Here is a 57,443-nt window from a genome sequence, read left to right on the forward strand (position 1 = left end):
CCTGGCAGGGGAACGCGTCGTGCGCGACGACGTCGATGTCCGGGTTCTTCTTCTCGAAATCGGCGATGTCCTGATCGAAGAACGTGCGGTCGACCTTGGCGCTCTTCGGCGGCTCGCAGTTGACGGTGATACGCGTCTTGCCGCTTCCCGCGCCGTCGTCACTCGACCCGCATGCCGAGGCCGAGAGCGCTAGGGACGAACAGACACCTATCGCGACGAGAGCACGGCGGAACCCGGTGCTGGACATCGGTGGACCCCCCAGAACAGGAGCAGTGGGCGCCGCACCGGGACCGGTGGGCGCCGCACACTCAAGCACCGGTGACAGGTGTCCGCAAGATGTCGCGCAGAATCTGTAATTAGTTGACAGCAGCTTGGATCTGCTGGATCTCAAACCTTGGGCGCTTGCGCCGTGGAGCCGCGGACCACCAGCTCCGGCTCGAACAGCAGCTCCTCCGGCGGTACGGCGGTGCCGCCGATCTGCACGTTCAGCAGCTCGACGGCCGCGCGGCCCATGGCCTCGATGGGCTGGCGGACGGTGGTCAGCGGGGGTTCGGTGCAGTTCATGAAGGCCGAGTCGTCGTAGCCGACGACGGAGATACGGGAGGGGACCTCGTACCCCTTGCGGCGGGCGGCGCGGATGGCGCCGAGCGCAAGGGGGTCGCTGGCGCAGATGATGCCGGTGACGCCCCGGTCGATCAGCCGGGACGCGGCGGCGTGGCCGCCCTCGATGGAGAAGATCGCGCGGGCCACGAAGTCGTCGGGGACGTCGCCGATCGCCCGCGCCGCGGCGAGCTTCCGGGCGGACGGGACGTGGTCGCCGGGGCCGAGGACGAGCCCGATGCGCTCATGGCCGAGGGAGGCGAGGTGCCGCCAGGCCTGCTCCACCGCCACCGCGTCGTCGCAGGACACGCCCGGGAAGCCGAGGTGCTCGATGGCCGCGTTGACCAGCACCACCGGGATGTTGCGGTCGGCGAGCAGCCGGTAGTGGTCGTGCGGCGCGTCCGCCTGGGCGTAGAGCCCGCCGGCGAAGACCACCCCGGAGACCTGCTGTTGCAGCAGCAGCTCCACGTAGTCCGCCTCGGAGACCCCGCCCTTGGTCTGGGTGCACAACACCGGGGTGAGCCCGAGCTGTGCGAGCGCGCCGCCGATGACCTCGGCGAACGCCGGGAAGATGGGGTTCTGCAGTTCGGGCAGGACCAGACCGACGAGCCGGGCGCGTTCGCCGCGCAGTTGGGTGGGGCGCTCGTAGCCGAGGACGTCGAGGGCCGAGAGCACCGCCTGCCGGGTAGCCTCGGAGACCCCGGGCTTGCCGTTGAGTACCCGGCTGACCGTGGCCTCGCTGACCCCGACCTTCTTGGCCACTTCCGCAAGTCGTCGCGTCATGGTCGCAAGACTAGCGCAAGTTACGCAAGCTGTTTGCGTAAGCCGGAGGAGCCGGGGTCAGACGCGGCTGCCCGTCGCTGTGTCCGCCGACAGCCGCTGGGCGACGTAGATCGGGACCACTGACAGCAGCACGAGCACGGCCGCCACCACGTTCACCACCGGTGCCTGCTGGGGGCGGGTCATGTTGTCGTAGATCCACAGCGGCAGGGTCTGGACGCCCGGTCCCGCGGTGAAGGTGGTGACCACGATCTCGTCGAAGGAGAGCGCGAAGGCGAGCAGTGCGCCCGCGAGCAGCGCCGAGCGCACCAGCGGGAAGGTGATGTCGGCGAACGTGCGGAAGGTGTCGGCTCCCAGGTCGGCCGCCGCCTCCTCGTAGGTGCCGGAGGTGCGGCGCAGCCGGGCGACGACGTTGTTGAAGACGATCACGACACAGAAGGTGGCGTGTCCGACGACCACGGTGAACAGGCCGAGTCCGACGCCGAGCGGCTGAAGGACCGTGCTGAAGGCCGAGTTGAGGGCGATGCCGGTGACGATACCGGGCAGGGCGATCGGCAGGACGACCACGAACGAGAGGGCGTCCCGGCCGAAGAAGCGGTAACGAGCGACCGCGAAGGCGATCAGCGTGCCGAGCACCAGCGCGATCGCGGTGGCCCCGAGCCCCGCCTTCACCGAGGTCCACAGGGCGTCCCGGGCACCGGAGCTGCGCCAGGCCGCCGACCACCAGCGGGTGGTCAGGCCGGGCGGCGGCCAGCTCGCGCTGCGGTCGGGGTTCAGGGAGTTGACGAGGACCAGCAGCAACGGCACGTAGATCACCGAGAAGCCGAACCCGGCGGCGACGCGCACCGCGATCCGCGCGGAACGGGAGAGTTGCACGGGGGGCTCCTCTACAGGCTGCTCAGCGCGCCCGTGCGGCGCATCGCGAGCAGGTACAGCACGATGACGACGACCGGGACGGTGGCGAGGGCTGCGGCCATGGGCAGGTTGAGTTCGATGTTGGCGTAGACGAGGTTGCCGATGAGCTGGGTCTTGCCGCCGACGATCTGCACGGTGATGTAGTCGCCGAGGCTGAGCGAGAAGGTGAACACCGACCCGGCGGCGACCGACGGCAGCACCATCGGGAGGACCACGGAACGGAAGGTCCGCCCGGCGCGGCCGCCGAGGTCCGCGGACGCGTCCAGCAGGTTGTCGGGCAGCTGCTCCAGGGCGGTGTGGATCGGCAGGATCATGTACGGCAGCCACAGATAGGTCAGGGTGAGCACGGTGGCCGGCAGGCCGAAGCCGGGCCCGCTCAGTCCGAGGGGTTTCAGCAGCCAGTCGGCGAGCCCGCCCTCGGACAGGATCAGCCGCCAGGCGTACACCTTGACCAGGTAACTGGCCCACAGCGGGGTGAGGATGGCGACCACCAGAAGCGGGCGTCGGCTCGGCCTGGCCACCCGGGCGGTGTAGAAGGCGACCGGGAAGGCGATCACCGCGCACAGGGCGGTCACCGCGAGGGCGACGCCGACGCTGCGCAGGACCACCTGCCGGAACACCGGTGTGGTGACCAGCTCGTGGAAGTTGTCGGTCGACCAGACCTTCACCACCTCGGAGGTGAAGGAGTCCGTCGTCCAGAACGCGGAGACGAACAGCACGGCCAGGGACCCGAGGTAGAGCACGGCCAGCCACAGCAGCGGTGCGGTCAGCAGCAGGGCGAGGCGGAGCCGGGGGCGCCGGTGCAGCGCCCCCGCGGTCCGGGTGAGCACGGTCATGGCTCAGCCCTTGATCTCGGTCCAGGCCTGCACCCACTTCGCGTACGGCACGCACTTGACGTCGGTACGTCCGTCGAGGCACTGCTCGATGGGCGTGTTCCAGAAGGCGATGTTCTTCCAGTAGCTCTCGTCGGCCGCGTGATAGGTCGTGCAGAAGTTCTTGTCGCTGGTCAGCGCGCAGCCCTTGGCGTTGGCCGGGGCCTCGCCGAAGTACTCGGCGACCTCGGCGTTGACCTTCGGGGAGACGATCCAGTCGAGCCACTTGTAGGCGCAATTGGGGTGCTTGGCCTTGGCGGAGACCATCCAGGTGTCGGACCAGCCGGTGGACCCCTCCTTGGGCACGAAGGCCTTGATCTTGGCGCCCTCGCCGGCGGCCAGGTTGGCGATGACCTGCCAGCTGGTGCCGATCACGGAGTCGCCGCTCTTGAAGGCGGAGATCTCCTTGAGGTAGTCGCTCCAGTACTCGCCGATGTCCGCGTTCTGCTTCTTCAGCAGGGCGACGGCCGCGTCGAACTGCTTCTGGTCGAGGGCGTACGGGTCCTTGATCTTCAGCTCGGGCCTGGTGGCCTTGAGATACAGGGCCGCGTCGGCGATGTAGATCGGCGAGTCGTAGGCGGTGACATGCCCCTTGTACTTCGCCGCGTCGTCGAAGACGGCCGACCAGGAGGTGGGCGCGGGGGTCACCTTCTGGGTGTTGTACATCAGCAGGTTGGCGCCACGGCCGTGCGGGATGCCGTACATCTGGCCCTTGACCGAGTTCCAGGCGCCGTTCTTCAGGCCGCTGAAGACGTCCTTGTAGTTCGGTACGAGCTTGGTGTTGACCGGGGCCGCGTCGCCGGAGGCGATCAGGCGCAGGGAGGCGTCGCCCGAGGCGGAGACGGCGTCGTACTCGCCGGTCTTCATCAGTTTGACCATCTCGTCGGAGCTGGCGGCGACCTTGGAGTGGACCTGGCAGCCGGTCTGCTTCTCGAAGTCGGTGACCCAGTCCACCTTGGGGTCGTCGGAGCCGTCCTCGACATAGCCGGCCCAGGCGATCAGGTTGACGGCGCCCTCGCTCTTGCCGAGCTTGGCCAGGGGCTTGAGGTCGGGCGGGTTGAGTCCGGTGGAGGAGCCGGAGCCGGAGGAGCCGCAGGCGGTGGCGGCCAGCAGCAGGGCTACGGCGGCGGCCGCGGTGAGGGGACGGGTGAGGCGCACGACGTACTCCAGACGTGAGGAACGGCGGATCAGCCGGGAACGTGGACGGTGTGCCGGCGCTGCCACCGCAGCCGGACGCGGGAGCCGCGGTAGGCGGCGACGTCTTCGGCGGAGGTGTCGAGGTTCTGCTGGAGCGCGGTGAGCCGGCCGCCGCCGTCCAGGTCGACCAGGAAGCGGGTGGCGTCGCCGAGGTAGACCACCTCGGCGACGGTGCCGACGGTGTCGGCGTGGCCGGGTTCGCCCGGGGCCGCGGTCTCCTTGAGGACCCGGATCTTCTCGGGCCGGATGCTGTGGGTGCCGCTCTCGCCGAGCACGCGCCGGGCGGTGTCCCCGGTGAGCAGGTTGGAGGTGCCGACGAAGGAGGCGACGAAGGCGGTGGCGGGGCGTTCGTAGATCTCGGCGGGGGTGCCGACCTGTTCGATACGGCCCTGGTGGAAGACGGCGACGCGGTCGCTCATCGTCAGGGCCTCCTCCTGGTCGTGGGTGACGAAGACGAAGGTGATGCCCACTTCCCGTTGCAGGGCCTTGAGTTCGAGCTGCATCTGCTCGCGCAGCTTGAGGTCGAGGGCGCCGAGGGGCTCGTCGAGCAGTAGGACCCGGGGTCGTCCGACGAGGGCGCGGGCGAGGGCGACGCGCTGGCGCTGGCCGCCGGAGAGCTGGGCGGGGCGGCGGCCGCCGAAGCCGTCGAGGCGGACCTCGTTGAGGGCCTTGCGGGCGCGGACCAGGCGCTCGGCCTTGGGGATCCGGCGGACCTTGAGGGAGTAGGCGACGTTCTGCTCGACGTTCATGTGCGGGAACAGGGCGTAATCCTGGAAGACGGTGTGCACGTCACGTTCGAAGGGGGCCCGGCGGGTGACGTCCTGCCCCGCGAGTTCGACCACGCCCGAGGTAGGGGTCTCGAAGCCGGCGATCAGACGCAGGACGGTGGTCTTGCCGGAGCCGGAGGGGCCGAGCATCGAGAAGAACTCGCCGTCGCGGATCTCCAGGTCGACTCCTGCCACGGCGCTGGTGTCGCCGAACGACTTCCGCAGATCCCGCAACCGGATCGCGCTGGCCTCCATGGGCGGGAACCTTTCTGGCGCTCTCTGGCGTTGGACTTGATGATCGGAAAGATATGAAGTCATAGTTCAAAGCTCAAGACCCTTCTGAGGTAAAGCTTGGGTCAACGCACAGGGTGGTGGGCCGTGAAACAGCAGCAGACGGACGGCGGCGCCCGAAAGGCCGTCTTCGCCCCGGTGGACAGCGGGGCCCGGGTGAACGCCGTCGTACGCCGGATCGGCGACGCCATCGAGCTCGGCCTGCTCGCCGACGGGGAGCAACTGCCCGGCGAGACGGAGCTGGCCGGACAGCTCGGGGTGTCCACGGTGACCCTGCGGGAGGCGCTGATGGCACTGCGCCAGCAGGGCCTGGTCGTCACCCGCCGGGGCCGCGGCGGCGGCAGCTTCGTGTCGCTGCCGGACACGCCCGGCCAGGAGCGGCTCATGGAGCGGCTGCGCGGCTGGAGCCCCGAGGAACTGCGCGACCTCGGCGACCACTGGGCGGCCCTGTCCGGCACCGCCGCCCAGCTCGCCGCACAGCGCACGGAGGACCACGACCTGGACCAACTCCTCCGGACTACCGAGGAGTTGCGCAGGGCCCCGGGCGCGTCGGGACGGTGCCGGCTCTACGGCCGCTTCCATGTGGAGCTGGCCGCCGCCGCCCAGTCGGCCCGGCTCACCCGGGAACAGGTCGCCCTCCAGACGGAGACCGGGGCGCTGCTGTGCCTTGTGCTCGGCGACGACGAATATCGTGAAGAGGTGGCGGACCGTCACCGGTCCGTAATCTCGGCCGTGCAGGATGGGGCGGACGCATCGGCCAGGGAGCTGGCCGAGCGGTGCGTGCGGGACTCGACGGCACGGCTCATCGCCCTGCGGCTTGCCCTGTAGCCGCGCCGCCACCCGCTCCCCCGTCCGCCGGAGGGCAGCATGAGCCGCGGCACCGTCCCCTCCACTCCCGTGGCCAGGACGCTGGACACCACCGAGGAGTATGTGGCCGAGCGGGTCGGCCGCGCCCTGGAGGCGGTGTTCGGCGCCGTCGCGCAGACCCGCGCCGACACCACCGCGCTGCTGGCCCGGGTGGCCGCCGAGGGCCGCAGGCCGGTGACCGCGGACCTGGCCGCACTGCGCCCCGGGCTCCATCTGCGCCTGGCCCGGCAGGAGTTGGTCTCCGGTGTAGGTTTCGTCGCCGCGCCCGGACTGCTGGCCGACGTCCCGGCCTGGCTGGAGTGGTGGCAGACCGACGCCCACGGGGACGTACGGCCGCTGCTCCTCGACCTCGACCCGCGCACGTCGGCCTACTCCGACTACACGCACTGGGACTGGTTCACACTGCCCCGGGACACCGGGCGGCGGGCGGTGGCCGGCCCGTACGTCGACTACCTCTGCTCGGACGAGTACAGCCTCACCCTGTCCGCGCCGGTGGAACGGGCGGGCCGCTTCCTGGGCGTGGCCGCCGCCGACGTGTACCTACGGCACTTCGAGGCGGCCGCGCTGCCCCTGCTGCGCGCGCTGCCCGGCCCCGCCCGGCTGGTCAACGCCCGCGGCCGGGTGGCGGCGTCGGCGGACCCGGCGCATCTGGCCGGCTCGCTGACCAAGGGGCCGGACTTCGCTGCCGTACTGGAGAGCGGGCGACCGGGCACGTTCGGCGCGCTGCGGCTGGTGCCCTGCCGGGGCGTGCCACTCGTCCTGGCGGTGGCCGCGGCCTGACACAGAACCCGCGTCCGGACCGGTGACGGTGCCCGGGGCGGGTAGGCGGGGGGTGCCCGAGGTAGGTGACGGCAGCGATGTCCGGGGTGGAGCCGATGGAGACGTCCGGGACAGAAGCCGACGCGGACGCCCCGGTAGAAGCGGGTGCGGACGTCCCGGCAGAAGCCGATGGGGACGTCCCCGCAGGAGCCGACGCGGACATCCCCGCAGAAGCCGATACGGGCGCCCCGGCAGAAGCCGATGGGGATATCCCCCGGTGGAGCCGATGGAGACGTCCGGGACAGGAGCCGACGCGGACGCCCCGGCGGGAGCCGGTGCGGACGTCCCGGCAGGAACCGATACGGGCGTCCCCGCAGCGGACGCCCCCGCAGAAACCCGACGCGGACGCCCCCGCAGAAACCGATGCGGACGCCCCGGCAGAAACCGAAGGGGACGTCCCCGCAGGAGCCTATTCCGGCGCCCCGGCAGAAGCCGAGGGGGATATCCCCGGTGGAGCCGATGGAGACGTCCGGGACAGGAGCCGACGCGGACGTCCCGGCAGGAGCCGGTGCGGACGTCCCGGCAGGAACCGATACGGGCGTCCCCGCAGAAACCGACGCGGGCGCCTCGGCAGAAGCCGATACGGGCGCCTCGGCAGAAGCCGATACGGGCGCCCCGGGTAGAAGCCGGTGCGCTCGTCCCGGGCAGCGCCGGTGCGGGCGTCCGGCCCGGCGCCGTCGGCGACCTGAACGCCGACGGTGCCGGGTCAGGCGTCGGGGGCGGGGACCACGGTCAGGTGGGCGCCCAGACCGCCGGGCCGGCGGGAGCGGCGCGGGGCGGCGGCGGGGCGGGGGGCGACGCGCAGCACCAGGGTGTAACGCGCGTAGCCCATGTCGTGAAGTGTCCTGGGAGTCTCGCCGACTACCCGGCACTCGGTGGCGCCCACCAACGGGTCCGGGTGCAGCACCGGCCGGACGGCACCGTCGAGCCGGGCGCCCTCCTCGCCGACCGCACGCAGCCAGTGCGGCAGGCCGTGGCGGAAGGCGGCCTCCATGATGGGGTCCTGGGCGATCTCCCGGCGGATCGACAGGAGTTCGTGGTCGTGGGCGTACCGCTCCAGGGTGGTCTTGAACTGGGCCAGCATCGGCAGGCACCAGCCCGACTCGTGCGCGTCGAGCACCGAGCCGGCGTCCGGGTGGAAGAGGACGAACCGGAGGAAGTTGTCCCCGGGCATGGCGGTGGGATGCGGGGCGACCCCCCCGAAAAGTGTCTCGAACGCGCCGTTGGCCAGCACCACGTCCCAGCGGTGGTCCACCACCAGGGACGGGAAGGGAACCGCGTCCAGCAGCAACGCGTAGTCCTGGAGATATGCCTGGGCCTCAAGACTCTCGGGGACGGGCCGCGGCACCGGCCGCCGCCCACCTGCCTGATATGCCATCGGGAGGTCACCCCTCTTGCCTATGCGGCCTTCTCGCGGCGATGTGATCCTGCTGCCCCACTCAGAGGCATGTCAACTATCGTGGCATTTCATGCCCGTTGGCGGCCGAAATTGGCCACAGTTGTGGCGACACCTGGATGCGAGTTCGAACCACCCGCTAATCTCCGGGAAGTTCACGCACGGGAAGTCCACGGCGACCACATGTGCGAAACCTCTGGTTCCTCTGAGAGACGTAGGAGTTCTGTCGGTGACGGATGGCTACGAGGATCCGGGCGCCACGGCGACCGCCCAGCTGCCGGCCGTCGTCTCCCGCGTCACCGCGCTCGCCGACCGGCTCGGCGTGGCGTATGCCGAGGTCTACGACGTCGAGCGGCTCTCCTATGCCTGCGGTGTCCCCGAGCACGTGGTCAAGGCCCTGCTCAGCGGCCGGGCCGCGGGCGAGCCCGACGTCCAGGAACGCTTCCTGCAACGCCTCGACCTGCTGCGCCGCACCCGGCTCAAGCCCAACGGCCGCAAACACACCCAGCAGGAGATCGCCGACGGCGCGGGCATGTCCCGGCAGCAGGCCGGCGCCCTGCTCAACGGCGACCGGCGGCCGACCATGGAGCACTGCGACGCCCTCCAGCGCTTCTTCCGGGTGCACGCGGGGTTCCTCACCGCAGCGGACCCCGAGGCCCTGGCCGGCGCCCTCCAGCGTGTCGAGCAGGAACTGCTGCAGAAGCTGGCCGACCGTGAGCGGGCGGCGGCCGAGGCCGCGGCGGACCCCCTGGAGCGGCTGCTCCAGGACCACGGGGTGCGCGGGATCGCCTGGCGGGCCGCCCAGCTCCCCACCGACCAGCACCGGGACAAGGTCGCGGAATGGCTGGACATGCTCCTGGAGAGCGTCAAGCGGCCCGAGTCGTGAGCTGAGGGGGAACAGGAGAACACGGCCATCGGCAGGGACATGCGCCGGCTGAGCGGTGCGCTGGTCGGGGAACTGACCCTGCCCGCGCCCGCCGCGACGCGCCGCGGGAGCTGTACCGGGCGCTGTGCGACGCGATGAGCCGCCGCCGCGGCCGTCCAGTGCTGTTCCGTACGGCCGCCTTCCCGCCCGGCACCGCCAGCGGGCTGTGGCTCGACCTGGCCGACCGCGACCTGGTCGTGGTCGAGGAACGCACCGCGCCCGACCACCAGTTGGTGATCCTCGGTCACGAGCTGTGGCACATGCACGCCGACCACCACGGCCAAGACGTCGAAGGGGTCACGGTGACGGCACGGCTCATCGACGAAGGCACGGGCCGCGGTCCAGGCCGCCGTCCGGCGGGTGGCCGCCCGTACCCGCTTCGACCAGGCCGAGGAGCAGGACGCGGAGACCTTCGGACTGCTGCTGGCCAGCAAGTGCCGGACCTGGCTGGCGGGTTCCGCCCTGCGAGGTCCGGTGCGGCGGCACGACGTGGCGGGGCGCATCGAGGCCTCGCTGGGCTGTCCGGGGAAGTGAGCACCGGCCCGGCCGGACGCCCCTGCCGGCCGGATTCCGCTGCGGGCCGGGCGAAGAGACGTTCCCTCAGGGAGATTCCCGATGCGGTGCCGGGTCGGCTGAGCGGGCGAACCGGGGCGTAGCGAGCAGGCGTTGTCAGTGGCGGACGGCAAGCTGGTGGGTGCGCACCGCACACGCGGTGCCGCCGCGCCGTCCGGGCGCGTGACCGTGACGACCGACGGGGAGAGCCGAGCCATGCCCACCGCCGTACTGACCGACCGTGAGCGCACCGCCGTCCAGGCTTATCTGCGGCTGCTGCACACCGTGCGCGCCGCCTTCGACGGACCGCCGGACGCCGCGCGCCCCTTCCTGGTCCCGCCGGCCGTGCTCACCGAAGCCGAGGAGGCGCTGGCCGGCGCGGGACTCGCCGGCAACGAGGAGGCGTTCTTCCGGCTGCTGCACGACTGGTGCCCACCCACCTGAGCCCACGGCGCACCCGGAGGGGTCAGGGGTGCGGCACGACCACGGCCGAGGTCAGCATGCCGTGCCCCACGCTCCAGCGGCCTTCGAAGACCTGCAGCCGCTGGCCGCCGAGCTGCGGGCCGGGGACGAGGAGGCGGGCGTGCAGGGTGCCGTGCGGCCGTTCACCGGGCTCCGGGACGAGCTCGATGTCGGCCTCCATGAAGTCCAGCCACTTCCCGGTCAGGGGGAACCACGCCTTGTAGACGGACTCCTTGGCGCTGAACAGCAGCCGGTCCCAGTGCACGTCGGGCCGCTCGGCCGCGAGCAGGCCGAGCCGCTCCCGCTCCGAGGGCAGCAGGACGGACTCACCGACGCCCTCGGGCAGCGGGGCGTGCGGTTCGGCGTCGATACCGAGGGAAGCCAGGTCGGTGGCGCGGACCAGGGCGGCGGCACAGTAGCCCTCGCAGTGGGTCATGCTGCCGACCAGCCCGTCCGGCCAGCGCGGTGCGCCGCGCTCGCCGCTCACGACGGGCTGCGGCGGGACCCCGAGCTTCTCCATGGCACGGCGGGCGCAGGCGCGCACGGCGGAGAACTCGCGGCGGCGCTTGGGCACGGCACGCGCGACGAGCGCCGCCTCCTCGGGGTAGAGGGGGGCTTCGCGGATCGCCTCGTCACCGAGCATCTCCACGGCCACCACCGAGTCCGGGAGCAGCTCCTCGATCACCGGTTCCGACCTCCATCGGCAGAATACGGCGCAGCTCGCCCGGGGGCCGGGAGCGCTTGCGCCACTCGCGGGGGTATCCCACGGAGACCTCTTCGAAGCGGACGCCCTCGTGCCAGGTGGTCCGGGGGATGTGCAGATGCCCGTAGACCATGGTGTCGACGCGGAACCGGCGGTGCCAGTCGGCGGTGAGGGTGGTGCCGCACCACATGGCGAACTCGGGGTACCACAGGACGTCCGTGGGGTGCCGGTCCAGCGGGTAGTGGCCGGCCAGCACGGTCGGCAGTTCCCCGGGCAGCTCGGCGAGCCGGCGCTCGGTGGCCTCGACCCGGGCCCGGCACCAGTCCTCGCGGGTCGGGTAGGGGTCGGGGTGCAGCAGGTACTCGTCGTTGCAGACGATGCCGGTGCCGTGCGCGTACGCGAGGCCCTCCTCCTTGGTGGCGCAGCCGGCCGGCAGGAAGGAGTAGTCGTAAAGGAGGAAGAGCGGTGCGACGGCGACGGGGCCGCCAGGGCCCTCCCAGACCGGGTAGGGGTCCTCGGGGCTGACCACGCCGAGTTCCCGGCAGAGGTCGACGAGGTGCTCGTAGCGGGCGACGCCGCGCAGGGTGACCGGATCCTTGGGGTGGGTCCACAGGTCGTGGTTGCCGGGGGCCCACAGCACCTTGCTGAAGCGGCCGGCCAGGGTCTCCAGCGTCCAGCGGATGTCGGCGACGGTCTCCGCGACGTCACCGGCCACGATCAGCCAGTCGTCATCCGTCCCGGGGCGCATCTTCTCGACGAGCTCGCGGTTCTCCGGGTACGAGATGTGCAGGTCGCTGATGGCCAGCAACTGCCCGGCACCGGCCGTGGACTCCACCCCGTACCCCTTCCGATCATGTCGTCACCGCCCACCTCAGCACATGACGGGTCCACGGAACAAGGGCCCTGTCGGCCTGTCGCGGTCATTCGCCGGCATGCCGTCGACCGGTCGCCGTGCGGTGCCCGGCCGACGGCCGTCAGTCAAGGAAACCGACGTGGACGGTGCAGGAAAACGCGCGTGGACAGTCCCGGTGAATCCGTAACACTCGCGTTGCACGCGGGGCCCCTTGAAAGCCGTATGATCCCCCCAACACCACCGCCACGACCCCCCCTTCGCCCAGGGCGGTTTGGTGTTCCTCCAAGTACCCTGCCCGGGCACGGGCCGCCGAGTCCTGCCCGAAAGCCCGAAAGGCGGCCTGCATGCTCTCTCGCGTACGCGTCTGGCTCAACCGCACGTACGCGGAGAACGTGTTCTTCATGGATCAGCTGCGGAGAAATCCCAGCGACCGGGCGGTCGAGATCCATGCGACGCACGGTGACGCCGACTCCCCCGTGCTGGCCGCCGCCGACACCGCCGACCTGGAGCCGGAGGGCCTCTCCCCGGCCGGCTACGTCGAGTACGCGCTCGACCAGTGCCAGCGCCGTGGCATCGATGTCTTCGTGCCCCGGTTGCACCAGTCGGCGATCGTCGCGCACCGGGCCGACTTCGAGGCGATCGGTACGGCCCTGCTGGCGCCGACGCCGGAGGCGACCGCCGTCTTCGAGGACAAGGCGACCGCGTACGAGGCGGTCGGCGCGGTCGGTGTCCCGGTGCCGCCGTGGTGGCGGGTCCGCACGGCCGACGAACTGCTCGCCGCGGTCGAGGAACTGGAGGCCGACGGGCACAAGGCCTGCTTCAAGCCCGCCGCCGGTGCGGGTGGTGTGGGCTTCCGGGTGATCACGCGCGCCCCCTTCTCGCTCTTTCACCTCAACGGGTTCCCCGGGCCCTACGTCCAGCTCGACCTGGTCCTCGACGCGGTGCGACGGGCCGACCAGCCGGTGGACTGGCTGGTGATGCCGCGCCTGGAGGAGCCGGAGGTGTCCGTGGACTGCCTCACCGGGCCCGACAACCGGGTCCGGCTGGCGGTGGGCCGCACGAAGAAGGGACGGCGGCGCGGATTCACCCTCGACGAGCGGTGGCTGGAGCCGGCCCGGCTGATTGCGGAGGGCTTCGGGCTGCACTATCTGTCCAACATCCAGTTCCGGATGTACGGCGACGAGCCGGTGCTGCTCGATGTCAACACGCGTCCCGCCGGAGGGTTGCACCAGCTGTCACTCTGCGGGGTCAACGCGCCTTGGGCGGCCGTGCAGTTGGCGCTGGGCGAGGACCCCGGGGTGATCGAGCCGCCGTTCCTGGGGCAGGACTACGCGGTGGTGTCGGGGCCGAGGCCTGTGTTGCCCTCGCTTCCTGTACGGCGGGAGGAGGTCGACGAGGTGGTGTTGCCTGCGCCTAGGCCTGCAGCGGTGGAGGAGGTTGGGGCCGAAGCCGCGGCTGAGGTGCTGCCGCTTTAGGTCTCGGCCGACTGCGGGGCCACCGTGGCTTGTCGCGCCCACGCGGCGGAGCCGCACATCGAAACAGCCCCGCGCCCCGGGCGGGGCGCTTCAGCTCACCGGTATGGACCAATTCACGCCCATCTCCTTGACAGGCGGATTGGTCCATACCAACTTGGTTGCGCACCCCTTTGCACCTTCGTGCACTCCCGAACACCCCCATTCCTGCAGGGAGATCGCGTGCCCAACTCGCTCAGACGTTCCAGACGTCGGATACTCGCACTGCTCGGGTCCGCCGCCCTCGCGCTCGCCGGGGCCATCGCGCTTCCCGGTACCGCGCAGGCGGCCAACATCCTCTCCAACCCCGGCTTCGAGTCGGGGAGCCTCTCGCCCTGGTCCTGCACCGGGAACCTGGGCTCGGTCGTCTCCTCCCCCGTGCACGGCGGGTCCAAGGCCCTCGCGGGGGCCGTGAGTTCCAGTGACAACGCCCAGTGCACACAGACCGTCGCCGTGCAGCCCAACACCACGTACTCGCTCAGCGGCTGGGTCCGCGGCTCGTACGTCTATCTCGGGGTGACCGGCGGCGCCTCCACCTGGACGACCTCGCCGTCCCAGTACAGCCAGCTGAGCGTCTCCTTCACCACCGGGGCCGCCCAGACCAGCGCCCAGATCTATGTCCATGGCTGGTACGCCCAGGGGACCTACTACGCCGACGACATCAGCCTCGACGGGCCCGGCGGCAGCTCCGACACCCAGGCGCCCACCGCGCCCGGTGGCCTCACCTCCACCGGCAAGACCTCGTCCAGCGTATCGCTGTCCTGGTCGGCCGCGACGGACAACGTCGGGGTGACGGCGTACGACATCTACAGCGGGTCGAGCCAGGTGCTGAGCGTCTCCGGGACGAGCGCCACGGTGAGCGGGCTCTCGCCCAGCACGTCGTACACCTTCAGCGTGAAGGCCCGTGACGCGGCGGGGAACGTCTCGGCCGCCTCCAACTCCGTGAGTGTCACGACCGACGCGGGCAGCGGCGGCGGGACCGGGTTCAAGCAGGCCGCGCCCTATCTTTACGAGGGCTGGGGCGATCCCCCGAGCCCGTCCACGGTGATGAGCGCCACCGGCGTCAAGTGGTTCACGATGGCCTTCGTGCTGGACTCGGGCGGCTGCACCCCGGCCTGGGACGGCAGCCGGGCGCTGACCGGCGGCGCCGACCAGAGCGCGATCAACCAGATCCGGGCGGCCGGCGGTGACATCGTGCCGTCGTTCGGCGGCTGGCAGGGCAGCAAGCTCGGCGCCAACTGCTCGTCCGCGAGCGCGCTGGCCGGGGCGATCCAGAAGGTGATCGACGCCTACGGTCTCAAGGCCGTCGACATGGACATCGAGAACACGGACGAATTCGAGAACGAGGCCGTGCAGGCGAAGATCCTGACCGCACTGAAGACGGTCAAGGCCAACAACCCCGGCCTGAAGACGATCGTCACCTTCGGGACGTCCACCACCGGGCCGACGTACTACGGCAACCGGCTCGTCGAGCAGGCGCAGTCGCTCGGCGCCGGCATCGACGTCTTCACGATCATGCCGTTCGACTTCGGTGGCGGCGCCGACATGTACGGCAACACCGTGGCCGCGGCCGAGGGCCTGAAGGCCAAGCTGAAGTCCACGTTCGGGTGGGACGACGCGACCGCCTACGCGCACATCGGGATCTCCGGCATGAACGGTCTGTCGGACCAGCAGGAGACCACGACCCCGGCGATCTGGACGCAGATCCGTGACTGGGCGAACTCGCACCACATCGCCCGGCTCGCGTTCTGGTCGGTCAACCGGGACCGCGGCTGCGCGGGCGGTGGCGTGGTGAGCAACTGCTCCGGGATCAGCCAGAACAACTGGCAGTTCACCTCGATCACGGCCGGCTTCACCGGCTGAGCATCGGCAGCGGTGGCGTGGGGGTGCCTAGACCGGGTATCCCCACGCCTTCGCTATCTCGGCGAGCCGGGGCGGGAGTTCGGCGGTGGGGTCGGCCTTGCGGGCGGCCTGGATACGGCCGGACTTGATCTCCTGGCTCCAGTCGCCGAGCTTCGGCTTGAAGGCGCCGTGGTCCTTCTTGCCGTAGTCGAGCATGCCGCTCTCCCAGGGGACGCCGAGGTACGCGCACAGGTCGCGGGTGACCCGCTCCGGTTCGGCGGTGAGGTCCTCGTACGTGATCACATGGGCGACGGTGAGCTTCTGGCGGGCCTCTTCGAGCTTCTCGGCGTAGCTCAGGACCTCGGCGCGGATCGCCTCGTGGTCGGGATCGGCACGGCGGCTGGTCAGGGACTGGATGACGGCGCCGGGGTGGCGCAGCAGCAGGACGAACCGGGCATCGGGCCAACATCGGTGCAGCCGAGGCCAGATGAGGGTGTTCGGCGGAGTCTTGTCGACGATGACGTCCTTGCCGCTGCGGCTGAGCTCCAGGTGCAGCACCCGGTCCCACAGGACGTGCTCCAGCTCCTCGCGGTCGAGGTCCAGCTCCTTCATGGCGTCCGCGGTGAACTCCCTGGACATACGGACGTGGACGGTACGCAGATGCATCTCGTGCGGGGCGCGGATGCGGCTGTGGCTGTTCAGCAGGACCCGCAGCAGCGTGGACCCGGAGCGCACCGAGGAGAGGACGAAGACCGGGGACTTCACCAGGCGCGGGGCGAGCGGAGCCACATACCCGTCGGAGGGCCGCGGCTCGAGGGCGCGCTGCGTCGGGATCGCGTCCAGGGTCTTGCGCGGAGGACTCACCGCCTGCGCCATGAGCCGTCCCCGGCGCTTGAGCCCCTTGGCGATCGCTGACATTCGCGGGTCTCGCACGGTGATGCCTTTCTCTCGTCCCTGCCGTTCCGCATCCCAGGGGTGGCAGGCGAACTCAAGATGTCCAAGAGGCGAACCAAAGGGTTCACGGCGGCCCGAAAAGCCGCCGTGACCAGCCAACTTACCGTTCTCTTAATTCTTCATATGAGAATTCTCGACTTTCGCCTTCAAACCGGATCAGAACCGGCCGGAACCCCGGTACAGCTCCAGCTCCCCGTCCAGTTCGACGGCGAGGACGGTGGCATACGGGTCGAGGTCGGCCGCCGTCGGCGGATCGATCCACAGCACGCCGACCGCCTCGTGCAGCCCGCCGACCACCCGGTGGCCCAGCTCCGCCCCGCTGCCGAGCACGCTCACCCTGCGCACTCCGGTCGCCAGGCCCCGGACGCCGATCCCGGCGCGCGGGGCGTCGAACAGGGTGAGATACAGGGTGCGCCGGTCGGCGGAGAGGGTGCTGGGGCCGTAGTGGTGCCCGGCCGGCAGGCCGCGACCGGTGCCGTACACCGCCTCCGCGTGCCTGCGGATCCACTCCCCCAGCCCCTCGAGGCGCTCCACCTGTGGCTGCGGGATGGTGCCGTCCTCCATCGGGCCGACGTCGAGCAGCAGATTGCCGCCGCCCCCGATGGTCTCGGTGAAGTAGCGGATCAGCTGGGCGAGCGACTTGTGGTTGTGGTCGTGGTGCTGGTAGCCCCACGAGTCGTTGATCGTCAGGCACAGTTCCCAGGGGCCGTCCGGCGGCACGACGGGGGCACCCTGCTCGGGCGTCGCGTAGTCGCCCTCGCTGAGCATGCGCGCGTTGAAGACGACATGCGGGACGTACGACCGGACGAGCGCGGCCAGTTCGGGGATCCGCCACTGCTCCTCGCTGCGGTCCCACTCCCCGTCGAACCACATCAGGTCGGGCCTGAAGCGGGAGGCCAACTCCGTTGCCTGGCCGTCCCGGTAGGCGATGAAACGTTCCCAGGCGGCCAGGTCCTCGTGCTCGGCCGCGACTTCGGAGTAGCGGTTGTCCGCCAGCTCCGGCGGGCGGCCCGGCTTGCGTGTGGAGGCGTAGTCGGGGTGGTTCCAGTCGGAGTGGGAGTAGTAGAGGCCGACCTTGAGGCCCTTCTCCCGCAGGGCCTCGGCGTAGGGGCCGAGGTAGTCCTTGCCGAGGTTGAGGTCGCCGTACGCGGTGTCCCACAGGGCGACACCGTCATGGTGGCGGCTCGTCAGTACGGCGTACCGGGCGCCGGCGCGGGCGAACAGGTCCGCCCACGCGCGAGGGTCGTAGTGGGCGCCGGTGAAGCGGTCCAGCTGGGACATGTACTGCTCGTGCGGCACGATGTCGTCGTAGAAGGACCAGGACTCCTGGACCCCGTCGACGGCGTAGATGCCCCAGTGCACGAATATCCCCAACTTGGCATCGGTGAACCAGGGTTGCATGGCCACGCGGTCAGCCCCTCCGCAGCCGGAGGGTGAGGATCTGGAAGGGGCGCAGCTCCACGGAGACGGTGTCGCCGTCGGCGGAGGCGTCCTCGAGGGGGCGTTCCAGGAGATCGGTCACCTGGGCGCCCGCGAGCGGGAAGCCGGTGCGCAGGACGCCCTGGGCGCGACCGCCCCGGGACTCGTAGAGCCGGACCACGACATCGCCGGACGCGTCGTCGGCGAGCTTGACCGCCTCGATCGTCACACCCTCGCCGGAGACGGAGACGACCGGCTGCGGCTCGCCCGCCGAATCGGCCACGCGGAGCGGAAGGTTGAGGGCGTAGCCCGCGGCGACCGCGTCCTCGATGCCCGCACCGGGGAGGAGGGAGTAGGTGAAGCGGTGACGGCCCTGGTCGGCGCCGGGGTCCGGGACGCGCGGGGCACGGACCAGGGAGAGACGGACCGTGGTGGTCGTACCTCCGTCCTCACGGACCGTGCGGGAGACGTCGTGGCCGTACGTCGAGTCGTTGATGACGGCGACGCCGTAGCCGGGCTCGGCGAGGTGCACCCAACGGTGGCCGGAGACCTCGAACCGGGCCGCCTCCCAGGTGGTGTTGGTGTGCGTGGGCCGCTGGACATGACCGAACTGGATCTCCGCGGAGGAGTGCGGGGCGCGGATGTCCACCGGGAACCCGGCCTTGAGGAACTTCTCTGCCTCGTGCCAGTCGATGTCCGTCTCGAAGTCGATCCGGGGGCTGCCCGCGCGGACGGTGATCGTCTGGGTGATCTTCGAGCCGTTGCCGAAGGCGCGGGTGACTCGGATGGCACCGAGCAGCGGGTCCTCGTCGACGACCGTGATCTCCGAAGGGTCCAGCAGGTCCGTGTAGCGGTTCTTGTAGTGCTTGTCGACGTCCCAGGCGTCCCAGTAGTTGGGGAGGTCGGTGTGCAGGCGGAGCAGGTTGCCCTGGCCCGCGAGGACCTCGCGGTTCGCCCGGAGGTCGTAGACGGACGACAGTGTGCCGTCCTGAGCGATCTCCACGCGCACCAGGCCGTTGTCGAGCACCCGGCCGGCGACGGTCACCGGCTGCGGAGCCTCGATGTCACCCGTCAGCGGCGCGCTGCCGCTCGCCGGCACCTCCACGTACACCGGCGTGCCCGCGCCGTCGCGGACGGCCTCCGCGCGGTCGTAGGGGCTGGTGTTGAAGACCCGGGCCGGGCCGCCGCCCAGCGCGGTGATCGCCTCGGCGGTCAGCGCCTCCAGCTCCTTTGCCACGCGGGCGTACTCGGCCTCCGCCTCGCGGTGCACCCAGGCGATCGAGGAGCCCGGCAGGATGTCGTGGAACTGGTGGAGCAGGACCGTCTTCCACAGCCGGTCGAGCTTGTCGTGCGGGTAGCGGTAGCCGGGCGCGTGCAGCGCGGCCGTGGTGGCCCACAGCTCCGCCTCGCGCAGCTTGTGCTCGCTACGCCGGTTGCCCTGCTTGGTGCGGGCCTGGGAGGTGTAGGTGGCGCGGTGCAGCTCCAGGTAGAGCTCGCCGACCCAGACGGGGGCGTCCTCGTACTCGGCGCGGGCCTTGGCGAAGAAGGCGTCCGGGTGCTCGACCTCGACCTTCGGGGAGCCCTCCAGGTCCTTGAGGCGGCGCGCCCGCTCCATGATCTCGCGGGTGGGGCCGCCACCGCCGTCGCCCCAGCCGAAGGGGGCCAGGGAGCGGGTGGCGCCGCCCTTCTCGGCGTAGTTGCGGACCGCGCGGGACATCTCCTCGCCGCTGAAGCGGGCGTTGTAGGTGTCGACGGGCGGGAAGTGGGTGAAGATGCGGGTGCCGTCGATGCCCTCCCACCAGAACGTGTGGTGGGGGAACTTGTTGGTCTGGTTCCAGGAGATCTTCTGGGTGAGGAACCACTCGTTGCCGGCGAGCTTGGCGATCTGCGGGTAGGCCGCGTTGTAGCCGAACGAGTCCGGCAGCCACACCCCCTTGGTCTCGACGCCGAAGTGCTCCATGAAGAACCGCTTGCCGTGGATGAACTGGCGGGCGACCGCCTCGCCGCCGGGCAGGTTGCCGTCGGACTCCACCCACATGCCGCCGACCGGCGCCCACTGGCCCTTCTTGACCGATTCCTGGATCCGGGCCCAGACCTGCGGGTAGTTGTCGCGCACCCACTCGTACTGCTGCGCCTGCGAGCAGGCGAAGACGAACTCCTCGTACTCGTCGGCGAGCGAGGTGACGTTGGAGAAGGTGCGGGAGGTCTTGCGCTTGGTCTCGCGGATCGGCCACAGCCAGGCCGAGTCGATGTGCGCGTGGCCGACGCCGGAGATGCGGTGGGCGCTCGCGTGCGCGGGCTTGGACAGCGCCGGCTTCAGGGCGGCCCGGACCTCGCCGGCCGACCCCGGGATGTCGTCCAGGTCGAGCAGGTCCATCGCGTGGTCGAGGGCGTGCATGATCTCGTGCCGGCGCGGGTCGTGCTCGCCCAGCTCCAGCATCAGCTCGCGCAGCACCTGGACGTCCAGGTCGAGGTGCCAGACCTCCTCGTCGAGGACGGCGATGTCGGCACGCTTGAAGGTGTAGAGCGGCTTGTCGCCGGCCGTCAGCACGTCGCCGAGCGGAGTCGGCGCCGCGAAGTCGTTCGCCAGGATGTCGGGGTTGGAGGCGGCCTCGACGAGGTAGTCGATCACCTCGCCGCCCGCCGCCGGGTTGGCGATCGCCACGTACTGGTTGAGCGGGTTGACCGCCTTCAGCGGGGTCCCGTCGGTCAGATGGACCAGGGCCTCGGCCTGGTTGCCCGGCCAGTCGCCCACGAAGCCGAGGTCGATGACGGCCTCGACGCGGCGGCCCGCGAACTCGGCGGGCACCTGACCGCGCATCCGGAACCAGGTGGTCCCCCACGGCGGGCCCCACGGGGTGTCCATCGCGAACGGCTCGTACGGGGCGGCCGCCGCCTCCTCGAAGGGCACCGGCTCCCCCGGGGCCTGCCAGGCGGACACCTCGAAGGGAACGGCGGCCGCGTAGATCGCGGGCTTGATGCGCTGGTTGTGGAGGCGCTCTACGCGCTCCTCGATCCGGCGGCGTTCGTCGTGCATGGAAGTCTCCAGAAGAGGGATGGAAAGCGCTTTCCAGACGGCTGGTTACTTAAGATACGCGAGGCCGGGGTGGACCTCGGTGTACCCCTCGACCAGCCGACGGGCCACGTTCACCGAGTCGACCAGCGGGTGCAGGGCGAACGCCTTCACGGCCGTCGTACGGGAGCCGGACTCGGCGGCGGCGAGCACCTCGCGCTCGACGGCCTTGACCGAGCAGACCAGGCCGGTGGCGTGGTCGGGCAGCGGGTCGACGGTTACCGGGTGGGCGCCGTTGGCGTCGACCAGGCAGGGCACCTCGATGACGGCCTCGCCGTCGAGCACCGACAGGGTGCTCCGGTTGCGGACGTTGAGGATCAGGGTGGTGCGCTCGTCGCGGGCGATGGCCCGCATCAGCGCCAGGGCGACCTTCTCGTAGCCGCCGGAGAGGTCGTCGGCGTCGCGTTCGCCGGCGCCGGCGGTCTCCCGGTTCTCGGCCATGTAGGTCGCCTCGCGCTCGGCACGGGTGCGGTCCCAGGCCGCCAGGGCCTTGGCACCGGGGTCCCGGACCTCCTCGTAGAAGTGCGCCTGCTGGTCGCGCAGGAAGGCGCCGCGGGTCTTCTCGGCCTGCTGGTAGGCGCGGACGGCCTCGCGGTTGAAGTAGTAGTAGTGCAGGTACTCGTTGGGGATCGCGCCGAGGGACTGGAGCCAGTCGACGCCGAAGAGCTTGCCCTCCTCGAAGGAGCCGAGCAGGTCGGGGTCGGCGAGCAGACGCGGGAGTTCGTCCCGGCCGGCGACGCGCAGACCGCGCACCCAGCCGAGGTGGTTGAGGCCGACGTAGTCGATCCAGGCCTCGCGCGGGTTGGCGCCGAGCACCCGGGCGATACGGCGGCCGAGGCCGACCGGGGAGTCACAGATGCCGATGACGCGGTCGCCGAGGTGGCGGGACATGGCCTCGGTGACAAGGCCCGCGGGATTGGTGAAGTTGATGACCCAGGCGTCGGGGGCGAGACGGGCCACCCGGCGGGCGATGTCGACGGCGACGGGGACGGTCCGCAGCCCGTAGGCGATCCCGCCCGCCCCGACCGTCTCCTGGCCGAGGACGCCCTCGGCGAGGGCCACCCGTTCGTCGTCGGCCCTGCCCTCCAGGCCGCCGACCCGGATCGCGGAGAAGACGAAGTCGGCCCCGCGCAGGGCCTCGTCGAGGTCGGTGGTGGCGGTCACGGTGGGGGCGTCGGGGACGCCGGCCGCCTGCTCGCCCAGTACCCGGGCGACCGCGGAGAGCCGGCTGTCGTCGAGGTCATGCAGCACGACCTCGGTGACCCGCCCCTCGCCGCGGTCCGTCAGGAGCGCGCCGTACACGAGCGGCACCCGGAATCCGCCGCCGCCCAGAATCGTCAGTTTCACCGGCTTCCTCCAAGGATGCCGACGCGCTCAGGCCACGAAGTGAGCGCGCCTTCACGGAACACGTCGAGAGAGGGGGAATCGCGACTTTGGCGGATCTTCGCCCCCATGAACGGATAAGATCTGCATAGTGCGTAGCGAGAACCAAGCACGCACCGTCTCCTTGCGTTTGTTCCACGAACCCGGGCTGGTTTCAACCCGGCTGGTGTTGATCGCGTAGGACTCGATCGCTTGCTGAGCGGTTGAGCCGCGTGAGCCAGGAATCTCCTTCGGCTGCGAGGGAGGGGATTCAAGCTTGAGCCTTTCCTGCCAGTACCACCTCGACGCGGGCTTCCTCCAGGGAGGCCCGCGTCGCCGCGTCCACCGGCGCGTTGGTCACCACCATGTCCAGGTCCTCGGGACCGCAGACCCTCGCCATGCCCGTGCCCGGGAACTTGGCGGCATCGGCGAGGAGAACCACCTTGTCGCTCGCCTTGATCATCGCGCGCTTGACCGGTACCTCCACGACCGTCGTGTCCATCACCTGGCCGCCGGGGCGCACCCCGCTGGTGCCGAGGAAGAGCCAGTCGGCGTGCAGCTGGCGGAGGTTGTCCTCGGTGAGGAAGCCGACCAGGGAGCGGTACTCGCGGCGGACCATGCCGCCGAGCAGCACCAGCTCGATGCCCTCGTCGTCGGCGAGTTCCTCGTAGACCACCAGGTTGCTGGTGATGACGGTGAGCCGGCGGCCGTGCAGCTGGCGGGCCAGCCGGTAGGCGGTGGTGCCGATGTCCAGCAGGACCGACTGGCCGTCCGCGACCAGGGCCGCCGCGCGCGCCGCTATGGCGTCCTTCTCCGCGACCCGTACCTCGGCGACCTCGGCGAAGGGCTGGTCGCCCTCGTCGGCGACGGCACCGCCGTGGACCCGCGTCAGCAGCCCCTCCTCCTCCAGTTTCAGCAGGTCACGCCGGACGGTGGCGGGGCTCACACCCAGTTGCTCGGAGAGATCGGTCACGGCCGCGGGGCCACCCGAGCGCAGGGCCCGCAGGATGAGTTGGTGTCGTCGTTCTGCCAGCACGCGCCGAACACTACTCGTCATCTTCAATCATTTCCATGCTCGGTTCTGCTCGTGTATTGACCAATCTCGCGTGACAGCGCACGATTCCCGTCATCGAAATTGACGTGTTTTGACGAGAGGGTGGCGTGTGGACGACGACATGCCCGATGTGCTGCTGACCGGGCTGCTCTTCTACGACCTCGTCCTCACGGGGCTCGGGAAGCCGCCCACACCGGGCGAGGAGATCTGGACGGCCGGCATGGGCTGCGGCCCCGGCGGCATCGCCAACCTCGCGGTGGCCGCGTCCCGCTTCGGTCTGCGCACCTGCCTGGCCACGGTCTTCGGCGACGACTTCTACGGCGCCCACTGCCAGGAGGTCCTCGCCGGACAGGAAGGCGTCGACCTCTCCCTCTCCCGGGTCGCCGACGGCTGGCCCACCCCGGTCACCGTCGCCCTCGCCCACGGTCAGGACCGGGCCCTGGTCACCCACGGTTCGCAGCCGCCGTACTCGCAGGACGTGCTGATGGGCGACCCGCCCGAGGCACGCACCGCCCTCGTCCACATCGAGGCCGAACCCCGCGAGTGGATCGCCAAGGCCGCCGCGAACGGCACCCGGATCTACGCCGACGTCGGCTGGGACCCCTCCCAGCAGTGGTCCCGCGACCTCCTCGACCAGCTCGCCCTGTGCCACGCCTTCCTCCCCAACGAGACCGAGGCGATGGCCTACACCCGCACCGACAGCGCCGTCGCGGCCCTCGGCACCCTCGCCGAACTGGTCCCGGTGGCCGTGGTGACCCGTGGCGGGGACGGCGCGGTGGCCGTCGACCAGACCACCGGCGAGTTCGCGGAGGTCCCGGCCCTCTCCGTGGACGTCCTCGACGCGACCGGCGCCGGGGACGTCTTCGGGGCGAGCTTCGTCGCCGCCTCCCTCGCCGGCTGGCCGCTGGAGGAACGGCTGCGGTTCGCCGTCCTCGCCGCCGGTCTCTCCGTCGGCCACCACGGCGGGGCCCTGGCGGCCCCCGGCTGGTACGGCGTCGACCGCTGGTGGCGCTCGCTCACCGACCCCGGTCTGCGACGCGACTACGGCTTCCTCACGGACCGGCTGCCGGCCGACCCCGGCCCGCCCGTCCGCCACGCACCCGTCACACCCCCCGCACGGCAGTACTGAGACCCCACGCCACCCCCCACGCTCCATGCGAAAGTCCCGAACAGATCCGAAAGACCCGAAAGGCGGTGGGAGCTGTGCGGCTCTCACGTAGGGGCCTGCTGCGCGCGGGCCTGGCCGGTACGGCCGCCACGGCGCTCGGCGGCCTGGCATCCGGCTGTGCCGTTCCGACCGGTTCCACCGGCCGGAACATGGTCCTGTGGTACTGGGACGGCGGCCTCGGTGACACGGTCATCAAGAACGCCAAGGCCCGCTACGACGCGAACGTCGATCTGCAGGCCATCAAGATCGGCGGCTACTACCGGTCGAAGCTGCTCACCACCATGACCGGCCGGGCCCGCATCCCGGACATCGCGGGCCTCAAGGGCGAGGACATGGCGTCCTATCTCCCCGACGCGAACCAGTTCGTGGACCTGCGCACGCTGGGCGCGGACAAGTATCGAAGCCAGTACCTGTCCTGGAAGTGGGACCAGGGCATCGCCGACGACGGCACGATGGTCGGCTTCCCGATCGACTGCGGCCCGGTAGCGCACTTCTACCAGTACCAGGTCTTCCAGAAGGCGGGACTGCCCTACGAACCCGGCGACGTCTCCGCCGAGCTGAACACCTGGGAGAAGTTCTTCGCCGCCGGCGAGCAGTTGAAGAAGCGGCTCCCGGGGACCTGTCTGCTCTCCGACGTCAACGCGGTCTTCGAGAACGTGGTGCAGCAGGGCAGCCGGCGGTACGTCGACAAGGACCGGCACTTCATCGGCGACCAGGACCACGTCCGCCGCGCCTGGGCGCTGGCCGTGGAGGCGAAGCAGCGGGGGATCGTCTCGGACCTGGTCAGCGGCACCCCGGACCAGCTGTCCGCGCTCCAGGACGGCAAGCTGCCCAGCCAGCTCAACGCCTCCTGGGCCACCAACGACATCAAGACGGGCGTACCGAAGACCAAGGGCAGATGGCGGGTGGCCCAGATGCCGGTACGGCCCTCCAACAACGGCGGTTCGTTCCTGTCGATCACCAAGGAGTGCCGCGAGCCCGAGCAGGCGTTCCAGATCATCGCCTGGATGCTGAACGCCACCAACCAGGCACAGGGCTTCGTCGACGCGGGACTCTTCCCGTCCACTCCCGCGTCGTACGGCATGAAGACCCTGCGCGCGCCCGACCCGTTCTTCGGCGGCCAGGTCACGATGGACGTCTTCGGGCCCGCCGCGCAGAAGATCGCGGTCGCCTACAACAGCCCGTTCGACGTGGCGCTCTCGCAGCCCCTCAAGGACGAGATCAAGAACGTCGGCGTCCTCGGCAAGAACCCCGAGCAGGCCTGGAAGGACGCCATGAGCAAGTGCCGGCGCATCGCCAAGCACCTGGGGGTGAGCTACTGATGGCCACCGCACTGGAGAAGCCCACGACGACCGTGGCACGGACCTCGGCGGCCGGCGGCCCCCGCAGGGGATTCCGCAAGTACTGGCACCTCTACGCCGCGATCTCCCCCTTCTACCTCCTCTTCCTCTGCTTCGGCCTGATCCCGGTCGGCTTCTCGCTCTACGTCTCCCTGCACCGCTGGGACGGCCTCGGTTCGATGGAGTGGGCGGGCCTGTCGCAGTACCGCTATCTGCTGAGCGACACCGACTTCTGGACCGCGGTCGGGAACACGATCGTCATCTGGGCGCTCGCCACCTTCCCCATGATCTTCCTGGCGATGGTGACGGCCGTGCTGCTCAACTCTGCGGTCCGCTTCAAGAACGTCTACCGCTTCGCCTACTTCCTGCCGAACGTCACCTCGGTGGTCGCGATCGCGATCATCTTCGGCTCCGTGTTCTCCACCAACTTCGGCCTGGTGAACGCCTTTCTGCAGGCGGTCGGGCTCGACCAGGTGGCCTGGCTGAACACCCCCTGGGGCATCAAGGTCGCCATCGCCACCCTGATGACCTGGCAGTGGACCGGCTACAACGCGATCATCTTCCTCGCCGGACTGCAGACGATCCCCGGTGAACTGTACGAAGCGGCCCGCATGGACGGCGCCGGGCCGGTGCAGACGTTCTTCCGGATCACGCTGCCGATGATGCGGCCGGTGCTGCTGTTCGTGCTCGTCGTGTCGACCGTCACCGGTCTGCAGAGCTTCTCCGAACCACAGGTGCTGCTCCAGACCACCGCCAACGACTCGACGTTCGCGGGCGGCCCGGGCCACGCCGGACAGACCATGGTCCTCTACTTCTTCCAGCAGACCTTCGACAACAACGACTTCGGCTACGGCGCCGCCGTGGCGTGGGGGATCTTCCTCGTCGTCATCATCTTCTCGATCATCAACTGGCGCCTGGTGCAGCGCCGGGGCGAAGACTAGGGAGGCCGCACACCATGGCATCCATCAAGGGGACGCGCAGCCGGGGCATCGCGCTGCACACCGTACTCGTCATCGGTCTGCTGCTCTCGGCCTTCCCGTTCTACTGGGCCGTGATCATGTCGACGCACACGTCGTCGGAGATCTTCTCCTACCCGCCGAAGCTGCTGCCGGGTCCGCACCTCCTGGAGAACGCCCGCGGCCTCTTCGACAACATCGACTTCTTCGGGTCGATGTGGAACTCACTGCTGGTCGCGAGTTCGGTGACCTTCCTGGTCCTCTTCTTCGACTCGCTGGCGGCCTTCGTCTTTGCCAAGTTCGCCTTCCCCGGCAAGAACGTGCTGTTCGCCCTGCTGATGGTCATCTTCATGGTGCCGGCCCAGCTGTCGGCCATACCGCAGTTCGTGATCATGGCGAAGCTGGGCTGGATCGGTTCGATGACCTCGCTGATCGTGCCGGCGGCGGCCAACGCGTTCGGCATCTTCTGGATGCGCCAGTACATGAAGGGCGCCATCCACGACGAGCTCCTCGACGCCTCCCGCATCGACGGCGCCAACTTCCTCCGCCAGTACTGGCACGTGGCCCTCCCGGTGGTCCGGCCGGGCCTCGCCTTCCTCGGCATCTTCACCTTCATGGGCCAGTGGAACGACTACGCCTGGCCCCTGATCGCCCTCACCAACCCCGACAACGTCACCCTCCAGGTGGCGCTGTCCCAGCTCAACGGCACCCATGGCACCACCGACTACGGAATGGTCATGACCGGCGCACTTCTCGCCCTCGTCCCCCTGCTGATCGTGTTCGCGATCGGCGCCCGCCAGATCATCGGCGACCTGGCCAAGGGAGCCATCAAGTGACGGACCCGCTGGTGGCCGTCCGCCCCTGGGAGGCACCCGAGGTGACCTCCTGGGGGCGGTTGCCGATGAACGCCGTCGACCGTCGTCCGGGCGCCCTGTCCCTGGACGGCGAGTGGCGCTTCCAGCTGCTGCCGGCTCCGGGCGCGGCGACGGTCGACGCCATGTGGTCGACCGCCTTCGTCCCGGGCGTCTGGACGATGCAGGACACGGACGACCGTCCGCAGTACACCAACGTCCGCATGCCGTTCGCGGAGTTCCCGCCGTCGTCGCCCGCCGCCAATCCCACCGGTGTCCACGAACGGCCCCTGGACATCCCCGCCGACTGGACCGGCCGCCGGATCGTCCTCCAGGTCGGCGCCGCCGAGAGCGTGCTCCTCGTCCATGTGGACGGACGGCCCGTCGGCATCTCCAAGGACTCCCATCTGGCCGCCGAGTTCGACCTGACCGAAGTCGTACGCCCCGGCGAGCGGTCGGTCGTACGGCTGACCGTGGTCAAGTGGTCGGACGCCTCGCACATCGAGGACCAGGACCACTGGTGGCACGGCGGGATCACCCGCCCGGTCCTGCTGTACGCAACGGATCCGCTGCATCTCGCGGACGTGACCGTGCGGGCGCGACGGGACGGCGAGCTGAGGGTGGACTGCCTCGTACGGGACAAGGGCGGTGCGCTGCCGGACGGTTGGTATGTCACCGGCGACCTGGACGGTGAACTCCTCCTCGCGCAGGACGCCGAGTTCGACCGGCTCAACGCCGAGGACGACCGGGTCTCCGACTTCCTGGGCGAGGCCCGCATCCGCGCGACCGTGCCCGAGGTGCGCACCTGGAACGCGGAGGAGCCCGAACTGTACGGGCTGACCGTCCGGCTGCACCGCGCGGACGGCACGGTCGCCGACTCGTCCTACCACCGCATCGGATTCCGGGACGTCGAGATCACCGGCCGGGACCTGCTGGTCAACGGCGAGCGGGTGTTCATCCGGGGCGTGAACCGGCACGACTTCCATCCGCTCACCGGGCGGACGGTGTCGTACGACGACATGCGCGCGGACCTGGTGCTGCTGAAGCGGTTCGGCTTCAACGCGATCCGCACCGCGCACTATCCGAACGACCCCACGCTCTACGACCTCGCCGACGAGCTGGGCTTCTATGTGGTCGACGAGGCCGACATCGAGTCCCATGACCACGCGCACGAGATCGCCGACGACCCGCGCTATCTGAACGCCTTCGTGGACCGGGTCTCGCGCATGGTGCTGCGCGACAAGAACCACCCGTCGGTCATCGTCTGGTCGCTGGGCAACGAGTCCGACTACGGGGCGAACCACGACGCGGCGGCGGGCTGGGTGCGGCGGCACGATCCGACCCGGCCGATCCAGTACGAGGGGGCGGCCAAGCGCGGCTGGGCGGACCCGGACGTGGCCTCCGACATCGCCTGCCCGATGTACGCGCCGCTGGAGGAGTGTGTGGCGCACGCGCTGTCCGGGGAGCAGACGAAACCGCTGATCCAGTGCGAGTACTCGCACGCCATGGGCAACAGCAACGGCACGCTGGCCGACCACTGGGCTGCCATCGAGTCCACTCCGGGTCTTCAGGGCGGGTTCATCTGGGAGTTCTGGGACCACGGAATTCTCCAGCGGGTGAGCGATGGAAGACCGGTCGGGCGCGCGGGCGCCGGGCTGTACGACAACGGTGTCGCCGCGCCCGGCCACCGGTGGGCGTACGGCGGCGACTTCGGCGAGGCCCTGCACGACGGGGCGTTCGTCGCGGACGGGATGGTCTTCCCCGACCGCACGCCCAAGCCCGCGATGTACGAGCACCGGGAGATCGCGGCGCCGGTCCGCATCCGGTGCTTCAGGCACGAGGGCATCGTGCTCGCCAACCACCAGCACTTCCGGGGCTTCGACTGGCTGACGGGCACCTGGGAGCTGGCGCTGGCCGACGGCCGTACCCTGACCGGCCCGGCCGAGCTGCCCGAGCTGTGCCCCGGTGAGACCGCGGCCGTACCGCTTCCCTTCGAGGTGCCTGCGGACGGTGGCGAGGCGTGGCTCACGCTGCGGGTGAGGACCGCCGAGGACCTGGCGTGGGCGCCGGCCGGTACGGAGATCTGCGCGCCGCAGATCCGGATCCGGGCGGCGGCCACCGCCGGGGAGCCGGTGCCGGTGGGACCGGCCGTCGAGGTGGACGGCGAGGGTCTGCTGCGGCACCCGCTGCTGACCGCCGCTCCGACGCTGTCGCTGTGGCGGGCACCCACGGACAACGACGAGCTGGGCGGGATCGCGCTGCGCTGGCGGGCCTGGGGCCTGGACCAGCTGGTGCGCAAGGTGGTCTCCGTGCGCCGGGACGGCGACCGTCTGGCCGTGGTGGCCGAGTACGCCGGTACGGTCGGTGTCGTACGGCACCGGCAGGAGTTCGTCCCGGTCGAGGGCGGCATCCGGGTCGAGGAGTCGGCCGAGCTGCCCGCGGAGTTCGACGACGTGGCCCGGGTCGGCTCGGTCTTCGAGACGGTGGCCGGGCTCGATCTGCTGGAGTGGTTCGGTCAGGGTCCCTGGGAGTCGTACCCGGACCGTGCCGCCGGCGCCCCGGTCGGCCACCACTGCGTACCCGTGGACGAGCTGTTCACCCCGTATCTGCGGCCTCAGGAGAGCGGCGGCCGCCATGGCGTACGGCGGTTCACGCTGTCGGCGCCGGACGCCACCGGACTCGCGGTCGAGCTGGACGAGCCCCGCCAGGTCTCCGTCACCCGCTACCGCGCCGAGGATCTCACCGCCGTCACGCACCACGACGAACTCGTACCGCGGGCCGGCTGTGTGGTCCACATCGACGCCGCACACCGGGGCCTGGGTACGGCCTCGTGCGGTCCCGACACCTTCCCCTCCTACCTCGTCGCACCGGGCGTCCACCGCTGGAGCTGGACCCTGCGCGTCCTCTGAGATCCCCCACGCCCTTCGCCGTCACTTCTCCTTATCCACGGAGCACACGTGTGTACGTCGCATGACCACGTCCAGGGCGAGGCCGCGCAGGCCGGAGCCGGCAGACGAAACTTCCTCAGGGCCACCGCGCTGCTCGGCGCCGCCGCCACCGCCGGGGTCACGCTGCCGGCCGTCGCCGAGGCGTCCTCCGGCTCCGGCCGGCGCCCCGACCCGGAGAGCCGTCGCTTCACCCTCGCGGTGATGCCCGACACCCAGTACCTCTTCGACGGGCCGAGCATCAACCCGGCGCCGATCGAGGCATCGCTGCGGTATCTCCTGGAGCAGGGCGGTGCGTCCGACGAGAACATCGTCTTCCTGTCCCACCTGGGCGACCTCACCCAGAACGGCGCCGAGGAGGAGTTCGCCGCGATCAGCGAGGCGTTCGGGATCCTGGACCGGCGCGGGGTCGGCTACAGCGTGCTGGCCGGCAACCACGACATCAGGTCGTCCACGGACGACCAGCGGGGCTCGACGCCGTACCTGGACGCCTTCGGGCCGCAGCGTTTCAAGGGCAGGCCCACGTTCGGCGGGGCCTCTTCGGACGGCTACAACACCTACCACCTGTTCCGGGCGGCCGGGCGCGAGTGGCTCGTCCTCGCGCTGGACTGGCGGCTGTCGGCGAAGGGCTACGCATGGGCGAAGGACGTCATCGCGCAGCACCCGAAGACGCCGGTCATCCTCACCACGCACGAACTGGTCGTGGACGACGACGAGTTGTCGTCGTACGGGCAGCAGCTGTGGGACCAGCTGATCAACGAGCACGACCAGATCTTCCTCACTCTGAACGGCCACTTCTGGCCGGCCCGCCGCGCGACCCGCAAGAACGCCGCCGGCAACGACGTACATCTGCACCTGACGAACTACCAGAACCGCTACTTCGGCGGCGCGGCGATGATCCGCCTCTACCACTTCGACCTGGACCGTGACGTCATCGACGTGGAGACGGTCTCGCCGTGGATCCTCGGCCGGGCCAAGAAGGGCCTCAACGAGCTGGAGCGGCAGGAGATGGAGCTGAGCGGCGACGGGGACCGCTTCTCCGTCGACATCGACTTCGCCGCCCGCTTCGAGGGCTTCGCCCCGGTGCCGGTCCGTCCGGCGCGGCCCGCCTCGCAGCTGCTGGTACGGGGCACGGCCGCCTACTGGCGGTTCGACTCGGCGGTCTCCGGCACGGTCCGTGACCTGTCCGGCAACGGCAACGACCTCACCGTGGTCTCGGTGGGCGGCGGCACGCTCGGCTGGTCGTCGGACCACCACCCGGACCAGCCGGGCCACGGCAGCCTGGAGTTCACCGGCTACAAGTCGCCGCTGAAGGGCGCGTACCTGAGGACGATCGACGGCGCTCCGCTCAACTCGGCGACGTTCAAGGACGGTTACACCATCGAGGCGTTCTACTGGCTGCCCGCCGACTGGGACGCCTCGCACAACGCCTGGTCCGGTCTGGTCAGCCGTACGGGGCGCAACGGCTCGGTCGGCACGGTCACCGACGACCCGGACGAGCCCCTCGCCACTCTCTCCATCTCCGACGGGCCGGGCGCGCAGTGGGCGGTGCACCCGCTCAACCAGCAGCAGCTGGCCACCAACTGGGGCGACGAGACCGCCCGCGAGACCTGGTGGCACCTGGCCGTCGTCAACGACGGACGGCACACGACGATGTACGTGCAGGGCTGCCCGGTCGCCCGCAACCCGCACGCCGCCGCGATCGGCATCGCCTCGTCCGGGAAGCCCTGGCTGCTCGGCGGCTACGAGTACGCGGACAGGATCGACCAGATCCTGCACGGCCGCCTCGGCGACGTCCGGATCGTCTCCCGGGCGCTGCCCGTCTCGTCCTTCATGAACCACTGACTCCTGTTACGAGGATCATCATGACCGAGCAGCAGCTGCCCACCTGGGCCGATCCTGCCGTCTCCCCCGCCGACCTGGACGCCCAGGGCGTGTCCAGACGCGGACTCCTGCGCCGGGCCGGCCTGTTCGGCGCCGCGTTCGCCCTCGGGTCGGCGGCCACCCCCGCGCCGGCCTCCACCGGACGGGGCTTCGGCGGCAACGACCCCCGCCTCGCCTACCTGGTCGGCGACCACCACGTCCACTCGGTGTACAGCCACGACGCGAAGTACACGTTCTCGCAGCAGGCGCAGGCCGCCGCCCGGTACGGCCTGGACTGGATGGTGTTCAACGAGCACTCCAACTTCGGGCACGCCTCCTACGGCGCGAAGATGGAGTACGCGGAGATCCTCAAGGCCCGCCGGGAGAACCCGCGCCAGCTGATCTACCAGGGCCTGGAGTGGTACATCCCGGCCGCCGAGCACTGCACGGTGTTCGCCGCGCCGGGCCCCCACGAGACCGACCTGCTCACCCGGTTCGAGCTGGCCTACGACGGCAAGCTGCTCGGCTACACCGAGGGGTCCGCCGGCGCCACGGACACCGCCCGCAACGAGGCCCACGCCGTCAAGGCCATCCAGTGGCTGGCCGAGCAGCGCCGTACGGGCTGTGTCGACGACGTCCTCGTCCTCGCCAACCACCCGCTGCGGCTCGGCATCGACTCGCCGCACGAGATGCGCAACTGGCGGGACGCCGCCCCCGAGATCATGATCGGCATGGAGGGCGCGCCCGGCGCCCAGGGTGCCGCGATCCCCGGCTGGCGCGGCGCCACCTCGATCCGCGGCGAGTACGAGAACAAGCCCTCCGCCCAGTCCTGGGCGGGCTACCCGGCGGACGCGTACCTGACGTACGGCGGTTTCGACTGGGCCACGGCGACGGTGGGCGGCCTGTGGGACGCGATGCTGGCGGAGGGTCGCCTGTTCACCATCACCACGAACTCCGACAACCACCGCACGGTCTTCGACACCTGGAAGAACGGCGACTGGCTGCCGGGGCAGAACTTCGACAACACCGGCAAGCTGCCCGACCCGGTGAACACCGACACCCCGCAGCCCGGCAGCGACTTCTGGCCCGGCGAGTTCAGCCGCACCCACGTCGGTGTCACCCGCTACGGCTACCGCGCGGTGATGGCGGGCCTGCGCGCGGGCCGGGTCTGGCTGGACCACGGCCATCTGCTGGACGGCCTCGACGTCCGTCTGAAGCGGGACCGCGACCACGGCAACGGCGTCACCCTCGGCGGCCGGCTGCGCGTCCGCAGGGGCGAGCGGATCACCCTGAACGTGACGGTGACGACCGCGTCCCGGGTCAACGCCCAGGGCATCCTGCCCGGGTTGGCGCACGTGGACGTCATCCGGGGTGCGGTGCGCGGCACGGTCGCCGACCGTGACACCTGGCAGGCGCCCGACACCAGGGTCGTCCAGACGAAGGACGTGTCCGGCCGCAAGGGCACCTACACCCTGCGCATCCCGCTCACCGCGGGCGACGAGTCCTTCTACGTCCGGCTGCGGGGCAGCGACGGCAAGCGGAACGGCGCGGGCTACCTGGGCGCGTCGATCGACCCGCACGGCCCGATCACCCACGAACCGGGGAACGGCGACCCGTGGGCGGACACATGGTTCTATTCCAACCCCGTCTTCGTGGACGTGGTGGGTTCCTGACGACTCGTCGTCCATTCGCCCACCTTGCGTACGGATCAGGCGTAGAACCGCGACAGGCTCCGCAGTACGGCGGCGGGCTTGGTGCCGCCCTCGATCTCGATCGTCCCGTCCACGGCGATCTGCACCCCGCCCGGCACGTCCTCGACCTCCGCCAGCCGGGCGGCCAGGCGGATGCGGGAGCCTGCCTTCACCGGGGACGGGAAACGCACCTTGTTCAGGCCGTAGTTGACCTTCGTGGTCACGCCCTGGACGTCCAGCAGCTCGGTGAACAGGGGGATGAAGAGGGAGAGGGTGAGATAGCCGTGGGCGATCGGGGCGCCGAAGGGGCCCTCGGCCGCGCGCTCGGGGTCGACGTGGATCCACTGGTGGTCGCCGGTCGCGTCGGCGAAGGTGTCGATACGGTCCTGGGTGACCTCGATCCAGTCGCTGGTGCCCAGGTCGCTCCCGGCGAGCTTCTTCAGTTCGTCGAGGCCGTTGACGGTGACGCTCATGTCGCTTTCCTTAGCTATGAGTTGGTGGAGCCGTAGCGTTTGCGCACACGGGACTTGAGGAGCTTTCCGGAGGCGGTGCGCGGGAGTTCCTCCGTGAGCACCACCGATTTCGGGAGCTTGTACTTGGCGAGGCGGCCGGACAGGGAGGCCAGCACCTCGTCGGGGTCGAGGACGGCTCCCTCGCGGGGGACGACCACCGCACGCGGCACCTCGCCCCACTTGTCGTCCGGTACGCCGATGACCGCGCACTCCACGATGTCGGGGTGGGCGAGGAGGAGGTCCTCGATCTCGGCGGGGTAGATGTTCTCGCCACCGGAGATGATCATGTCCTTGAGGCGGTCGACGACGAAGACGTAACCGTCCTCGTCGACCCGGGCCGCGTCCCCGCTGCGGAACCAGCCGTCCGCGAAGGAGGCCGCGGTCTCCTCCGGCAACCCCCAGTAACCGGCCATGACATGGGGGCCGCGGACCATGACCTCCCCGGGCTCGTCGACGTCGACCGAGGTCAGGTCGGGCCGTACCACCCGTACGTCGCTGAAGAAGTGCGGCACGCCCGCCGAGCCCGCCTTGCTGATCGCGTGCTCGGCGTCGAGGAAGAGGGTGCCGGGCGAGGCCTCCGTCATGCCGTAACCCTGGAGGAAGGTCAGCCCCCGTTCCTGGTAGGCCGCGATCAGCGGGGTCGGCACCGGGGAGCCGCCGCAGGTGAGGATGCGGAGGGAGGAGAGGTCGGCGTCCGGCCAGCGCGGGTGGCGGGCCACCTGGTCGAACATGGTCGGCACCCCGAACATGAAGGTGATCCGGTGCCGTTCGATCAGGTCGAGGGTGGTCTCCGGGTCGAAGCCCTCGACCAGGACACAGGTGCCGCCCTTGAGGAGGACCGGCAGGGTGAGCATGTTGAGGCCCGCCGTGTGGAACAACGGGGCGCAGACCAGGGCGCGTTCGTCGGCGATCAGGTCGGTGTCGACCAGGACGTTGACGGCGTTCCACGTCAGGTTGGAGTGCGTGAGCATCGCGCCCTTGGGGCGGCCGGTCGTCCCCGAGGTGTACATGATGATGCAGGTGTCGTCGGGGGTGACGGGCTCGTCGATCGGGTCGTCCGCCGCCGACGCCAGCAACTCCTCGTACTCGGAGCCCACTTCGACGTACATCCGGACGTCGGTGGTGCCGGGCAGGCCCGCGACGAGACCGGCGTGCGAGGGGCCGTACAGCAGGGCCTTGGCGCCGGAGTCGGCGAGCTGGTAGGCGATCTCGGGGCCCGCGAGGCGGGTGTTGAGCGGGACGAAGACCGCGCCGAGGGTGCCGGCCGCGAACAGGGTCTCCAGGTGGGCGGGGTGGTTGGGGCCGAGGTAGGCGACGCGGTCGCCGCGGCGGACACCCCGGGCGCGCAGGGCGTGCGCGAGGCGGGTGGTGCGCGTGTACAACGTGCGGTAGTCGGCGGACTGTTCACCGTGTACCAGCGCCGTGCGGTGCGGGGTCTTGCGGGCCCGGCGTGCGGGCCACGACCCCAGTCCCTCGTTGCGCATCTCGGCCCCTTATGCCTTGGTCAGCCCGAGCAGACGGGCGGCGTTCTCCTTGAGGATCTTCGGCCGGACCTCGTCCTTGATCGGCAGCTGCGCGAAGTCGGCGAGCCACCGGTCGGGGGTGAGGACGGGGAAGTCGGAGCCGAACAGGACCTTGTCCTTGAGCAGCGTGTTGGCGTACTGCACCAGCTGCGGCGGGAAGTACTTCGGCGACCAGCCGGACAGGTCGATGTGCACGCCCGGCTTGTGGGTGGCGACGGCGAGCGCCTCGTCCTGCCAGGGGAAGGAGGGGTGCGCAAGGATGATCTTGAGATGCGGGAAGTCGGCCGCCACGTCGTCCACGTGCAGCGGGTTCGAGTACTTCAGCCTGATCCCGCCGCCGCCCGGGACGCCGGCGCCGATGCCGGTCTGCCCGGTGTGGAAGAGGGCGATGCCGCCCGTCTCCTCGATCACCTCGTAGAGGCCGTACGCCACCGCGCGGTCGTTCGGGAAGAAGCCCTGGATGCTGGGGTGGAACTTGAAGCCCTTCACCCCGTACTCCTCGACCAGGCGGCGGGCCTGCCGGACCCCCGCCTTGCCCCGGAAGGGGTCGACGGAGGCGAAGGGGATCAGCACGTCCGCGTTGGCGGCGGCGGCCTCGGCGACCTCCTCGTTGGGTACGGGGGCGGTGCCGGTCGCGGACTCGGCGTCCACCGTGAAGATCACGGCGGCCATGTTCCGCTCGCGGTAGTAGGCGGCGGTCTCCTCGATGGTCGGCTTCCGCTTTCCCTCGACCTTGAAGTAGGCGGAGGAGGCGTCGTGCAGGTCGTCGTCGAGGGAGGAGTGGCCCTTTGAGGAGACCTCGGCGTGGGTGTGGACGTCGATCGCCGTCAGTGCCTCGATGTCCATCACGCCTCCGGGAGCTTGGGCGCCGGGATGCCGACCGTCTGGAGTTCGGCGCCGACCGAGGTGGGGAAGGCGTCGGCCAGGGTGTCCGGGGTCCAGCCGCCGTCGGCGTAGGCGGCCCGGATCTCCTGGGGGTGCGACCAGAGTGCCACCTTGTCGCCACCGATGCCGATGGCCTGGCCGGTGATGGAGCGGGCGGCCTCGGAGGCGAGGAAGGGGACGAGGGCCGCGCAGTCCTCCGGGGTGCCGAAGCCCTCCCCCTTGCGCAGGAAGTCCGGTAGCGGCTCGCCGTTCTTCATGGCCTCGACGTACGGGGCGAAGGCGGGGATGGTCTCGGTCATCGCGGTGGCGGCCACCGGGACGATCGCGTTGACCGTGATGCCCGCCCGGCCCAGCTCCATCGACCAGGTGCGGGCCATGGCGGCGATACCGGCCTTGGCGGCGGCGTAGTTGGTCTGGCCGAAGTTGCCGCGCTGGCCGGCCGGGGAGCCGACCAGGATCAGGGTGCCTCCCTCGCCCTGCTCACGCATGCGTACCGCGGCGGCGCGGGCGCAGGTGAAGGTGCCCTTGAGGTGGGTGGTGATCACGGCGTCGAAGTCGTCGTCGGTCATCTTCCACAGCACCCGGTCGCGCAGGATGCCCGCGTTGGTGACCAGGATGTCGAGCCGGCCGAACTCCGCCACGGCCCGGGCGACCTGCCGGTCCGCGGCCTCGCTCGTCCCGACCGGGACCACCTCGGCGACGGCGGTGCCGCCGGCCTCGGTGATGGACTTCACGGCCTGCTCGGCGACGGCCTCGTCCACGTCGTTGACGACCACGCAGGCGCCGTGGGCGGCGAGTGCGTGGGCGTAGGCGAGGCCGAGGCCCCGGCCGCTGCCGGTGACGACGGCGGCCTTGCCGGTGAGATCGATGCTGGGCACGGGCGGTGTCCCTTCGGGTACGACGGTGCGGCTTCTCAGGTACGACGGGGCCGCGCCGCAGGTACGGCGGGTGCGGCTCCGAGATCGAAGCTAAGAGCAATAATTGTTGCCGTCAATAGTTGTTGCCGCTCCACGGTTGCGTCATGCTGGGATCTGCGCCAGCGACCGCCCCGCCACCGGGGCCCGGACCAGGGAGACCGCCATCACCCGCCAGCACACCGATAACCCGACCTCGATCGACGCGGACGAGCCGTGGATGCGCGGGCTGCACGCGGACACGGGTTACCTGCTGTACCGCCTGGGTCTGCGCTCCGGCCAGCTCTTCAACACGTTCCTCCAGGAGTCGGGGCTGCGGCTGCGCCACTACGCGGTGCTGCGTTTCCTCGCCACCTCGCAGGGCGCCCTCCAGCGAGAGCTGAGCACCCGGCTCGGCTACGACCCGAGCGCGATCGTCGGCCTGGTCGACGACCTGGAGAAGCTGGGCTTCGCCGAGCGGCGCCCCTCCCCCGACGACCGCCGCAGCCGGATCGTCGTCCTCACCGAGGCCGGTCGCGCCTTCCTGCGGGACACCGACGAGGCGGGCCAGCGGGTCACGAACGATCTGCTGGGCCCGCTCGACCCCGCCGAACGCCAGACGCTCCACCAACTGCTGCTGCGCGTCGCCGACCGGCCATGACCGCCGCCGCCCGCTCCGCGCCCGACCGGCTCCTGGCGGTGCTGGCCACGTTCGACCACGGGCATCCGGCGCTCAGCCTGAGCGGCATCAGCCGCCGGGCCGGGCTCTCCCTGACCACCGCCCACCGACTGGTCGGCGCGCTCACCGAGTGGGGCGCGCTGGAGCGGGACGCGGACGGTCTCTACCACGTGGGGCTGCGGCTCTGGGAGCTGGCCGCGCTGGCACCCCGGGGTCTCGCGCTGCGCCAGGTCGCGCTGCCGTATCTGGAAGACCTGTACGAGGCCACCCATGAGAACGTGCAGTTGGCGGTGCGGGACGGCTCCGAGGTCGTCTACATCGAGTGGCTGTCGGGGCGTTCGGCGGTGGGTGTGCAGATCCGGGTGGGCGCCCGCTGGCCGCTGCACGCGACGGGGGTGGGCCTCGCCCTGCTCGCGCACGAGACACCCGGATTCCAGCAGGAGTACTGCGCGGGTCCGTTGCCCGCCTTCACGCCGTACACCATCACGGATCCGGGCCGGTTGCGCCGCTCGCTGGCCGAGGTGCGGCGCATGGGAGTCGCGGTGAGCAGCCGTCAGGTGACCGACGACGCGCTGTCGGTGGCGGCTCCGGTGCGCGGGGCGGCGGGGCGGGTGGTCGCGGCCGTCTCGGTGGTGGTGCCCCAGGTCGATGCCCAGGTACCGGCGCTGGTCCCGGCGGTACGGCTGGCGGCCCGCGGGATCTCCCGCGCACTGGGCTGGCAGCCGGAACAGGCCGGGTAGCGCGGCCGGGTGACGGCGGACGGGCCCGCTCCCGCCATGTGACCGGATCGGGGCCCGGCGGAGACGTGACGTGGGTCAGCCGAGGGCCGTCGACGCCGTGTACGTCAGCTCGTCGTCCTCGTGGTGGGCCGTGCCCCGGCAGATGAGGGTTGTGGCGGTGGAGACCTGGGGAGGAGTGACCCGCCAGTGTGCCGTGAGGCGCTCGCCCGGGTCCAGGCGGGCCACGCCGGCCGCGTCCCGGGCGTGGACCACCCAGCCGCTCGGGGCGTCGAGGGTGCGCCGGGCCGCGTTCCATGACCGCGCGGAGCCGTTGGCGAGGGTGGCGATGACCGTGAACTCCGCTCCCCCGCCACTGACTTCGAGGGTCACACCGAAGGGCTTGCGCGGGTACACCGGCGCCCACGACTCACGCATCAGCTTCACCAGGGCGTCCGCCTGGGCGGGCCGGGCGGCGGCGAGGTCGTGCTCCTCGCCGGGATCCCGGGCGAGGTCGTACAGCTCCACGTCCCACTGGTCGTCCGGAGCACGGAGGTTCTGCCCCGGCGCGAACCGGATCGCCTTGAGGTCACCGCGCCGCAGCGCCTCGGCGAGCCGGTCGCCCCGGCCGTGGTCGACGGCGTTCTGGCGCGCGGTGACACCCGCGTGGTTGCGGTAGAAGTACAGGCTGTCGTGGTGGGCCGTGATCACAGACGTGTGCGACGGCTGGGTCACCTGGGTGCCGGTTCGGGGGCGGACGGAGCGTCCCTGCGGGGCACGGGCGTGTCGTCCTCCAAGGGGTGGGCGTAGCGGCGGAAACCGGGGACGTGTTCGGCCCGGCGCAGGGCGCCCCGGTAGAGGACCATGCCGTGGACGGAGGTGCCGTCGTCGCGCCAGCAGACGAGGGGGACCCGGCGGGCGTCCCCCTCGTCGGTGACGAACAGGGCCACGTGCCCGTCGGCCGCCAGCAGGCTCATGCCGCGCCGCCCGGCGGCTCGGTGCCGAACAACCGCCCGTACCCGGTGATCCCGCGGGCCGCTCCGGCCGCTCCGGCCAGGTGCAGTGCGTGCCAGAACAGGACCTGGTTGGCGGTCAGGACCGTGAAGTCCAGTTCCTGCTCCAGGGCTTCGACGACGCCCACCGCGCGGATGCCGTTGCCGGCCACGAGGACGGCGTCGGGCCGGTGCCCGGCGACCGTGGTGCGGATCCACCCGGAGAGTGCCTCCGGGGTGATCAGCTTCTGGTTGCTGGGCAGCCCGCACGGGCCGTGGTGGATGACCTCGAAGCCCTGTTCGGTGAAGTAGTCGGCGCCGAGCCCGGACAGCCGGTCGTCGAACCACGGCGGGTTGACGAGGGCGATCCGGCGGGCGCCGAGCGCGGTGAAGCCGGCGACGGCCGCCACGGTGGTGCCGGTGAGCGGCAGTCCGCGAGTGAACCGGGCGAGCCGGGCGAACAGGTCCTTCTCGCCGCCCGCGCCGAGGACGTAGGCGGAGCTGGTGAAGCCGAGCGCGATCGCGTCGAGCGGGGAGGCGGCCAGCAGCTCCACCGCGTTGTCGATGTGCGGTGGCTCCACGAAGGCCCGCACCGGGTCGTGCGGGATCTTCGGGTCCATCTCACCGCCGGCCCGCATCGCGCCGAAGTGGACGCGCGAGCCGTGCACGGACACGTCCTCGGGTGCTATCGCCTGGAACTCCGACTCCGGACCGACGTCCGCGTGCGGTACGACCACGCCGATGCGCGCCCGCGCCTCCCAGCCGTCCTTCTGCGCTCGGATGGTGCTCATCTCCGTGTCTCCTCGTCGTCGGGGTCGTGGGGCCGCATCAGGCGGACGCCTCGGCGGCCAGCGAGCCGCCGCGGACCGTGCCGGTGCCGGTGGCGTTGAGGAAGCCGGGGTGCTTGCGGCGCATGTTCGCCATCACGAACTCGTAGGGGACGTCGTCGAAGCCGCCGTGGTCGGCCAGGAACTCCATGCTCTGGCGGCCCTGGTCGTCGAAGGGGTGGTGCAGGCTGTCGGCGGTGCCGTCGAACTCCAGCGGCTTCATCCCGTACAGCCGGCACAGGATCTTGTTGAACACCGGGGTGGCCTTGACCCACTTGCCGTCCAGGTGAACGGAGTTGAGGCCGTGGAAGAAGACGTCCCCGCCGATGTGGGCGCGCAGCCGGTCGGAGGCGAGGTGGTTGCGCACATCGCCGTAGTGGACGCGGGCGGGAATGCCGACGGCCCGGCAGGCCGCCGCGTACAGCGCCGACTTGTGCAGGCAGAAGCCCTTGCGGGTGGACGCGGTGTGGCTGGCCCGCAGGCCCTGCTCGGACAGGTCGGCCCCGTACACCTCGTAGAAGACGTCGTCACGGACGGCGTAGTAGAGCTCGACGGCCAGCCGGCGCTTGTCCGCGCCCCGGTCGGTGACCGCCTCGTCGACGAAGGACTGGACCGGCTCGCTCTCGTGATCGAGGAAGTCGGTGGGGGCGGTGAGCCGTCGCAGGTCGTCCGGCGTGAGTGCGTTCATGGTGACCCTTTCGTCAGCTCCCGGCTCACAGGCCCAGGAGGGAGGCGATGCGGTTGCGCTGGATCTCGCTGGTGCCGGAGTAGATGGTTCCGCCGACCGCGTTGCGGACGTCCCGCTCGATACCGGTGGCGGTGAGATAGCCCTGGCCGCCGAAGATCTGGACGGCGTCGAGCGCGGTGCGCTTGTTGGCCTCGCTGACCACGGTCTTGGTGGCGGCGACGTCGATCGCGGCGTCCTGGCCGGACTCCACCTTCGCGCCGGTGTCGGTGAGCCACTTGCGGGCGGTCTCCACCGCGATCTTCATGTCCGCGATCTTGTGCGCGACGCCCTGGAAGGTGCCGATCGGCTCGCCGAACTGGCGGCGGGACTTGGCGTACTTGAGCACTCGCTCCAGTCGGTGCTCCATCTCGCCGAGCGTGAGGGAGAAGGAGAAGAGGATCTCCCGCTTCATCACATGGTCCAGGATCAGGAAGCCGGCGCCCTCCTGGCCGATGCGCCGGCCGGCGGGCACGCGCAGCTGCTCGAAGGTCACCTCGCTCAGCGGGGAGGTGCGCAACCCCATCTTGCCGAGCGGCTCGCCGACCCTCAGCCCGGGCGTGTCCCGCTCGACCAGGAAGACGCTCAGCCCGAACGGACCGGGTTTTCCGGTGCGTACGTACAGCAGGAAGAGGTCGGCGATCGGGGCGTTGGTGATGAACGTCTTGCCGCCGTCGATGACGTAGTCGTCGCCGTCCCTGCTCGCGGTGGTGGAGATGTTCAGGGCGTCGGAGCCGTTGCCCGGCTCGGTGATGGCGTGCGCGGTGATCAGATCGCCCGTGACGATCCGGGGCAGGAAGCGGGCTTTGAGCTCCTCGGAGCCGAACGCCTGCAGCGGGACGCCGACGCTGACGATCTGCGTGGAGGCGGAGAAGCCGAGGCCAGCGTCGCGGCAGGTGCGCCCGAGCCCCTCGAGGGCGCGCATCGTGTCGGTCAGGGTGCCACCACGGCCGCCGTACTGCGTCTCGAACGGCACGGTGAGCAGCCCGGAGCGCTGGATCGTCTTCCACTTCTCCCAGGGGAACTCCGCTAGGGCGTCCCACTCCTCGACGTCGTGGTTGAGTTCGTCCGCCCAGGGGGCGACGAGGGTGTACGGGTCCGGTTCGGTGCGGGTGGTCCGCGGTGCGGACGGTGCGGGTGTCATACGTGTGCTTCCTTCCGGTACGTCGCTGGTCGGGGCCGGGGCCCGCGCCGCTGCCGGCGGGGCGGGCCCCGGATCGCGGAACTCAGTACTGGGAGAAGCCGTCGGGAGACAGGGTGTGCTTCTCGTCGCCGCGCAGGGCCGGGCTGAACACGGAGATCAGCCTCAGGTCCTCGTAGTCGGAGGCCACGAGATAGTGCGCGTCGTTCTCGTTGAGGGCATATATCGTGCCCTCCGTGATCTTGTAGCGTTCGCCGGACGCCGCGACGACCTCGCCGGAGCCGCCCGTGCAGTAGCAGGCCTCCAGATGGCGGCGGTACTGCAGGGCGCTCGTGGTCCCCTTGCGGACCAGGGTCTCGCACACCGTGAAGCCCATGCCGTCGGCCTCGGTGAGCAGGCGGTGACTGGTGCCGTTGCCCCACTCGATGGGGACGAGCTCGCTGGTGCTGCGGACGATCATTGCTGTCTCCTTGTGTGTGAGGGGTTCTTCCGGAGGGATCTTTTGGAAGCGCTCCGGTTCTTCTGCAGCTGCTTCGTCGGGTCTTCTGCGGAATTCCGGAAGCCGGCTCAGGCGGCGGTCTTCGTCGCGGTCTCGACGAACGCCGAAATGGCGCCGATGCTGCGGAAGTTGTCCGGGGTCAGTGGAATGTCGTCGACCGGGATCGAATAGGTCCGGGAGAGGTACGAGACGATCCGGACCACGCCCAGGCTGTCGACCACGCCGTTGTCGATGAGGTCGAACTCGGCGGTCAGGTCGGCCGAGTCCTCTCCGTCGAGGAACTCGGCGACCACATAGCCGCGAATCTCGTCCGCCAGGGAGGTCATGCGGGATTTCCCTTCTGTCGTGCTGCCTTGATGAGGTTGCGGTCCGGTTTTCCGGTGGACGTGCGTGGCAGCGGAGCGTCGCCCACGTGCACGGAGGACGGGATGGCGTGGCGGGGCAGGCGCTCGGCGCTGTGCGAGCGCAGCCTCAGCGAGGAGAGCGAGGTGCCGGGCCGCCGGGTCACCTGGGCGTGCAGCCGGTAGCCGGCCTCCGGGTCGGGGATCGCCACGACGGCGGCCTCGGCGACCTCGGGGTGAGCTGCCAGGACGTTCTCGACCTCCTGCACATTGGTCCGCACCCCGCGGACCTTGACCTGGAAGTCGGTGCGCCCCTGCAGCCAGTGCAGGCCGTCGGCGTCCCGGGTGACGAGGTCGCCGGTGCGGTAGAAGACCTCGTCGCCGCTGTCGGGGGCGGCCACGAACACCCCTTCGTTGCGGGAGCGTTGCAGGTAGCCGGAGGTCTGGAACGGTGTGGTCACGAGAAGTTCACCGGTGCCGGGACCGTCGAGGACCCGTCCCTCACCGTCAAGCAGCAGAGCCCGCACCCCGGGCAGCGGCCGGCCGATGGGGGTCTGGTCACCGGCGTCCTCGGGGTCGGCGTCGTACAGGAAACTGTCGTTGGTCTCGGTGCACCCGAAGACGTTGTGGAAGGCGGCGCCCGGGAAGGTCGTGCCGAGCTGCCGCAGCAGTGCCTTCGGCAGTGCGTCCCCGGTGAAGATGACGGTGCGGACCGTCGGATGCACGGCACCGTCCTGGGCGAGCAGCCGGTGCAGCATCGGCACACCCTGGACGAAGGTGACCTCGTGCCGGGTGATCAGGTCCTGCAGACGACGCGCGTCGGCGCTGAACTCCTGCTCCACGAGGACGGCTCGGGCACCCAGCCGCAGCGCGGTCCACACGTCGAGCAGGGAGAGGTCGAAGTTCAGGGGTGCGTAACTGAGCAGGGTGTCCTGCTCGGTGAGGCGGAACCGGCCGGTCGCCCAGTCGGCGAACCGGTCGAAGCCGTCGCCCGGGACGGGCACGATCTTCGGCGTACCGGTGGAGCCGGAGGTGGTCAGCAGCAGGGGCGCGGCGGCGGGGTCCGCGGTGTCGAAGTCCCGGGCGGCCTGCTCGTCCGGCACGACCGGGGCGATGTCGAGCACCCCCTGGTCGTCGACGGTCAGCGTCCGGGAGCACCGGGCCTGCGCGGCGAGCGCCGTACGGGCGGCGGAGCCCAGTTCGGGCGAGGGCGCCAGAGCCGCGTAGCCGGCCCGGAAGGCGCCGATGAGCAGGGCGATCGTCTCGGGCGTCTTGTGCGCGGGCACACACAGCGGCTGCCGCCGATCGAGCCCGAGACCGTCCAGGGTGCCGGCCAGCTCCTCGGCAAGGCCGACCAGTCGGCGGTAAGTCACCTGCCGCTCGCCCCGGATCAGGGCCACCTGATCGGGCCGGCGCCGGGCGTGCGCGGCGAGCGCATCAAAAAAGTGTGGTGATGGCACAGTTTCCCCCAACTTGTGCGCCTGTCTATGCGAAAGCGACATGCCCAAGGGGTGACGGCGCCTGAGTCGCGCCAAAGAACTCGCGGAGCCCGGCGGCCATCAGCTCGGCCGGCCCCGCATCACTCCCCCGTGAGCGATCCGCGACTAACCGTACATGCGATGCATGCAGAGTCAAGCATGTAAATGGTCCCGTCATCAGTGATGCACATCACCGGCGAGCGGGCGGATAAGAGCGTCGAGTTTGCTTGATGAACTATGTGTTTCGGGTCGTTGAAACGCCTTTCATCAAGGTGTCGCAGCGCTTAAGGAAGGGCGCGTCATGCGGAACCGCGAGTTCACCCAACATGCCGTGCTGAGCGGGTAAACGTCGAAAGCCGTCCCGGAGGACGGCTTTCGACAGGCGTTCTTCTCCGGGCGGAGCCGGAAGGGGCGACGGCCTCGCTCAGCGGGCGCTGCGCAGCGCCTGGACCGTACCGGCGAGCTCCGGATCGGCACCGGCGGTGTTCAATGCCGCACTGAGGACCTCGGAGTACGTGCCGCGCGCATCGGCGTAGCGGCGCCTGCCGTCGTCGGTGATGACCGCGTAGACACCGCGCTTGTCGTCGGGACACAGGTCCCGGAAGGCGAAGCCGGCCGCGAAGAGCCGGCCCACCAGCCGCGTCACCGAGCTCTGCCCGAGCCCGACCTTGTCGGCGAGTTCCTGCATGCGCAGCTCGCCGTCCTCGGCCTGTACGAGACACTCCAGGGCCCGGAATTCGGAGAGCCCTATTCCGTGCCTGCGCTGCAGGGCCTGGGTGAGCTGGCGCTCCACATGCGCGTGCAGGGCGAGGACCCTTCCCCACATGGCCTGGTCGGACGAGGCGGCCGACGTAAAGGAGATCGTGGTCGTCACTGGGCAGCTCCCTCTCAGGCGGCACGTTGACAACAAGATACATGTTCATGCAAGCTTTAGTCCTCCGCCCAACCCTCCCAGCGGATCTTGCCAAGTCAAATAACATGCACGTACAAACAAGTATTCAGCCCACATCTGAGTCGAGGAGCGACGATGTCCCCTTCCGAGATCTCAGAGAGCGAGCTGGCCGAGTACGCCCGTGAGGCGGTACGGATCAGCCGCGAGCACGTCGCCGAGGGCGGCATCCCGTTCTCCGGCGTGGTGGTCAACGACGGACAGATCCTCGGCACCGGCTTCAACCGGGTACGCGAGGACAACGACCCCACCGCACACGCGGAGGTGGTCGCGCTGCGCGAGGCTGCCGCGAAGTACGGGCTGCACGCCACCGCCGGGGCCACGCTGATCGCCTCCGGCGAGCCCTGCGCCCTGTGCTACATGGCTTCGCTGTACTTCAGGGTCGGCCACATCGTCCACGTGGCCGACCGCACGACGGCCGCACGGTACGGCTTCGACTACTCGGGGTCGTACTCGATCTTCGCCGAGGACCCGACGGCCTGGCAGATCAAGGTCACCTCGCTGCGGATCCCCGAGGGGACGCAGCCGTTCGAAGAATTCCTCGCCCTCAACCGGAGGCGGATGTGACCGGGACCAAAACCAGCAAGGTCGGCATCAAGGTCTGGTCGGACTATGTCTGTCCGTTCTGCATGCTGGCCGAGAGCCCGCTGCACGAGGCCACCCACGATCTCGACGTCGAGATCGAGTGGATGCCGTTCGAGCTGCGGCCTCACCCGACCCCGACGCTGCGGCCGGAGGACGAATACCTGCCGGCCGTCTGGGCGCGCTCGGTCTATCCGATGGCCCGCCGGATGAACGTGGACATCACCCTGCCCACCGTCTCACCGCAGCCCTACACCCGGCTGGCGTTCGAGGGCTACCAGTACGCGGCAGAGCACGGCAAGGGTGCGGCGTACACCCCGCGGGTGCTGCGGGCCTTCTTCCAGGAGAACCGGGACATCGGTCAACTGGACGTCCTCACCGCCATCGCGTCCGAACTGGGCCTGGACGAAAGCGGTTTCGCCGCGGCGCTGAACGCCGGGACCTACACCGAGGCCCACCAGGAGGCGCTGCGGACCGCCGCGGCGTACCGGGTCTCCGTCGTTCCCACGCTCGTCATCGGCGGGCGCCACCGGATCGAGGGTGTCCCCGCCGCGGCCCAGATCCGCAAGGCCGTGCTCGACACCCAGGCCGAACAGGCTGTGGCCCGGGGTGCCGCCTGCGGCATCGACGGCTGCTGACCCGGCGCGGAGCCGTCGGCTGCCCCGGCAGCGCAACCACCTGACGTCCCGGCGCCTGGTCGTGCCCCCACCGTTCACGCCGTACGGCGAACCCGAGGCGGGCCGGCCCCGCAACGCCGGCCTCCATCGAACGAAAGGAAAGCCCATGCAGTGGCTCTACCTCGCCATCGCGGACATCTTCGAGATCACCGTGGCCATCGCGGCCGGCAAGGCCGAGGGCTTCAAGAACCGCCGGTGGACCATCGTGACCCTGCTCAGCGGCGCGATCGGGACCTACTTCCTCAGCAGGGCTCTGCTGACCTTCAACGTCGGTGTCGGCTACGCCATCTGGACGTCCGTCGCCGGTGTCGGCATCACCGTTCTCGGCGCGGCGCTCTTCGGCCAGCGTCTGGACTGGCGCAAGGCACTCGGCATCGCCGTCATCATCACCGGGGTCGTCGGCCTGCAGCTCAGCGGTGCCGCCTGAGGGTTCCCGCCGTCGCTCGAACCATCATCACGAAAGGACTCCCTTCATGTCCGACACCGGCCGTTCCCCAGCCAACTCCTGGCTCATGCTTCTCCTTGCCGGAGTGTTCGAAGTCGGCTACGCGCTCTCCGTCGGTGGAAGCCACGGCTTCACCCGGCTGACGTGGTCACTGGTCGCCGTCGTGTTCTTCCTTCTGACGCTCTGGGCACTGAGCGTCGCGCTCCGCACCATCGACGTCGGTATCGGCTATGCCGTCTGGGCCGGGATCGGGTCGGCCGGTGCGGCGCTGCTGAGTCCCGTCTTCTTCGACGAGACTCTCACCCCGGTCCAAGCACTGTGGCTGGGCGTCATCATCGTCGGAGTGGTATGGCTCAAGCTCGCCGACAGGCCGCAGAAGACGCCGGAGCCCGTCGACGGTCCCCAGACGATCGCCGCCCGGCTCCAGGAAACACAGGGTGCGGAACTCTGAGGGGGAAGTGGTACGCCCGGGTCGGGCGGAAGCGCCGCCGCTTCCGGCCGGCCCGGTCCACCGGAACCCCCTGACCCCTCAGGAGGGCAGCCCCGCACGCAACCGTCGGTCACGCGGGGCGTGGGTACGGTCGAGGCGGGCGTCGAGCAGTTGCCGTGCCGCCTCGCAACGGCCGTCCGACACGAGGGCGTACAGGAGGGTCTCCTCCACCACCTCCCGCTGCGCCGCGCTGCCGCCGACCCGGCGCAGCACCGGCAGCAGCGCGTCGAGCCCCCGGGCCGCCTCGTGGAAGCGCTCCTCGACAAGCGCCGCGAACGCCTCGCACAGCGGGGCGACTATCTCGCGCTGCACCTCGTCGGCGCCTGCGGCGTGATCGCGCAGCCGGCGCAGCGCGGCCAGATCCCCGGCGGCGGTGAGGGCGACGGCCGCGTGCAGGGCGGTGAACGCGGTCTGCGGACGCTCCAGTACGTCGCGTTCCACCGCCTCCAGGACCCCCGCGACAGGGAGATCTCCTTGCCAGCTGTCGCTCACCCGGGCCCGCCACAGCAGCGACCCCGAGTCCACCAGGGCCCGTACCCCGCTCACCACCCGGCCCGGCGCGAGCTGCGCGAACCACCGCCTGCGGACGGCGGCCGGGTCGTCGAGGGCGAGTTCGTGCAGGGCGATGTGCCAGGAGAAGTGCGCCCGGTGCACCGCGCCCCGCCCGCGCCCGGACACCCAGCCGTCGAGCCAGTCCCGGCCCGCCTCGTGCACCCCGGACTCGTAGTGGACATGGGCCAGCGCGTGCACCGCGTGCCCGGAGGCCGGCTCGGTGGCCAGCGCGCGGTGGGCCAGCTCCCCCGCCTCGTGCAGCCGGCCCTGCTCCTGGCGCAGGAAGGCCAGCAGCGAGGTGTGGAACCAGTGCCCGTCGTAGGCGGGTGAGGTCAGGTCGAGCAGGCGCAGGGCGTCGTCGTGCTGCAGATCACTCACCCCGGAGAACGCGATGGTCGGCACGGCCGCCGCGAGCGCCAGCGCGTCCGACGGGTGCTCGCGCAGATGCCGTACGAGCGCCTCGTCCCCGTCGTCACCGGTCACCCGGCGCGTGACCACGTCCACGAAGGACCGCTCGCGTTCGTCCGCGCGTTCGCGGGCGCTGCGCTGGGCGTCGGCGAGGGCGCGCGGCACGTCGACGGAGGCGGCGCACTCGTGGCCCAGCAGGGCGAGGGCCGCGTGGCCGACGGCGAAGCCGGGGTCGAGGGCGACCGCGCGGGTGAAGGCGTCCTCGGCGCCGGAGCGCACCTTGAGGACCCGGTCGAGGCCGCTGCGGTAGGAGGTGGCCGCCTCGGCGTGGGTGGACAGGGGCAGCCCGTGGCCGTCCACCGGCCGCCGCGAGCCCCGCCGGCGCTCCGGGAGCGGCAGCAGCCGCTGGGCCAACTCGGCGGCCTGGACGCGGATCTCGGGGATCGCCGTGGTCTCCCACAGCTCGCCCCGGCGCGGGGCACCGAGGGTGAACAGGGGCCCTGCGGTGCGGCCTCGGGCGTCGAGGAGCCGTCCGTCGCGGGTGGCGACGCCCATGCCCAGCGGGCCGGGAACGGCGAGACCGGCGGTGAACAGGGCCTGCCACAGAGGCGTGTCGAGACGGCGGCCCGGTCCGGTGCAGTCGACCACCCAACCGACGTGCACAACACGGCCGTTGGACAACTCGACGGCGAGGGAGCCGGGTTCGCCGTCGGTGACGCGGGCGACCGTTCCGGTGTGGACGTGCAGCCGCCGGGCGGTGCGGGCGCGGGAGACGTGTTCGGCGGTGGCGGGGGCCATCCGGTGGCGGTGGGTGTTCCACAGGGCGCCCTCGCGGGCCAGGAACTCCTCGCGCTCCTCGGGAGTGAGGCTGCGCCACAGCCGTGCGGTGTGCGGGCGGAGGCTGTCCAGGCCGGGGCGCCAGTCGCCGTGGGTGCGCACGGAGTGGCTCACATGGCGGTAGACCGCGCGGCGCAGCCGGCCGAGCGAGGTGTCGTCGAGGCCCTCCGGGGCGGGCATGGGGCCGGCCGGGCCGAGTGCATGGGACTGGGGGAGCAGTCCGCTGCGGGAGAGGGCGTGCACGGTGCGGCCGGGGCGGTCGAGGGTGAGGGCGAGGTCGACGGCGGTCAGACCTGTACCGACCAGCAGGACGTCCTCTGGGCTGTCCCGTACGGGGTCCAGGGCGCCCGGCGCCCACGGGGTGCCGACGAAGCGGCCCGATGCGCGCAGGGCGGCCGGCGCCCAGCCGGCGGTGGCCCCGGCGGGACCGGTGGCCAGGACCGCGCTGTCCGCCACCTGGAGTCCCCCGTCGGCGAGGCGGAGTTCCACCCGGCCGTCGGGGGTGCCGGTACAGGACTCCGCGCGGGTGCGCAGGCGGCGGACCGCGACCGTGCCGTGGGCGCGGACGAGGGCCTGGCCGAGGGTGTCGGCGAGGTAGGCGCCGTAGCGGTAGCGGGTGGCGAAGTCGGCGCCGGTGACGGTGGGTTCGCCGTGCCGGCACAGCCAGCGGAGGAAGTGCCCGGGGTCGTCCGGGTAGGCGCTCATGTTGCCCGCGGGCACGTTGAGGCGGTGCCGGGGGTCGCGGGTGGCGTAGGCGGTGCCCCGGCCCGCCTCCGGGGCCGGGTCGATCAGGACGAGGTCGACAGGGGTCCGGCGGCGGTGCGCCGTCTCGCAGAGCTGAACGGCGGTGAGGCTGCCCGCCGCTCCTGCTCCCACGATGGCCACGCTCTGCCGCTTGCGGACGTCGGTCACGGAATACCTCCGGCGGGGGTCGGCGTGCTGGTTCTCTACTGTTCCGATCGGGTAGGTGGGGAAGCCATCCCGGGAGGGGGATCTCACCGGAAACTCAGGCCGCCGGTCGGGCGTTCATACTCTGTTCACGAACGGAGGCGGGGACAACCGGGGTTCCGGTCGACTCGCTCCGGCTCCGCAAGGCGACGCCCGGTGCTCCTCATTGGAATCTCAGGGATCACCCCCGCGATTCAAAGGAACCACCCATACAACCGGCGCAGGATGCCCTGACACAGGTGGACAAGTCAGGAAGGCGTGTCGTGGGCGTCCAGCACATATCGAACGGGTCCGGTCGGCTGTCGCAGAGGTGGTCCCGGCGCGGAGTCCTCGCCGCTCTCGGCGCGGTGCCGACGGGGGCCGCGCTGGCCGGATGCAGTTCATCTGCGGACGCCTCGGCCGCCACGGACGGCAAGGGTGCGACGGCCCCGGTCAAGTCCGCGACCAAGAAGGCCACGATCACGGTCACGCCGGTCCCCGGCACGAAGAAGGCCGACTTCACCAGCCCGGTCGAGGTCACGGTGACCGACGGCACGCTGGCCTCCGTGACCGTCGCGGGCAACGACGGCTCGGTGCTGCCGGGCGCCTTCAACGACACGAAGACGAAATGGACGTCGGCGAAGAACCCGTACTCCGGCACGAAGTACACGGTGACGGCGAAGGCGCAGGGCGCGACCGACGAGACGGTGGCCACCTTCACCACGAAGTCGCCCGGTGAGACCTTCATCGGCTACTTCACGCCCGAGGCGGACTCCACGTCCGGTGTCGGCATGCCGGTGTCGATCAACTTCACGCACGCGGTCGCGGACCGGGCGGCGGTCCAGAAGGCGATCACGGTGACGGCCGAGCCGGAGGTCGAGATCGTCGGGCACTGGTTCAGCGACACCCGGCTCGACTTCCGGCCGCAGACGTACTGGGCGGCCGGCACCGAGATCACCCTCAGTCTGCGGCTGAAGGACGTCGAGGGAACCGACGGTGTCTACGGTACCCAGTCGAAGGACGTCACCTTCCACATCGGCCGGGAGCAGATCTCCACGGTCGACCTGTCGACGAAGCAGATGGTCGTCAAGCGCGACGGCGCCACCTACGCCGGCTACCCGGTCTCCGGCGGCGACTCAGACCACACCACCTGGTCCGGGATCATGGTGATCAGCGAGCGGTTCAAGCAGACCCGGATGGAGTCCTCCACGGTCGGCCTCGGCGACGAGTACGACATCTCCGACGTCCCGCACGCCCAGCGCCTGACCACCTCCGGCACCTTCGTGCACGGCAACTACTGGGCCTCCACCTCGGTGTTCGGCAGCCAGAACACCAGCCATGGCTGTGTCGGCCTGCACGACACCAAGGGCGCGAACGACCCCTCGGTCGCCGGCTACAAGTTCTACGAGAGTTCGATGCTCGGCGATGTGGTGATCGTCAGGAACTCCGGCGAGAAGACCGTCGAGGCCTCCAACGGCCTCAACGGCTGGAACCTGTCCTGGTCGGACTGGAAGGCCGGCAGCGCGGTCTGACGCGACGGCGCCTTCACCGCCTGAACTCCGTTGAGAAACTAGGAGATTCTTTGTTTTAACTCTTGACGACCGCAGGCACGGAGAGCACATTGGGCCCACTTTGAGAGCGCTCTCAGCCATGTTTCCCGGCGCTCCCAAAGGCATCCCGCGCACCCCCACTCCGTACCCGAGAGGCACCCCATGAGCGAAACCTCCGGTATACCCCCTGCGGATCACAGACGGCGGCGCTCCTTCCGCCGTGCCCTCGTCGCCGTACTCGCCACGATCGGTCTGGCGGCCGCCGCCGCCACGACCGCCACCCTCCCCGCCAGCGCCTCCGCGCCCGGTGTGCCGTCCGGCTGGAGCCAGGTCTTCCTCGACGACTTCAACGGCACCGCCGGCACCGGCGTCAACACCTCCAACTGGCAGTACGACACCGGGACCTCGTACCCGGGCGGCGCCGCCAACTGGGGCACCGGCGAGGTCGAGACGATGACCTCCAGCACCACCAACGTCGCCCTCGACGGCAGCGGCAACCTGAAGATCACCCCGGTCCGTGACGCGTCCGGCAACTGGACGTCGGGCCGGATCGAGACCACCCGCACCGACTTCCAGCCCCCGGCCGGCGGCAAGCTGCGCGTCGAGGCCCGGATCCAGATGCCGAACGTCACGGGCAACGCCGCCCTCGGCTACTGGCCAGCGTTCTGGATGCTGGGCGCGCCCTACCGGGGCAACTACCAGAACTGGCCGGGCGTCGGCGAGCTGGACATCATGGAGAACGTCCAGGGCCTGAACAAGGTCTGGGCGACCATGCACTGCGGCACCAACCCGGGTGGCCCCTGCAACGAGACCACGGGCCTCGGCAACTCCACCGCCTGCCCCAACACCACCTGCCAGTCCGGCTTCCACACCTACACGATGGAGTGGGACCGCTCGGTGAGCCCCGAGGCGATCCGCTTCTACGTGGACGGTGTCAACTATCAGACGGTGACGGCCAGTCAGGTGGACGCCACCACCTGGGCGAACGCCACGAACCACGGCTTCTTCGTCATCCTGAACGTGGCCATGGGCGGCGGCTTCCCGGCCGCGTTCGGCGGCGGCCCTACCAGCGCCACCGAGTCCGGCCACCCGATGGTCGTGGACTACGTGCAGGTCCTGCAGTCCAGTGGGAGCGGTACCACCACCCCGCCGCCCGGCAACCGGGACGCCTACAGCGCGATCCAGGCCGAGTCGTACGACAGCCAGTCCGGCGTCACCGCGGAGACCACCACCGACACCGGCGGCGGCCAGGACCTCGGCTACATCGCCAACGGCGACTGGGCACTGTACAAGGGCGTCAACTTCGGCTCCACCGCGGCAACCCAGTTCAACGCGAGGGTGGCGAGCGGCGCGGCCTCCGGGGTGAGCGGCCTGGTCCAGGTGCGGCTGGACAGTCCGTCCAACTCCCCTGTCGGCAGCTTCGCCGTGGGCAACACCGGCGGCTGGCAGACCTGGAAGACGGTCCCGGCCAACATCAGCGCGGTGACGGGCACCCACGACGTCTATCTGACCTTCAGCAGCGGCCAGCCGGCGGACTTCGTGAACGTGAACTGGTTCGACTTCGGGCACTGACCCGGCCGCCGGGGATGTCTCGCGGGGGTCGCCTCGCGGGGCATCCCCGTGTCCGCGGGCGGCACGTCCGCCGCTCAGCGCCCCACACCGCAGCGCCGCGCGATGGCCTTCAGGCGCTCCAGTTCGCGTTGTGCCGCGGTGACATGGGCGAGGTCGAGGGCCATCCAGGCGCGGGCGGTGACATAGCGGATGTCCTCGCGGGTGGCCGCGTCGAGGCCGACGGCGTCGCGGAGACGGTAGCCGGTGACCGCCGGCGAGACCTAGACGTGATCGAGGCGGTCCCGCAGATACAAGGGGAGCGACGGCGTCGCGTCCTTGACGTAGTCGCGCGCCTGCCGGTCCGCCTCGCAGGGACGGGGCGGCGGCGGAGCCCAGGGAAGGCCGGCCGGGCCGTGTCGTCCATGTCCGCCGGCCAGGCGCGGGCGGCGGCCCGATCACCCTCGGCGGCGAGTGCGCGGGCGTTGTCCAGCAGGGAGCGCAGTTGGGCTCTGGCCTCTGGGTCCTCGCCCGTCCGGGCGTCGAGACAGCCGGACCACACGTCGAACGCCTTGTTCAACTCGGCGTCCAGCAGAGCCTCGTACACGTCCGACACTGCGTCGGCTCTCCCCTCCGGCCGTCCCGCGCGGACGGCAGCGGTTCACGACAGAGGGGGCGCCGGCCCCGTCGCTCGCGAATTTCCGGGCCGGTTCAGCGCAGCTCCGCCCGGAACGCCACGGGTGTCTGACCCGTGTGCAGATGGAAGAACTTGGAGAAGTTCGCCGCGTCCGGGAAGCCGATCGCCACGCCCACCCGGCCGATCGGGAGGTCGGTGTGGGCAAGCAGGCGTTTGGCCTCCAGGACGACCCGCTTGTCGATGAAGCCCTTCGGGGTCTCCCCGGTCGCGGCACGCACCGCGCGGACCAGGGTGCGGCGGGAGTAACCGAGGGCGTCGGCGTAGGCGCTGACACTGTGGTTGGTGGCGAAGTCCTGTTCCACCGCATCCCTGAAAAGGGTGAATGTCGTATCGGCCTGGCGGCGGGCCGCCTCCGCCGAGCTGGCCGCGAGATGCGCGAGCCGCAGCAGGAGCGCCGTGAGCGAGTGCCGTAGGACCGAGGTGTGCAGGCTCAGGGGGAGGGTCGCGGTGTCCTCGTACTCGCGTTGCAGGTTCGCGAGCGACGCCTGCAACGCGGTGAGCTGCGGCGCGTCCGGGCGGAGCAGGGGCGGCAGGTCGTAGCGGTAGAGGCCGGTCGCCTCCACGATCGCCCTCGGCAGGAAGCCGGGCTGCATGGTCAGGACGCTTCCGCGGTACTCGCAGCTCCGCGAGAAACGGTGCACCTGCCCGGGCCGGATCCACAGCAGGTCACCGGCCCGTGCCTCGTACTCGGCGAAGTCGATCATGTGGCGGACCGGGCCCTCGGTGAAGAGCATGACCACGTGGAATTCGATGCGGTGGACGCGTTCCAGGGGGGCGTCGGCGTGCCACATGCGCTCGGTCCCCATCGGGCCGACCTGTATGCCAACACCGCCGACGCTCAGATCCACCGGGAAGGGGAAGGTTCTGATTCCGTCACCGTCGCCTGCACCTTCGGGCGTTCTGTCCGCCATGTCCTTCTCGTGCCGTCCCTGTCGAAGATCCGTGTCCCACTTTCACCACAGGCTGACACACTCCGACCTTCCTTCCCAAAAGTCAGACTTTTAGTTTTGAACGCGTCAGGCCAGCCAGAACGCTTCTAACGAGGACTTCTTGAAGATGAGCACGCAGACATCAGACGGCTTCGAGTGGACCGACCTCGACCGGCGTGCCGTGGACACCGCGCGCCTCCTCGCGGCCGACGCCGTGCAGCAGGTCGGCAACGGGCATCCCGGCACCGCGATGAGCCTGGCCCCGGCCGCGTACACGATCTTTCAGAAGGTGATGCGGCACAACCCGGCCGACCCGGAGTGGACCGGCCGGGACCGTTTCGTCCTCTCCCCCGGCCACACCTCGCTGACCCTCTACACCCAGCTGTTCCTCGCCGGCTACGAGGTCGAGCTGAACGATCTCAAGGCCTTCCGGACGCACGGCTCCAAGACCCCCGGCCACCCCGAGTTCGGCCACACCGCCGGCGTCGAGACCACCACGGGCCCGCTCGGCCAGGGCGTCGCCAACGCGGTGGGCATGGCGATGGCCGCCCGCTACGAGCGCGGCCTCTTCGACCCGGAGGCCCCCGAGGGCAGCTCCCCCTTCGACCACACCGTCTGGGCGATCGTCTCCGACGGCGACCTGGAGGAGGGCGTCTCCGCCGAGGCCTCCTCGATGGCCGGCCACCAGAAGCTCGGCAACCTGGTCTTCCTCTACGACGACAACCACATCTCCATCGAGGGCGACACCGCGACCGCGTTCTCCGAGGACGTCCTCAAGCGATACGAGGCCTACGGCTGGCACACCCAGCGCATCGAACCCACCGCCGAGGGCGACGTCGACGTCCCTGCCCTGTACACCGCCCTGAAGGCCGCCCAGGCCGAGACCGAGCGGCCGTCGATCATCGCGATGCGCACGATCATCGCCTGGCCCGCGCCGAACGCCCGGAACACCGAGGCCTCCCACGGCTCCGCGCTCGGCGTGGACGAGGTCGCCGCCACCAAGCGCGTCCTCGGCTTCGACCCCGACCAGTCCTTCCAGGTCGACGCCGATGTGCTGGCCCACACCCGCCGGGCGCTCGACCGGGGCGCCGAGGCCCATGCAGCCTGGGACAAGCGCATCGCCGAGTGGCGTACCGCCCGGCCGGAGCACGCCCAGCTCTTCGACCGGGTCGTCGCTGGCCAGCTCCCCGACGGCTGGGAGTCCGAGATCCCCGTCTTCGAGGAAGGCAAGTCCGTCGCCACCCGGGCCGCCTCCGGCAAGGTCCTCCAGGCGCTCGGCCCGGTGCTGCCCGAGCTGTGGGGCGGCTCCGCCGACCTCGCGGGCTCGAACAACACCACCATCGACAAGACGTCCTCCTTCCTGCCGAAGGGCAACCCGCTGCCCGAGGCCGACCCGTACGGCCGTACCGTCCACTTCGGCATCCGCGAGTTCTCGATGGCCGCCGAGATGAACGGCATCGCGCTGCACGGCAACACCCGGATCTACGGCGGCACCTTCCTGGTGTTCTCCGACTACATGCGCAACGCCGTCCGTATGGCCGCGCTCATGCAGCTCCCGGTGACCTACGTCTGGACGCATGACTCCATCGGTCTCGGCGAGGACGGCCCCACCCA

At 70.5% G+C, this 57,443-nt stretch carries 51 protein-coding genes and 1 pseudogene (2 of these 52 cut by a window edge); 23 read left to right on the top strand and 29 right to left on the bottom strand.

Translation table 11 applies throughout. From position 1 onward, the window contains the following. The 6 genes from ABTY98_RS18325 to ABTY98_RS18350 all read right to left on the bottom strand — a co-directional run. On the bottom strand, positions 1-247 hold the start of the coding sequence (locus ABTY98_RS18325; protein WP_352221939.1) for an ABC transporter substrate-binding protein. It extends 1,106 nt beyond the left edge of the window; 247 of the gene's 1,353 nt are visible here — the first part of the coding sequence; the start codon lies at positions 245-247; the stop codon falls past the left edge of the window. A gap of 140 nt (positions 248-387) precedes the next feature. Continuing rightward, positions 388-1,383, bottom strand: a complete 996-nt coding sequence (locus ABTY98_RS18330; protein ID WP_352221940.1) for a LacI family DNA-binding transcriptional regulator — start codon at positions 1,381-1,383, stop codon at positions 388-390. A 57-nt stretch (positions 1,384-1,440) separates the two neighbouring features. Then, positions 1,441-2,256, bottom strand: a complete 816-nt coding sequence (locus ABTY98_RS18335) for an ABC transporter permease (RefSeq protein ID WP_352221941.1) — start codon at positions 2,254-2,256, stop codon at positions 1,441-1,443. Positions 2,257-2,267: 11 nt separating this feature from the next. Further along, the gene (locus ABTY98_RS18340) at positions 2,268-3,131 is read right to left on the bottom strand and encodes an ABC transporter permease (protein ID WP_352221942.1); all 864 of its coding nucleotides are present in this window, start codon (positions 3,129-3,131) and stop codon (positions 2,268-2,270) included. 3 nt (positions 3,132-3,134) lie between these two features. Next, positions 3,135-4,325 (bottom strand): ABC transporter substrate-binding protein, encoded by a 1,191-nt coding sequence (locus tag ABTY98_RS18345; RefSeq protein ID WP_352221943.1) that lies wholly within the window; start codon positions 4,323-4,325, stop codon positions 3,135-3,137. A 29-nt stretch (positions 4,326-4,354) separates the two neighbouring features. Then, entirely contained in the window at positions 4,355-5,386 is a 1,032-nt protein-coding gene (locus ABTY98_RS18350) for an ABC transporter ATP-binding protein (RefSeq protein ID WP_352221944.1), read from the bottom strand. A 123-nt stretch (positions 5,387-5,509) separates the two neighbouring features. Here ABTY98_RS18350 and ABTY98_RS18355 point away from each other — a divergent pair, with 123 nt between their 5' ends. Together ABTY98_RS18355 and ABTY98_RS18360 are read left to right on the top strand one after the other, a co-directional pair. Next, positions 5,510-6,250 (top strand): FadR/GntR family transcriptional regulator, encoded by a 741-nt coding sequence (locus ABTY98_RS18355; RefSeq protein WP_352221945.1) that lies wholly within the window; start codon positions 5,510-5,512, stop codon positions 6,248-6,250. Between the two features lie 39 nt (positions 6,251-6,289). Next, entirely contained in the window at positions 6,290-7,069 is a 780-nt protein-coding gene (locus ABTY98_RS18360) for a cache domain-containing protein (RefSeq protein WP_352221946.1), read from the top strand. 745 nt (positions 7,070-7,814) lie between these two features. Here ABTY98_RS18360 and ABTY98_RS18365 read toward each other — a convergent pair. After that, complete coding sequence (locus ABTY98_RS18365) at positions 7,815-8,486, bottom strand: MmyB family transcriptional regulator (RefSeq protein WP_352221947.1); 672 nt, start codon at positions 8,484-8,486, stop codon at positions 7,815-7,817. Between the two features lie 247 nt (positions 8,487-8,733). Here ABTY98_RS18365 and ABTY98_RS18370 point away from each other — a divergent pair, with 247 nt between their 5' ends. The 3 genes and pseudogenes from ABTY98_RS18370 (at position 8,734) to ABTY98_RS18380 (ending at position 10,425) form a co-directional block, all read left to right on the top strand. After that, on the top strand, positions 8,734-9,390 hold the full coding sequence (locus ABTY98_RS18370; protein ID WP_352221948.1) for a helix-turn-helix domain-containing protein: 657 nt from the start codon (positions 8,734-8,736) through the stop codon (positions 9,388-9,390). Between the two features lie 39 nt (positions 9,391-9,429). Next, a pseudogene (locus ABTY98_RS18375) lies at positions 9,430-9,963 on the top strand (toxin-antitoxin system, toxin component). Between the two features lie 234 nt (positions 9,964-10,197). After that, the gene (locus ABTY98_RS18380; protein ID WP_352222060.1) at positions 10,198-10,425 is read left to right on the top strand and encodes a hypothetical protein; all 228 of its coding nucleotides are present in this window, start codon (positions 10,198-10,200) and stop codon (positions 10,423-10,425) included. 22 nt (positions 10,426-10,447) lie between these two features. Here ABTY98_RS18380 and ABTY98_RS18385 read toward each other — a convergent pair whose 3' ends face one another. Both ABTY98_RS18385 and ABTY98_RS18390 read right to left on the bottom strand, forming a co-directional pair. Further along, complete coding sequence (locus ABTY98_RS18385; RefSeq protein ID WP_352221949.1) at positions 10,448-11,128, bottom strand: 4'-phosphopantetheinyl transferase family protein; 681 nt, start codon at positions 11,126-11,128, stop codon at positions 10,448-10,450. Further along, positions 11,076-11,981, bottom strand: a complete 906-nt coding sequence (locus ABTY98_RS18390; protein WP_352221950.1) for a metallophosphoesterase family protein — start codon at positions 11,979-11,981, stop codon at positions 11,076-11,078. The genes ABTY98_RS18385 and ABTY98_RS18390 overlap by 53 nt, the downstream gene beginning before the upstream one ends. Positions 11,982-12,343: 362 nt before the next feature. On the opposite strand from ABTY98_RS18390, the gene ABTY98_RS18395 reads away from it, so the two are divergent. Then, complete coding sequence (locus ABTY98_RS18395; RefSeq protein WP_352221951.1) at positions 12,344-13,474, top strand: ATP-grasp domain-containing protein; 1,131 nt, start codon at positions 12,344-12,346, stop codon at positions 13,472-13,474. Positions 13,475-13,693: 219 nt separating this feature from the next. Further along, the gene (locus tag ABTY98_RS18400) at positions 13,694-15,373 is read left to right on the top strand and encodes a carbohydrate binding domain-containing protein (protein WP_352221952.1); all 1,680 of its coding nucleotides are present in this window, start codon (positions 13,694-13,696) and stop codon (positions 15,371-15,373) included. A gap of 27 nt (positions 15,374-15,400) precedes the next feature. On the opposite strand, the gene ABTY98_RS18405 is transcribed toward ABTY98_RS18400, so the two are convergent. The 5 genes from ABTY98_RS18405 to ABTY98_RS18425 all read right to left on the bottom strand — a co-directional run bounded on the left by ABTY98_RS18405 (position 15,401) and on the right by ABTY98_RS18425 (position 23,196). Next, a complete protein-coding gene (locus tag ABTY98_RS18405) occupies positions 15,401-16,285 on the bottom strand; it encodes a sulfotransferase family protein (RefSeq protein WP_352221953.1) in 885 nt (294 codons plus the stop codon). A 177-nt stretch (positions 16,286-16,462) separates the two neighbouring features. Continuing rightward, complete coding sequence (locus ABTY98_RS18410) at positions 16,463-17,713, bottom strand: alpha-L-fucosidase (RefSeq protein WP_352221954.1); 1,251 nt, start codon at positions 17,711-17,713, stop codon at positions 16,463-16,465. 4 nt (positions 17,714-17,717) lie between these two features. Beyond that, positions 17,718-20,762, bottom strand: coding sequence for an alpha-mannosidase (locus tag ABTY98_RS18415; RefSeq protein WP_352221955.1), 3,045 nt, complete (start codon positions 20,760-20,762; stop codon positions 17,718-17,720). A gap of 45 nt (positions 20,763-20,807) precedes the next feature. Continuing rightward, positions 20,808-22,145, bottom strand: a complete 1,338-nt coding sequence (locus tag ABTY98_RS18420) for a 6-phospho-beta-glucosidase (protein ID WP_352221956.1) — start codon at positions 22,143-22,145, stop codon at positions 20,808-20,810. Positions 22,146-22,431: 286 nt separating this feature from the next. Beyond that, positions 22,432-23,196: a DeoR/GlpR family DNA-binding transcription regulator gene (locus ABTY98_RS18425; protein ID WP_352221957.1), complete on the bottom strand. Its 765-nt coding sequence runs from the start codon at positions 23,194-23,196 to the stop codon at positions 22,432-22,434. 127 nt (positions 23,197-23,323) lie between these two features. On the opposite strand from ABTY98_RS18425, the gene ABTY98_RS18430 reads away from it, so the two are divergent. The 7 genes from ABTY98_RS18430 to ABTY98_RS18460 all read left to right on the top strand — a co-directional run bounded on the left by ABTY98_RS18430 (position 23,324) and on the right by ABTY98_RS18460 (position 34,010). Then, complete coding sequence (locus ABTY98_RS18430) at positions 23,324-24,343, top strand: carbohydrate kinase family protein (RefSeq protein ID WP_352221958.1); 1,020 nt, start codon at positions 23,324-23,326, stop codon at positions 24,341-24,343. A gap of 74 nt (positions 24,344-24,417) precedes the next feature. Further along, complete coding sequence (locus tag ABTY98_RS18435; protein WP_352221959.1) at positions 24,418-25,704, top strand: extracellular solute-binding protein; 1,287 nt, start codon at positions 24,418-24,420, stop codon at positions 25,702-25,704. Continuing rightward, positions 25,704-26,663, top strand: a complete 960-nt coding sequence (locus ABTY98_RS18440; protein ID WP_352221960.1) for a carbohydrate ABC transporter permease — start codon at positions 25,704-25,706, stop codon at positions 26,661-26,663. The genes ABTY98_RS18435 and ABTY98_RS18440 overlap by 1 nt, the downstream gene beginning before the upstream one ends. Before the next feature lie 14 nt (positions 26,664-26,677). Then, on the top strand, positions 26,678-27,514 hold the full coding sequence (locus ABTY98_RS18445) for a carbohydrate ABC transporter permease (RefSeq protein ID WP_352221961.1): 837 nt from the start codon (positions 26,678-26,680) through the stop codon (positions 27,512-27,514). Then, positions 27,511-30,438, top strand: a complete 2,928-nt coding sequence (locus tag ABTY98_RS18450; protein ID WP_352221962.1) for a glycoside hydrolase family 2 TIM barrel-domain containing protein — start codon at positions 27,511-27,513, stop codon at positions 30,436-30,438. Before ABTY98_RS18445 ends, ABTY98_RS18450 begins: the two co-directional genes overlap by 4 nt. A gap of 48 nt (positions 30,439-30,486) precedes the next feature. After that, on the top strand, positions 30,487-32,319 hold the full coding sequence (locus tag ABTY98_RS18455) for a LamG-like jellyroll fold domain-containing protein (protein WP_352221963.1): 1,833 nt from the start codon (positions 30,487-30,489) through the stop codon (positions 32,317-32,319). 20 nt (positions 32,320-32,339) lie between these two features. Beyond that, positions 32,340-34,010: a PHP domain-containing protein gene (locus ABTY98_RS18460; RefSeq protein ID WP_352221964.1), complete on the top strand. Its 1,671-nt coding sequence runs from the start codon at positions 32,340-32,342 to the stop codon at positions 34,008-34,010. Between the two features lie 35 nt (positions 34,011-34,045). Here the strand turns inward: ABTY98_RS18460 and ABTY98_RS18465 are convergent, their stop codons facing one another. Genes ABTY98_RS18465 through ABTY98_RS18480 form a run of 4 tightly spaced genes read right to left on the bottom strand, consistent with a single transcriptional unit; the run spans position 34,046 to position 37,826 of the window. Continuing rightward, on the bottom strand, positions 34,046-34,501 hold the full coding sequence (locus tag ABTY98_RS18465; RefSeq protein ID WP_352221965.1) for a MaoC family dehydratase: 456 nt from the start codon (positions 34,499-34,501) through the stop codon (positions 34,046-34,048). A 14-nt stretch (positions 34,502-34,515) separates the two neighbouring features. Continuing rightward, positions 34,516-36,024 carry an acyl-CoA synthetase gene (locus ABTY98_RS18470; protein WP_352221966.1) on the bottom strand — a complete coding sequence of 503 codons (1,509 nt, stop codon included), beginning with the start codon at positions 36,022-36,024 and terminating at the stop codon, positions 34,516-34,518. Positions 36,025-36,033: 9 nt separating this feature from the next. Next, positions 36,034-36,909, bottom strand: a complete 876-nt coding sequence (locus ABTY98_RS18475; RefSeq protein ID WP_352221967.1) for an amidohydrolase family protein — start codon at positions 36,907-36,909, stop codon at positions 36,034-36,036. After that, positions 36,909-37,826, bottom strand: a complete 918-nt coding sequence (locus ABTY98_RS18480) for an SDR family NAD(P)-dependent oxidoreductase (RefSeq protein ID WP_352221968.1) — start codon at positions 37,824-37,826, stop codon at positions 36,909-36,911. The genes ABTY98_RS18475 and ABTY98_RS18480 overlap by 1 nt, the downstream gene beginning before the upstream one ends. Before the next feature lie 256 nt (positions 37,827-38,082). On the opposite strand from ABTY98_RS18480, the gene ABTY98_RS18485 reads away from it, so the two are divergent. Both ABTY98_RS18485 and ABTY98_RS18490 read left to right on the top strand, forming a co-directional pair. Continuing rightward, positions 38,083-38,502 (top strand): MarR family winged helix-turn-helix transcriptional regulator, encoded by a 420-nt coding sequence (locus tag ABTY98_RS18485; protein WP_352222061.1) that lies wholly within the window; start codon positions 38,083-38,085, stop codon positions 38,500-38,502. Further along, positions 38,499-39,260: an IclR family transcriptional regulator gene (locus ABTY98_RS18490; RefSeq protein WP_352221969.1), complete on the top strand. Its 762-nt coding sequence runs from the start codon at positions 38,499-38,501 to the stop codon at positions 39,258-39,260. The genes ABTY98_RS18485 and ABTY98_RS18490 overlap by 4 nt, the downstream gene beginning before the upstream one ends. Positions 39,261-39,335: 75 nt before the next feature. On the opposite strand, the gene ABTY98_RS18495 is transcribed toward ABTY98_RS18490, so the two are convergent. The 9 genes from ABTY98_RS18495 to ABTY98_RS18535 all read right to left on the bottom strand — a co-directional run bounded on the left by ABTY98_RS18495 (position 39,336) and on the right by ABTY98_RS18535 (position 46,064). Further along, the gene (locus tag ABTY98_RS18495; protein ID WP_352221970.1) at positions 39,336-39,971 is read right to left on the bottom strand and encodes an NEW3 domain-containing protein; all 636 of its coding nucleotides are present in this window, start codon (positions 39,969-39,971) and stop codon (positions 39,336-39,338) included. Next, positions 39,968-40,213 (bottom strand): DUF6253 family protein, encoded by a 246-nt coding sequence (locus tag ABTY98_RS18500; protein WP_352221971.1) that lies wholly within the window; start codon positions 40,211-40,213, stop codon positions 39,968-39,970. Before ABTY98_RS18500 ends, ABTY98_RS18495 begins: the two co-directional genes overlap by 4 nt. Beyond that, positions 40,210-41,019: a maleate cis-trans isomerase family protein gene (locus tag ABTY98_RS18505; RefSeq protein ID WP_352221972.1), complete on the bottom strand. Its 810-nt coding sequence runs from the start codon at positions 41,017-41,019 to the stop codon at positions 40,210-40,212. The genes ABTY98_RS18500 and ABTY98_RS18505 overlap by 4 nt, the downstream gene beginning before the upstream one ends. A gap of 37 nt (positions 41,020-41,056) precedes the next feature. Further along, a complete protein-coding gene (locus tag ABTY98_RS18510; RefSeq protein ID WP_352221973.1) occupies positions 41,057-41,743 on the bottom strand; it encodes a transglutaminase-like domain-containing protein in 687 nt (228 codons plus the stop codon). A gap of 25 nt (positions 41,744-41,768) precedes the next feature. Next, a complete protein-coding gene (locus ABTY98_RS18515) occupies positions 41,769-42,923 on the bottom strand; it encodes an acyl-CoA dehydrogenase family protein (protein WP_352221974.1) in 1,155 nt (384 codons plus the stop codon). 82 nt (positions 42,924-43,005) lie between these two features. Further along, complete coding sequence (locus ABTY98_RS18520) at positions 43,006-43,380, bottom strand: ectoine synthase (protein WP_352221975.1); 375 nt, start codon at positions 43,378-43,380, stop codon at positions 43,006-43,008. A 107-nt stretch (positions 43,381-43,487) separates the two neighbouring features. Next, on the bottom strand, positions 43,488-43,745 hold the full coding sequence (locus ABTY98_RS18525; protein ID WP_352221976.1) for an acyl carrier protein: 258 nt from the start codon (positions 43,743-43,745) through the stop codon (positions 43,488-43,490). Further along, a complete protein-coding gene (locus ABTY98_RS18530; RefSeq protein ID WP_352221977.1) occupies positions 43,742-45,262 on the bottom strand; it encodes an AMP-binding protein in 1,521 nt (506 codons plus the stop codon). Before ABTY98_RS18530 ends, ABTY98_RS18525 begins: the two co-directional genes overlap by 4 nt. 400 nt (positions 45,263-45,662) lie before the next feature. Then, positions 45,663-46,064, bottom strand: coding sequence for a MarR family winged helix-turn-helix transcriptional regulator (locus ABTY98_RS18535; protein ID WP_352222062.1), 402 nt, complete (start codon positions 46,062-46,064; stop codon positions 45,663-45,665). Between the two features lie 201 nt (positions 46,065-46,265). Between ABTY98_RS18535 and ABTY98_RS18540 the strand changes: the two genes are divergently transcribed. The 4 genes from ABTY98_RS18540 (at position 46,266) to ABTY98_RS18555 (ending at position 48,342) form a co-directional block, all read left to right on the top strand. After that, positions 46,266-46,754, top strand: a complete 489-nt coding sequence (locus tag ABTY98_RS18540) for a nucleoside deaminase (RefSeq protein WP_352221978.1) — start codon at positions 46,266-46,268, stop codon at positions 46,752-46,754. Continuing rightward, positions 46,751-47,407, top strand: a complete 657-nt coding sequence (locus ABTY98_RS18545; protein WP_352221979.1) for a DsbA family oxidoreductase — start codon at positions 46,751-46,753, stop codon at positions 47,405-47,407. The genes ABTY98_RS18540 and ABTY98_RS18545 overlap by 4 nt, the downstream gene beginning before the upstream one ends. Before the next feature lie 145 nt (positions 47,408-47,552). Then, on the top strand, positions 47,553-47,873 hold the full coding sequence (locus tag ABTY98_RS18550; protein ID WP_352221980.1) for a DMT family transporter: 321 nt from the start codon (positions 47,553-47,555) through the stop codon (positions 47,871-47,873). A gap of 46 nt (positions 47,874-47,919) precedes the next feature. Further along, positions 47,920-48,342, top strand: coding sequence for a DMT family transporter (locus ABTY98_RS18555; RefSeq protein ID WP_352221981.1), 423 nt, complete (start codon positions 47,920-47,922; stop codon positions 48,340-48,342). A 78-nt stretch (positions 48,343-48,420) separates the two neighbouring features. Here the strand turns inward: ABTY98_RS18555 and ABTY98_RS18560 are convergent, their stop codons facing one another. Continuing rightward, positions 48,421-51,090, bottom strand: coding sequence for an FAD/NAD(P)-binding protein (locus ABTY98_RS18560; protein ID WP_352221982.1), 2,670 nt, complete (start codon positions 51,088-51,090; stop codon positions 48,421-48,423). A gap of 299 nt (positions 51,091-51,389) precedes the next feature. On the opposite strand from ABTY98_RS18560, the gene ABTY98_RS18565 reads away from it, so the two are divergent. Both ABTY98_RS18565 and ABTY98_RS18570 read left to right on the top strand, forming a co-directional pair. Then, complete coding sequence (locus ABTY98_RS18565; RefSeq protein WP_352222063.1) at positions 51,390-52,637, top strand: L,D-transpeptidase; 1,248 nt, start codon at positions 51,390-51,392, stop codon at positions 52,635-52,637. Between the two features lie 180 nt (positions 52,638-52,817). Next, a complete protein-coding gene (locus ABTY98_RS18570; protein WP_352221983.1) occupies positions 52,818-54,227 on the top strand; it encodes a glycoside hydrolase family 16 protein in 1,410 nt (469 codons plus the stop codon). Between the two features lie 687 nt (positions 54,228-54,914). Here the strand turns inward: ABTY98_RS18570 and ABTY98_RS18575 are convergent. Then, entirely contained in the window at positions 54,915-55,811 is an 897-nt protein-coding gene (locus ABTY98_RS18575; protein WP_352221984.1) for a helix-turn-helix domain-containing protein, read from the bottom strand. Between the two features lie 145 nt (positions 55,812-55,956). Between ABTY98_RS18575 and tkt the strand changes: the two genes are divergently transcribed. Beyond that, on the top strand, positions 55,957-57,443 hold the 5' portion of the coding sequence (gene tkt, locus ABTY98_RS18580; protein ID WP_352221985.1) for a transketolase. It continues 592 nt past the right edge of the window; only the first 1,487 of its 2,079 coding nucleotides appear in the window; its start codon is at positions 55,957-55,959; its stop codon lies off the right edge, out of view.

The organism is Streptomyces sp. NPDC096040 (assembly GCF_040303265.1).
Classification (GTDB): Bacteria; Actinomycetota; Actinomycetes; order Streptomycetales; family Streptomycetaceae; genus Streptomyces.

Bases quoted from the DNA above. Each gene is read 5' to 3' on its own strand.
- ABTY98_RS18330 (WP_352221940.1), bottom strand. From the start codon at position 1,383: ATGACGCGACGACTTGCGGAAGTGGCCAAGAAGGTCGGGGTCAGCGAG.
- ABTY98_RS18340 (WP_352221942.1), bottom strand. From the start codon at position 3,131: ATGACCGTGCTCACCCGGACCGCGGGGGCGCTGCACCGGCGCCCCCGG.
- ABTY98_RS18350 (WP_352221944.1), bottom strand. From the start codon at position 5,386: ATGGAGGCCAGCGCGATCCGGTTGCGGGATCTGCGGAAGTCGTTCGGC.
- ABTY98_RS18360 (WP_352221946.1), top strand. From the start codon at position 6,290: ATGAGCCGCGGCACCGTCCCCTCCACTCCCGTGGCCAGGACGCTGGAC.
- ABTY98_RS18365 (WP_352221947.1), bottom strand. From the start codon at position 8,486: ATGGCATATCAGGCAGGTGGGCGGCGGCCGGTGCCGCGGCCCGTCCCC.
- ABTY98_RS18380 (WP_352222060.1), top strand. From the start codon at position 10,198: ATGCCCACCGCCGTACTGACCGACCGTGAGCGCACCGCCGTCCAGGCT.
- ABTY98_RS18395 (WP_352221951.1), top strand. From the start codon at position 12,344: ATGCTCTCTCGCGTACGCGTCTGGCTCAACCGCACGTACGCGGAGAAC.
- ABTY98_RS18415 (WP_352221955.1), bottom strand. From the start codon at position 20,762: ATGCACGACGAACGCCGCCGGATCGAGGAGCGCGTAGAGCGCCTCCAC.
- ABTY98_RS18440 (WP_352221960.1), top strand. From the start codon at position 25,704: ATGGCCACCGCACTGGAGAAGCCCACGACGACCGTGGCACGGACCTCG.
- ABTY98_RS18445 (WP_352221961.1), top strand. From the start codon at position 26,678: ATGGCATCCATCAAGGGGACGCGCAGCCGGGGCATCGCGCTGCACACC.
- ABTY98_RS18460 (WP_352221964.1), top strand. From the start codon at position 32,340: ATGACCGAGCAGCAGCTGCCCACCTGGGCCGATCCTGCCGTCTCCCCC.
- ABTY98_RS18465 (WP_352221965.1), bottom strand. From the start codon at position 34,501: ATGAGCGTCACCGTCAACGGCCTCGACGAACTGAAGAAGCTCGCCGGG.
- ABTY98_RS18470 (WP_352221966.1), bottom strand. From the start codon at position 36,024: ATGCGCAACGAGGGACTGGGGTCGTGGCCCGCACGCCGGGCCCGCAAG.
- ABTY98_RS18475 (WP_352221967.1), bottom strand. From the start codon at position 36,909: ATGGACATCGAGGCACTGACGGCGATCGACGTCCACACCCACGCCGAG.
- ABTY98_RS18485 (WP_352222061.1), top strand. From the start codon at position 38,083: ATGCGCGGGCTGCACGCGGACACGGGTTACCTGCTGTACCGCCTGGGT.
- ABTY98_RS18490 (WP_352221969.1), top strand. From the start codon at position 38,499: ATGACCGCCGCCGCCCGCTCCGCGCCCGACCGGCTCCTGGCGGTGCTG.
- ABTY98_RS18500 (WP_352221971.1), bottom strand. From the start codon at position 40,213: ATGAGCCTGCTGGCGGCCGACGGGCACGTGGCCCTGTTCGTCACCGAC.
- ABTY98_RS18505 (WP_352221972.1), bottom strand. From the start codon at position 41,019: ATGAGCACCATCCGAGCGCAGAAGGACGGCTGGGAGGCGCGGGCGCGC.
- ABTY98_RS18510 (WP_352221973.1), bottom strand. From the start codon at position 41,743: ATGAACGCACTCACGCCGGACGACCTGCGACGGCTCACCGCCCCCACC.
- ABTY98_RS18515 (WP_352221974.1), bottom strand. From the start codon at position 42,923: ATGACACCCGCACCGTCCGCACCGCGGACCACCCGCACCGAACCGGAC.
- ABTY98_RS18520 (WP_352221975.1), bottom strand. From the start codon at position 43,380: ATGATCGTCCGCAGCACCAGCGAGCTCGTCCCCATCGAGTGGGGCAAC.
- ABTY98_RS18525 (WP_352221976.1), bottom strand. From the start codon at position 43,745: ATGACCTCCCTGGCGGACGAGATTCGCGGCTATGTGGTCGCCGAGTTC.
- ABTY98_RS18530 (WP_352221977.1), bottom strand. From the start codon at position 45,262: ATGTCGCTTTCGCATAGACAGGCGCACAAGTTGGGGGAAACTGTGCCA.
- ABTY98_RS18535 (WP_352222062.1), bottom strand. From the start codon at position 46,064: ATGTGGGGAAGGGTCCTCGCCCTGCACGCGCATGTGGAGCGCCAGCTC.
- ABTY98_RS18540 (WP_352221978.1), top strand. From the start codon at position 46,266: ATGTCCCCTTCCGAGATCTCAGAGAGCGAGCTGGCCGAGTACGCCCGT.
- ABTY98_RS18550 (WP_352221980.1), top strand. From the start codon at position 47,553: ATGCAGTGGCTCTACCTCGCCATCGCGGACATCTTCGAGATCACCGTG.
- ABTY98_RS18555 (WP_352221981.1), top strand. From the start codon at position 47,920: ATGTCCGACACCGGCCGTTCCCCAGCCAACTCCTGGCTCATGCTTCTC.
- ABTY98_RS18570 (WP_352221983.1), top strand. From the start codon at position 52,818: ATGAGCGAAACCTCCGGTATACCCCCTGCGGATCACAGACGGCGGCGC.
- ABTY98_RS18575 (WP_352221984.1), bottom strand. From the start codon at position 55,811: ATGGCGGACAGAACGCCCGAAGGTGCAGGCGACGGTGACGGAATCAGA.